At 42.7% G+C, this 57,671-nt stretch carries 46 protein-coding genes (1 of these 46 running past the window's edge); 21 read left to right on the forward strand and 25 right to left on the reverse strand.

Going from position 1 to position 57,671, the window contains the following annotated elements; all coding sequences use genetic code 11:
- Positions 1-168: 168 nt before the first annotated feature.
- The gene (locus tag AC1DU2_RS21745) at positions 169-1,545 is read right to left on the reverse strand and encodes an NHL repeat-containing protein (protein ID WP_477386820.1); all 1,377 of its coding nucleotides are present in this window, start codon (positions 1,543-1,545) and stop codon (positions 169-171) included.
- A gap of 256 nt (positions 1,546-1,801) precedes the next feature.
- Here AC1DU2_RS21745 and AC1DU2_RS21750 point away from each other — a divergent pair, with 256 nt between their 5' ends.
- Positions 1,802-2,266, forward strand: a complete 465-nt coding sequence (locus AC1DU2_RS21750; RefSeq protein ID WP_477386821.1) for a DUF4920 domain-containing protein — start codon at positions 1,802-1,804, stop codon at positions 2,264-2,266.
- A gap of 22 nt (positions 2,267-2,288) precedes the next feature.
- On the opposite strand, the gene AC1DU2_RS21755 is transcribed toward AC1DU2_RS21750, so the two are convergent.
- The 5 genes from AC1DU2_RS21755 to AC1DU2_RS21775 all read right to left on the reverse strand — a co-directional run bounded on the left by AC1DU2_RS21755 (position 2,289) and on the right by AC1DU2_RS21775 (position 8,062).
- Positions 2,289-2,774 carry a hypothetical protein gene (locus AC1DU2_RS21755; protein ID WP_477386823.1) on the reverse strand — a complete coding sequence of 162 codons (486 nt, stop codon included), beginning with the start codon at positions 2,772-2,774 and terminating at the stop codon, positions 2,289-2,291.
- A 115-nt stretch (positions 2,775-2,889) separates the two neighbouring features.
- Complete coding sequence (locus tag AC1DU2_RS21760; protein WP_477366574.1) at positions 2,890-3,558, reverse strand: acyl carrier protein; 669 nt, start codon at positions 3,556-3,558, stop codon at positions 2,890-2,892.
- Between the two features lie 160 nt (positions 3,559-3,718).
- Positions 3,719-6,535, reverse strand: a complete 2,817-nt coding sequence (gene carB / locus AC1DU2_RS21765; RefSeq protein WP_477366572.1) for a carbamoyl-phosphate synthase large subunit — start codon at positions 6,533-6,535, stop codon at positions 3,719-3,721.
- Between the two features lie 164 nt (positions 6,536-6,699).
- The gene (locus AC1DU2_RS21770) at positions 6,700-7,419 is read right to left on the reverse strand and encodes a sterol desaturase family protein (RefSeq protein WP_477386825.1); all 720 of its coding nucleotides are present in this window, start codon (positions 7,417-7,419) and stop codon (positions 6,700-6,702) included.
- Positions 7,420-7,492: 73 nt separating this feature from the next.
- Complete coding sequence (locus AC1DU2_RS21775; protein WP_477386827.1) at positions 7,493-8,062, reverse strand: Crp/Fnr family transcriptional regulator; 570 nt, start codon at positions 8,060-8,062, stop codon at positions 7,493-7,495.
- A gap of 95 nt (positions 8,063-8,157) precedes the next feature.
- Between AC1DU2_RS21775 and AC1DU2_RS21780 the strand changes: the two genes are divergently transcribed.
- Positions 8,158-8,688, forward strand: a complete 531-nt coding sequence (locus AC1DU2_RS21780) for a hypothetical protein (RefSeq protein ID WP_477366564.1) — start codon at positions 8,158-8,160, stop codon at positions 8,686-8,688.
- A gap of 2 nt (positions 8,689-8,690) precedes the next feature.
- Here AC1DU2_RS21780 and AC1DU2_RS21785 read toward each other — a convergent pair whose 3' ends face one another.
- From AC1DU2_RS21785 to panC, 3 genes are all read right to left on the reverse strand, one after another.
- Positions 8,691-9,659: a TonB family protein gene (locus AC1DU2_RS21785; RefSeq protein ID WP_477386829.1), complete on the reverse strand. Its 969-nt coding sequence runs from the start codon at positions 9,657-9,659 to the stop codon at positions 8,691-8,693.
- 32 nt (positions 9,660-9,691) lie between these two features.
- Complete coding sequence (gene panD, locus AC1DU2_RS21790; RefSeq protein ID WP_090651607.1) at positions 9,692-10,042, reverse strand: aspartate 1-decarboxylase; 351 nt, start codon at positions 10,040-10,042, stop codon at positions 9,692-9,694.
- 113 nt (positions 10,043-10,155) lie between these two features.
- Positions 10,156-10,986: a pantoate--beta-alanine ligase gene (gene panC / locus AC1DU2_RS21795; protein WP_477386831.1), complete on the reverse strand. Its 831-nt coding sequence runs from the start codon at positions 10,984-10,986 to the stop codon at positions 10,156-10,158.
- Between the two features lie 155 nt (positions 10,987-11,141).
- On the opposite strand from panC, the gene AC1DU2_RS21800 reads away from it, so the two are divergent.
- The 3 genes from AC1DU2_RS21800 (at position 11,142) to glmS (ending at position 15,411) form a co-directional block, all read left to right on the forward strand.
- Entirely contained in the window at positions 11,142-11,966 is an 825-nt protein-coding gene (locus AC1DU2_RS21800; protein ID WP_477366556.1) for a glycogen/starch synthase, read from the forward strand.
- 15 nt (positions 11,967-11,981) lie between these two features.
- Complete coding sequence (locus AC1DU2_RS21805; RefSeq protein WP_477386833.1) at positions 11,982-13,388, forward strand: DUF4270 family protein; 1,407 nt, start codon at positions 11,982-11,984, stop codon at positions 13,386-13,388.
- A gap of 187 nt (positions 13,389-13,575) precedes the next feature.
- A complete protein-coding gene (glmS, locus tag AC1DU2_RS21810; RefSeq protein ID WP_477386835.1) occupies positions 13,576-15,411 on the forward strand; it encodes a glutamine--fructose-6-phosphate transaminase (isomerizing) in 1,836 nt (611 codons plus the stop codon).
- A 134-nt stretch (positions 15,412-15,545) separates the two neighbouring features.
- On the opposite strand, the gene AC1DU2_RS21815 is transcribed toward glmS, so the two are convergent.
- Entirely contained in the window at positions 15,546-17,036 is a 1,491-nt protein-coding gene (locus tag AC1DU2_RS21815; RefSeq protein ID WP_477386837.1) for a catalase, read from the reverse strand.
- Between the two features lie 92 nt (positions 17,037-17,128).
- Here AC1DU2_RS21815 and AC1DU2_RS21820 point away from each other — a divergent pair, with 92 nt between their 5' ends.
- The 3 genes from AC1DU2_RS21820 to AC1DU2_RS21830 all read left to right on the forward strand — a co-directional run bounded on the left by AC1DU2_RS21820 (position 17,129) and on the right by AC1DU2_RS21830 (position 21,851).
- Positions 17,129-18,064 (forward strand): LysR substrate-binding domain-containing protein, encoded by a 936-nt coding sequence (locus tag AC1DU2_RS21820; RefSeq protein WP_477354405.1) that lies wholly within the window; start codon positions 17,129-17,131, stop codon positions 18,062-18,064.
- Between the two features lie 206 nt (positions 18,065-18,270).
- On the forward strand, positions 18,271-20,688 hold the full coding sequence (locus AC1DU2_RS21825) for a TonB-dependent receptor domain-containing protein (protein WP_477386839.1): 2,418 nt from the start codon (positions 18,271-18,273) through the stop codon (positions 20,686-20,688).
- Positions 20,688-21,851 carry a PepSY-associated TM helix domain-containing protein gene (locus tag AC1DU2_RS21830; RefSeq protein ID WP_477386841.1) on the forward strand — a complete coding sequence of 388 codons (1,164 nt, stop codon included), beginning with the start codon at positions 20,688-20,690 and terminating at the stop codon, positions 21,849-21,851. The genes AC1DU2_RS21825 and AC1DU2_RS21830 overlap by 1 nt, the downstream gene beginning before the upstream one ends.
- A gap of 194 nt (positions 21,852-22,045) precedes the next feature.
- On the opposite strand, the gene AC1DU2_RS21835 is transcribed toward AC1DU2_RS21830, so the two are convergent.
- Positions 22,046-23,821, reverse strand: a complete 1,776-nt coding sequence (locus AC1DU2_RS21835; protein ID WP_477386843.1) for a tetratricopeptide repeat-containing sensor histidine kinase — start codon at positions 23,819-23,821, stop codon at positions 22,046-22,048.
- A gap of 37 nt (positions 23,822-23,858) precedes the next feature.
- Entirely contained in the window at positions 23,859-24,074 is a 216-nt protein-coding gene (locus AC1DU2_RS21840; RefSeq protein ID WP_477354417.1) for a hypothetical protein, read from the reverse strand.
- 400 nt (positions 24,075-24,474) lie between these two features.
- Here AC1DU2_RS21840 and AC1DU2_RS21845 point away from each other — a divergent pair, with 400 nt between their 5' ends.
- From AC1DU2_RS21845 to cfa, 4 genes are all read left to right on the forward strand, one after another.
- Entirely contained in the window at positions 24,475-25,215 is a 741-nt protein-coding gene (locus AC1DU2_RS21845) for a hypothetical protein (RefSeq protein WP_477386845.1), read from the forward strand.
- Positions 25,216-25,232: 17 nt separating this feature from the next.
- The gene (locus AC1DU2_RS21850) at positions 25,233-26,039 is read left to right on the forward strand and encodes a hypothetical protein (protein ID WP_477386847.1); all 807 of its coding nucleotides are present in this window, start codon (positions 25,233-25,235) and stop codon (positions 26,037-26,039) included.
- Positions 26,040-26,115: 76 nt separating this feature from the next.
- Positions 26,116-26,823, forward strand: coding sequence for a hypothetical protein (locus AC1DU2_RS21855; RefSeq protein ID WP_477386849.1), 708 nt, complete (start codon positions 26,116-26,118; stop codon positions 26,821-26,823).
- Positions 26,824-26,899: 76 nt separating this feature from the next.
- Positions 26,900-28,015 (forward strand): cyclopropane fatty acyl phospholipid synthase, encoded by a 1,116-nt coding sequence (gene cfa / locus AC1DU2_RS21860; protein WP_477354429.1) that lies wholly within the window; start codon positions 26,900-26,902, stop codon positions 28,013-28,015.
- 85 nt (positions 28,016-28,100) lie between these two features.
- Here the strand turns inward: cfa and AC1DU2_RS21865 are convergent, their stop codons facing one another.
- Both AC1DU2_RS21865 and AC1DU2_RS21870 read right to left on the reverse strand, forming a co-directional pair.
- The gene (locus AC1DU2_RS21865) at positions 28,101-29,879 is read right to left on the reverse strand and encodes a cellulase family glycosylhydrolase (RefSeq protein WP_477386851.1); all 1,779 of its coding nucleotides are present in this window, start codon (positions 29,877-29,879) and stop codon (positions 28,101-28,103) included.
- A gap of 122 nt (positions 29,880-30,001) precedes the next feature.
- The gene (locus AC1DU2_RS21870; protein WP_477386853.1) at positions 30,002-31,414 is read right to left on the reverse strand and encodes a glycoside hydrolase family 30 protein; all 1,413 of its coding nucleotides are present in this window, start codon (positions 31,412-31,414) and stop codon (positions 30,002-30,004) included.
- Positions 31,415-31,723: 309 nt separating this feature from the next.
- Between AC1DU2_RS21870 and AC1DU2_RS21875 the strand changes: the two genes are divergently transcribed.
- Positions 31,724-32,098, forward strand: a complete 375-nt coding sequence (locus AC1DU2_RS21875) for a response regulator (protein ID WP_477354438.1) — start codon at positions 31,724-31,726, stop codon at positions 32,096-32,098.
- A gap of 73 nt (positions 32,099-32,171) precedes the next feature.
- Here the strand turns inward: AC1DU2_RS21875 and AC1DU2_RS21880 are convergent, their stop codons facing one another.
- The 4 genes from AC1DU2_RS21880 to AC1DU2_RS21895 form a co-directional block, all read right to left on the reverse strand.
- Positions 32,172-35,117, reverse strand: a complete 2,946-nt coding sequence (locus tag AC1DU2_RS21880) for a TonB-dependent receptor (protein ID WP_477386855.1) — start codon at positions 35,115-35,117, stop codon at positions 32,172-32,174.
- A gap of 438 nt (positions 35,118-35,555) precedes the next feature.
- On the reverse strand, positions 35,556-36,539 hold the full coding sequence (locus AC1DU2_RS21885) for an MBL fold metallo-hydrolase (RefSeq protein ID WP_477386857.1): 984 nt from the start codon (positions 36,537-36,539) through the stop codon (positions 35,556-35,558).
- Between the two features lie 334 nt (positions 36,540-36,873).
- Entirely contained in the window at positions 36,874-37,890 is a 1,017-nt protein-coding gene (locus AC1DU2_RS21890; RefSeq protein WP_477386859.1) for a hypothetical protein, read from the reverse strand.
- 247 nt (positions 37,891-38,137) lie between these two features.
- Positions 38,138-38,479, reverse strand: a complete 342-nt coding sequence (locus tag AC1DU2_RS21895; protein ID WP_477386861.1) for a hypothetical protein — start codon at positions 38,477-38,479, stop codon at positions 38,138-38,140.
- Positions 38,480-39,411: 932 nt separating this feature from the next.
- On the opposite strand from AC1DU2_RS21895, the gene AC1DU2_RS21900 reads away from it, so the two are divergent.
- On the forward strand, positions 39,412-40,002 hold the full coding sequence (locus AC1DU2_RS21900) for a hypothetical protein (RefSeq protein WP_477386863.1): 591 nt from the start codon (positions 39,412-39,414) through the stop codon (positions 40,000-40,002).
- A 111-nt stretch (positions 40,003-40,113) separates the two neighbouring features.
- On the opposite strand, the gene AC1DU2_RS21905 is transcribed toward AC1DU2_RS21900, so the two are convergent.
- The 3 genes from AC1DU2_RS21905 to AC1DU2_RS21915 all read right to left on the reverse strand — a co-directional run bounded on the left by AC1DU2_RS21905 (position 40,114) and on the right by AC1DU2_RS21915 (position 45,548).
- Positions 40,114-40,641: a DUF2911 domain-containing protein gene (locus AC1DU2_RS21905; protein ID WP_477386865.1), complete on the reverse strand. Its 528-nt coding sequence runs from the start codon at positions 40,639-40,641 to the stop codon at positions 40,114-40,116.
- Positions 40,642-40,875: 234 nt separating this feature from the next.
- Positions 40,876-44,118 carry an nSTAND1 domain-containing NTPase gene (locus AC1DU2_RS21910; protein ID WP_477386867.1) on the reverse strand — a complete coding sequence of 1,081 codons (3,243 nt, stop codon included), beginning with the start codon at positions 44,116-44,118 and terminating at the stop codon, positions 40,876-40,878.
- A gap of 5 nt (positions 44,119-44,123) precedes the next feature.
- On the reverse strand, positions 44,124-45,548 hold the full coding sequence (locus AC1DU2_RS21915; protein WP_477386869.1) for a toll/interleukin-1 receptor domain-containing protein: 1,425 nt from the start codon (positions 45,546-45,548) through the stop codon (positions 44,124-44,126).
- A gap of 652 nt (positions 45,549-46,200) precedes the next feature.
- On the opposite strand from AC1DU2_RS21915, the gene AC1DU2_RS21920 reads away from it, so the two are divergent.
- The 7 genes from AC1DU2_RS21920 to AC1DU2_RS21950 all read left to right on the forward strand — a co-directional run bounded on the left by AC1DU2_RS21920 (position 46,201) and on the right by AC1DU2_RS21950 (position 52,552).
- A complete protein-coding gene (locus AC1DU2_RS21920) occupies positions 46,201-46,947 on the forward strand; it encodes a carboxypeptidase-like regulatory domain-containing protein (protein ID WP_477386871.1) in 747 nt (248 codons plus the stop codon).
- A 156-nt stretch (positions 46,948-47,103) separates the two neighbouring features.
- Positions 47,104-48,003 carry a helix-turn-helix domain-containing protein gene (locus AC1DU2_RS21925; protein WP_477386873.1) on the forward strand — a complete coding sequence of 300 codons (900 nt, stop codon included), beginning with the start codon at positions 47,104-47,106 and terminating at the stop codon, positions 48,001-48,003.
- An 82-nt stretch (positions 48,004-48,085) separates the two neighbouring features.
- Positions 48,086-48,919 carry an SDR family NAD(P)-dependent oxidoreductase gene (locus AC1DU2_RS21930; RefSeq protein ID WP_477354471.1) on the forward strand — a complete coding sequence of 278 codons (834 nt, stop codon included), beginning with the start codon at positions 48,086-48,088 and terminating at the stop codon, positions 48,917-48,919.
- Between the two features lie 29 nt (positions 48,920-48,948).
- Complete coding sequence (locus AC1DU2_RS21935; RefSeq protein WP_477386875.1) at positions 48,949-49,680, forward strand: SDR family oxidoreductase; 732 nt, start codon at positions 48,949-48,951, stop codon at positions 49,678-49,680.
- A gap of 65 nt (positions 49,681-49,745) precedes the next feature.
- Positions 49,746-50,585 (forward strand): SDR family oxidoreductase, encoded by an 840-nt coding sequence (locus AC1DU2_RS21940; protein WP_477386877.1) that lies wholly within the window; start codon positions 49,746-49,748, stop codon positions 50,583-50,585.
- Positions 50,552-50,830 (forward strand): Atu4866 domain-containing protein, encoded by a 279-nt coding sequence (locus tag AC1DU2_RS21945; protein ID WP_477354481.1) that lies wholly within the window; start codon positions 50,552-50,554, stop codon positions 50,828-50,830. The genes AC1DU2_RS21940 and AC1DU2_RS21945 overlap by 34 nt, the downstream gene beginning before the upstream one ends.
- Positions 50,831-50,926: 96 nt before the next feature.
- Positions 50,927-52,552, forward strand: a complete 1,626-nt coding sequence (locus AC1DU2_RS21950; RefSeq protein ID WP_477354484.1) for an NADP-dependent glyceraldehyde-3-phosphate dehydrogenase — start codon at positions 50,927-50,929, stop codon at positions 52,550-52,552.
- Between the two features lie 108 nt (positions 52,553-52,660).
- Here AC1DU2_RS21950 and AC1DU2_RS21955 read toward each other — a convergent pair whose 3' ends face one another.
- The 4 genes from AC1DU2_RS21955 to AC1DU2_RS21970 all read right to left on the reverse strand — a co-directional run.
- Entirely contained in the window at positions 52,661-53,293 is a 633-nt protein-coding gene (locus tag AC1DU2_RS21955) for a DUF2306 domain-containing protein (RefSeq protein WP_477386879.1), read from the reverse strand.
- Positions 53,290-55,197, reverse strand: coding sequence for a WG repeat-containing protein (locus AC1DU2_RS21960; RefSeq protein WP_477386881.1), 1,908 nt, complete (start codon positions 55,195-55,197; stop codon positions 53,290-53,292). Before AC1DU2_RS21960 ends, AC1DU2_RS21955 begins: the two co-directional genes overlap by 4 nt.
- 86 nt (positions 55,198-55,283) lie before the next feature.
- The gene (locus tag AC1DU2_RS21965) at positions 55,284-57,212 is read right to left on the reverse strand and encodes a YARHG domain-containing protein (protein WP_477386884.1); all 1,929 of its coding nucleotides are present in this window, start codon (positions 57,210-57,212) and stop codon (positions 55,284-55,286) included.
- Positions 57,213-57,274: 62 nt separating this feature from the next.
- On the reverse strand, positions 57,275-57,671 hold the final stretch of the coding sequence (locus AC1DU2_RS21970; protein WP_477386886.1) for a WG repeat-containing protein. 1,499 nt of this gene lie beyond the right edge of the window; the window shows 397 of its 1,896 coding nt (coding positions 1,500-1,896); its start codon lies beyond the right edge, outside the window — the gene reads right to left on this strand; its stop codon occupies positions 57,275-57,277.

Genomic DNA, 57,671 nt, shown 5'->3' on the forward strand with positions numbered 1-57,671 from the left:
AAGGTGAAAGGTGAAAGGTGAAAGGTGAAAGGTGAAAGGTGAAAGGTGAAAGGTGAAAGGTGAAAGGTGAAAGGTGAATCAACCGGGCTTCGCCCGGTTGATTCACCTAATTGGGACATGCCGCTAACGCAGCTACCTTTTACCTTTCGCCTTTTACCTTTAACCTATTTATAAAGCAGGCAATACAATTTTACGGATACGGTTATTGCCAGAGTCGGTTACGTATAGGTTGCCGCTTGCATCGGCGGCTACTCCCTGTGGCGATGCAAATAAGGCGTTTGTACCACTACCTTCGGCAAAGCCAGCCGTAGCGCTAATGCCGGCTAACGGCAATAAAACTTTATTGGTGGTGATCTCAAATACACGGCCGGTTTGGTCGGCTATAAAAAGGTTTCCTTTAGCATCAAATGTCAATGCCGATGGCGAACCAATAACCTGGTGCTTTGGATCGCCCAGGTAGGTGCTCACTACACCGGCCGCTGTTATTTTGCGGATGGAATAATTTAGCGCGTCGGCTACATAAATATCGCCTGCTGCATCTATAGCCAGGCCCGATGGCTTGTTAAATGACGCGCTGGTAGCCGTAGTATTATTAACCCAGGCTGCTGCCCTGTTGCCGGCAAATGTTGTTACCACACCTGCGGCTGTAACCTTGCGGATCAGGTTATTACCCCTGTCGGCTACGTAAAGGCTGCCAGAACCGTCAATCACTATGCCGCGCGGGCTATTAAATGTAGCGGCAGTGCCTGTTCCATCGTCGTAACCTGCGGTTCCGCTACCTGCCAATGTGCTTACCACACCTGCAGGGGTTATTTTACGGATAATGTTATTGCTAAAATCGGCTACATAAATGTTGCCTGCGGCATCAGTTACCAGGCTTTCCGGTGCGTAGAACTGGGCATTGGCCAGTGAGCCATCTACGTACCCTATTGTTCCGTTACCAGTTAATGTGTTTACAGTACCGCCGGTAGTAACAGTCCTGATGGCGCTGTTAAAAGCATCGGCTATATAAATAGTACCTGTACTGCTAATGGTGATACCTTGCGGACTGTAAAAAGACGCGGCGGCACCTGTAGCATCAATGAAGCCGGCACTACTATTACCGGCAAATGTGCTCACGGTGCCTACTTTTGATGTCAAATCGGTACCGGTAGTAAATTCCACAACTTTACCATAGCCGGTACCAACAGAATTGGTGGCGTAGGCGCGTACATAATATTTGGTGTTAACTTTTAAGCCCTTCATTTTACTGGCATAGGTTAAATAGTTAACAGTATCGGCAGTTTTTGAATCGGCAGTAGTTGGGGTTGGGTTTGTAGCGCTCCAGCATACACCATAGGTTGATACGGCATAAGTAAGCGCCTCGGTAATAAAACCGCCGCTATGGGCGCTGGTGTCGGCAGCATCTTTAACCACATCAGTGGTAGATATAACAGGCACTACGCCAGGAGTTGGATTATTGCTTTTAATACACCCTGCCTGGGTTAAAGCAATAGTAAACACTACTGCTGCAAACAGGATGGAATTAGTAAGATTTTTGTTCATTTGAAATAATATGAATTAATGAGCACGGTATTATCAGCTGTAAAAATAAACAACTTGACAAAGCTTATTACCTAAAACGAATATTTTAACATTCATTAACACTTAAATAAAAGCCGGTTGCAAATTGAATAAAAATAAATGAGTTTAAAGTGAATATAATACGGCCAATAAACACAAAATGTAACAGTAATAAGCCCTTAAAGTAAATATGCAACATTTTGCAGGCTATGGTGTTATGTAAAAACAAGCTATAGTCATGAAAATATCCCCTTTATTAATTGCGTTATTAATGCCTGCGATGGTATTTGCCCAAAAGCACATACCCCTACCCCATGGTATGGTTTACGGCCAAAAGCCAGATACCATGGCCATGATGCCTGCTAATAAACTGGAAGCATCTATGGGCAAAAAGACTAGGATAAGCACCACCATTGAGGGTAAGATTATAAAAGTGACTAAAGAAAAAGGCGGCTGGTTTGATGTAGACGCCGGTGGTGGCAAAATAATGGCGGCTCACTTTAAAAACTACAATGTTATGCTACCTACCCAGTTGGCTGGCCGTACCGTAATTATAGAAGGCGTGGCCGAAAAAATGTTTATCGCCGATGATCTGCAACATCTGGCGGGCGATACAGTAAGCGGTAAAAGGCAGCACAAGGTAAAAACCGATCCTAAACGGACGGTTACGTTTGAGGTAAAGGGATTAATGGTTGATAAATAGCCTATGCCGGTAATGAATCTGTTTACTTTAGCCGGGTAAACGAATAACTGTAAATAAGCCTGATACCGAAAATGCTTAGCGACCTGTTATTATTGTTTTTGATATCGGCGTGAAAGTTTAAATCTATAGTTTGATGTGTTGTGGTCATCACCATATATCCTATGCCGGCTGTGCCGCCACCACCTGTCTCGCTAAAAACGTCGCCTTCGGCATTCACAAAGCCACCCGCATGCAGGTAAAATTGAGGAGTAACGTATACCCTGGCTGCAAGACCGGCATATGCCAGGTAAGGCGCCTCGATACCAACGGATGGTGTAATACTCAAAAAGTTATTTAATCTTAACTCACCCTGACCTACAATTCCATAGCCGGGCATGTTTTCTTTGGAGTAGCTTAATGCCCCACCGCCACCAATAGCAAATTTAGCCTGGGCTTTAGCATTATGTACAGTAAAAATGAGGCAAAAGGATGCGAAGATGGACGTTAAGGCTTTGCAGGCAGTGTTCATAAGGTTATATATTAAACAACAAAAGCCCCTTAATGCCGGGGCTTTCGTCATATTATTACAATAACGTAAAAAACAATAAATACTTATCCCACTAATTAAATTTAGCGTTATGAGCCTATACCAATGGTTTTAGGTGCAGTTCGTTAGTAAAAAGTTCTTTAACTTTTTGTACTACCTCGGCGCGGTTCACGGTGGCAGCATCGCGCCTGCATTTAAGGTAATGTTCCCTTGCCACTTTTTCGGCCAGGTCGCCAAGGGTTTTTACTTTCAGTTCTTTACCAAACCTGCCTGCAAGGGCAAATCCCGAAAGGGCAATTGCCAGGCCAAAGGCGGCTACGATAGGCTGAAAGAAAAAGCCAGCCAGCGATGCGGCCAGTATAAATGCAAAAGCGGCAATTACTCCTTGTTTGGGCTGCAATAAATTAAGCTGAAAACCCATTTCCCGTTCAATCTCATTAATAACCACAATTCGGTTATCCCGCGGAAAAATGTCTTCGAGCCGGGTTTGGGGTTTTACCAATTCCCTTGGAGCGGTAATGGTACAGTTAATGGCATTCCTGATTTTGTAAAATGCCTGCTGGGTGGTACAGCTTTCGTTGTTTACGTGTTTTATCTTTTCAACAACAATATCGCAAAGTTTACCTAACGTTTTTACATCCCGTACAGATGTATCTTCGAAACTAATATTAAATGATCTTTCAATTTTTACAAGAACGTCACCTAAATCCTCAGGGTCAACACTATTAAGGTTGAATGCCTGGTTATTATTCAAATTAACTTTCAAACTATAGCAACTAAATTTAACCATAAATTGCCTGTAACCGGGGCTACAGGCAATTGTTATTAGCTATTAAACTACTTTTAAATCATAAGTACTTAGCCGATCGTCATAAGTGATCTGTCTTTCTCGACTTAGAACTCAAAACTTCCGACTAAAGACTACTTTACCGGCTCAGGTACATTGATTTCTCTTTGTACAGGTGACGGAAATATGGGTCCTGAAGGTTAGGGATAAAGCGGATAGCCTCTCCTGTCGATTTCATTTCAGGGCCTAACTCCTTGTTCACTTCAGGGAATTTATCAAACGAGAACACCGGTTCTTTGATGGCATAGCCCCAAAGTTTGCGTTCGATGGTGAAGTCTTTCAGTTTGGCAACGCCCAGCATTACTTTGGCCGCTATGTTGATGTATGGTACATCGTAAGCTTTGGCTATAAAAGGTACCGTACGCGACGCACGCGGGTTGGCTTCTATCACAAACACCTGGTCGTTTTTAACGGCAAACTGGATGTTTAGCAAGCCACGCACATTTAAGGCCCTGGCAATTTTTTCGGTATACTCCTCCATCTGGCTTATCACATTGTCGGATAAATCAAAAGGCGGTAACACCGCAAATGAGTCGCCCGAGTGGATACCGGCTGGCTCAATGTGTTCCATTAAACCAACGATGTGCACGTCGTCGCCATCGCTTATCGAGTCAGACTCGGCTTCGGCGGCACGGTCAAGGAAGTGGTCAATCAGTACGCGGTTACCGGGCAGGTTTTTAAGTAAGCTAACAACAGCTTTCTCCAAATCCTCATCGTTAATCACAATGCTCATGCCCTGGCCACCCAATACATAGCTTGGGCGAACAAGTACCGGGTAACCAACCTGGTGCGCTACTTCAAGGGCTTCTTCGGCACTTTCGGCAACACCGTATTTAGGGTAAGGGATATTCAATTCTTTCAACAGATCGCTGAAACGGCCGCGGTCTTCGGCCACATCCATATCATTGAATGAGGTACCTATGATGTTAATGCCGTGCTCGTGCATCTTCTCGGCCATTTTTAAAGCGGTTTGGCCACCAAGCTGTACAATTACACCGTAAGGTTTTTCCAATTCGATGATCTCGCGAACGTGCTCCCAGTAAACCGGCTCAAAGTATAGCTTGTCGGCCATGTTAAAGTCGGTTGATACCGTTTCGGGGTTACAGTTAACCATGATGGCTTCAAAGCCCGATTCTTTTGCGGCCAGTAATCCGTGCACGCAGCTATAATCAAACTCAATACCCTGGCCTATACGGTTGGGGCCTGATCCTAAAACGATGATCTTCTTTTTATCAGACGAGACAGATTCGTTTTCGCCTTCGTAAGTAGAGTAATAGTAAGGTGTTTTTGCAGGGAACTCCGCAGCGCAGGTGTCAACCATTTTGTAAACACGCTTAATGCCCAGGGCTTTGCGGCGCTGGTAAACATCTTCTTCGGTAACGTTGCCTAAAATGTAAGCAATTTGTGTATCCGAGAAGCCTTTTTGTTTTAGGGTGAACAGGAAGTCTTCAGGGATATTGTTCAGTGAGTAACGGCGCAGTTCGTTCTCTAAGTTAACCACATCCATAATCTGGTTCAGGAACCAGCGATCGATCTTGGTAACTTTACGTACCGATTCTATTGGTACACCAAGGCTTAAGGCATCATAAATATGGAATAACCTGTCCCAGCTAGGGTGCTCCAGGCTGTACATAATTTCTTCCAGGTTGCGGCTTTGGCGGCCATCGGCACCTAAACCGGCCCGGCCTATCTCTAAACTCTGACAGGCTTTTTGCAAAGCTTCAATAAAGCTGCGGCCAATGCCCATTACCTCGCCTACCGATTTCATTTGCAGGCCAAGCTCGCGATTGGCGCCTTTGAATTTATCAAAGTTCCAGCGTGGTATTTTTACAATCACATAATCCAAAGTAGGCTCAAAATAAGCCGAAGTTGTTTTGGTGATCTGGTTTTCTATTTCATCAAGGTTATAACCTATGGCCAGCTTAGCAGCAATCTTAGCAATTGGGTAACCGGTTGCTTTGGATGCCAGTGCCGATGAACGCGATACGCGCGGGTTAATTTCAATGGCGATGATGGCTTCGTCGGCAGGGTTAACCGAGAACTGTACGTTACAGCCACCAGCGAAGTTGCCAATGGCGCGCATCATGCGGATGGCCTGGTTACGCATATCCTGATAGCAGCGGTCGCTCAGGGTCATGGCCGGGGCCACGGTTATCGAGTCGCCGGTATGGATACCCATCGGGTCGAAGTTTTCGATAGAGCAGATGATAATTACGTTGTCGTTATTATCGCGCAGCAGTTCCAATTCGTATTCTTTCCAACCTATAACGGCTTGTTCAACCAAAACCTCGTGGGTAGGTGATGCCTGTAAGCCTTTGCTTAATGCGGCATCAAAATCTTCTTTTTTGTGCACAAAGCCTGCACCTTTACCACCAAGGGTATAGCTTGGGCGGATAACCAGCGGGAAACCAATTTCCTGCGCGGCTTCTTTACCTTCCAGAAAAGAGTTGGCAATTTTGGATTTGGCAACACCTACACCAATATCAACCATCAATTGGCGAAAAGCTTCGCGGTTTTCGGTTTTTTCGATGGCGGCAATATCAACACCCACAATTTTTACATTGTACTTTTCCCAAATACCTTGCTCGGCAGCTTCAATACAAAGGTTAAGCGCGGTTTGGCCACCCATGGTAGGTAGTACCGCGTCAATTTGTCGCTCATTAAGTATCTGCTCGATACTTGCGCAGGTTAAGGGCAGCAGGTAAACATGATCGCCAATAACCTTATCCGTCATGATAGTGGCGGGGTTGCTGTTGATGATGGAAACGGTGATGCCTTCTTCTTTAAGGGAAAGGGCGGCTTGCGAGCCGGCGTAATCAAATTCGCAGGCCTGGCCAATAATAATGGGGCCAGAGCCGATAATCAGAACGGATTTGATGGAATTATCTTTGGGCATAGGGCTTTTTTTTAAATCAAAAGTTCTAAGTCAAAAGTTAAAGGATTTTTATCTCCTTTAAACGATTTTTCCTATGCACTGAAGGCGAGAAATCCCGACCTCAGTGTCGGGGTGCAAAGATAGAGTTTTGACGCACACAATTAATCTTTTTTTTGAATTAATATTTATATTTTATGTACGTCCTTAAATTTTAGCATTTCGGTGAGTTTTAGCTCCTTGTCTGTATCAAATCCGCATGATGTTGTAAAGTTTTGCGGATTGCGGTACGTGCCAAATAACATATCCCACCAAACAATATCGCCATAATTATTGCTGTGTTTTTCGTACTCGTGATGGATACGGTGCATCTCGGGTCGCTGGAAAATGTAGCCTATCCATTTTGGAGTTTTGATATTGGTGTGATAGAAAAATTCGCCCAAAGCGGTGCACAAAGTATATATAGCTCCTGACTCGGGGCTTAAGCCAAGCAGCGTGTACACCAGCAAACTGCCTATTACTGAGTTAGCAGCCATCTCCAACGGATGTTTATAAAATGACGTTATCACTTCAATGCGCTGTGCGCTATGATGTATCTGGTGAAAATGCCGCCATAAAAAATCACTCCGATGGCGCCACCTATGCCACCAATAAAATATAAAAGTTGCTATAAAGTAAGCCACCACTCCGCCAAGCCAATTGGGCATATGGCGCGACAGAAAGAAAAGAGAATAGCCAGACAGCCATTTTTCCCAGCTATAACCGGCAATAACTACAATAAGTAACTGTACAAAATTGATAGCAAGCACCCTTATGGTCCAGGTAGGCACCTGGGGAAGTTTCCACCCGGGCGAAAGCTTTTCAATGAGGAAACAAACGGCAAAACAAATTAAAATGATATAAAGCATGGTTTTATGTTTTTGATTAAATCAAATCTCGGTGCCAGGCCTGTCAATAAGTTTTGACTTATATCAAAAAACGTTACCCTTTAGCTCTTATCCTGCTTAAGGTTTCTTGTTTAATACTTAAAAATGATGCTATTTGCCCCAGGGACGCTTTTTGAAGGATGCCGGGATGGCTTTGCATTAGGTTTTCATACCGTTCTTTTGCACTGAGCGTTTGCAGGTTAATAGTCCGCTCTTCACTGCGGATGTAATACTGTTCGGTAACAAGGCGTCCGGTTAGGTTAAACTCCGGGTATTTTTTGTACATAGCTTGTAGCTGGTCCCAATTGATGGATTGCAGAACGCTATCTTCCAGTACCTGGATGTTTTCGAAAGAAGGCTTACGCGAAAAAAAGCTATAGACCGATACAATGATTTCGCCCTGGCCATTAAACCAACTGGTAAATTCGTTACCCGCTTTATGGTAGTAGGCCCTGGTAAAGCCTTGTTTTACAAAATAAATGCGCTGCGACACCTGCCCTGCTTTTAACAGGATTGATTTCTTAGCATAATGGTCTTCAACCAGATATGACTCAAGCTGGCTTTTTATCTGCGGTGTTAGGATATTTATATTATTAAGTACTTGCAATAAACCATTTGTTTCCATAAAATCTTAATATATTTATACAAGGTATAAATTACCTATAAAACCAATTAAACTTGTAATTGTAGTAATGTACAATTACCTTACAGCGATAAATTATGATGAAGAAACATACATTTTTTCTGTTTGCCGCTATTTTCCTCTTCGGAAGCTGTGGTATGCTGCAGTCAATCATGAAATCTACGTTCCCTTACACGGCTAACCTGGTAATTCCGGCATCATCATCGGTCGATCAGCCGCATACCGCCATAAGTACAGCCAACAGTTTCGACCAGGATTTTACCAAAGATGGCAATAATGCAAACCAGATAAGTGAAGTTCGCATTATATCGGCAAAGCTGCAATCAAAAGATCCATCGGATTATAACATTGGCAATATTGCAGCATTAAGGATTTATATGGCCAAAGCCGATGGCAGCGACGAGGTGTTGGTGGCCATTCGTAAAGATATTACTGCCAATGTTGGTAACAGTGTAGTGCTGGATATAGACAACTCGCATTTTTTGGATGAGATTGTAAGGGAGCCAAGCGTGCGCATCAGGATGGTTTACCTGTTACGTAAAGCCGTTAACACCGATGTGGAACTTAAAGTATCGTTAAGCATAGGTGCGGAGCCGCGGGAGCGATAGTATCAATACCCCTGTAAAGCGAAAGCAACCGGTACTGAATATATGACCCTTACCGCACGGCCAAACCTGGTACCCGGTACCCACTTCGGCGAAGCGTTTAATACCCTTGCGGCTTCGGCATCAAGCTCCTTGCTAACAGATTTTGTAACTTTAACCTCTGTAACCTGGCCGCTTTTTTCAACAACAAAGGTTAAAACTACCCGGCCTTGTATATTATTTTGCCTTGCATAGGTGGGATATTCAATATGATTTGAAAGATACCGGCCAAAGCCTGGCACCCCGCCCTTAAACTGCGGTGGCACACTCCTTGTTTTGGTATAGGTATTAACTGTGCCTTCATCTAATGTTGCAGTACCTGAAATAAGCTGGCCGTTACTATAATTTTCTTCAAAACGGGTGTGGATATCATCAAAGCGGCCTTTCCAAAGCCCTTCCCGTTTGCCATTTTTGATTTCGCCCTCTTCGGTTATTTTTTTTAAATTGTTACTATAACCAACATAATGCCCGTTACCGTTGGTTACCAATAGCGTTCCTACAGAATCGCGGCAATCCGTCACCAGGTAGTTTTCTTCAAAATCATTATAAGGACTGTCGTTATCAGGAAACTCCCTGCCAAGGTATAACTTACCGTTTGGGAAATAATCATACGCGCTACCAATCACTTTGCCTTTTTTGTAGGTGCGCACAGATTCTTTATTGCTGTTTTTAAAATAAGTGATGCACTGATCCTCAAGTGTTACCGGATCGATGGTAGAGGTTTTACCCAGCATCTTAACTTTCCCGTTAGGATAGTACTCCAGAACATTGAAAAAAACAGTCCCTGAATCGGGCTCGCGAATGATCCTGATATAATCGGCGCTGTCGCGAACATCAACATGTTTGCCGTTGTTTTTCAAAAAATAAACATTCTGACGCTGGGCAAAGCATAGCGATGCCATGAAAAGAAAGGTAAAGGTTAAAGGTAATTTCATTAGTAAACCAGGGGCTTTAAAACCGCCCTAATTTACTTTATTAATTTATTATCAGCATCAGGAAATACCAATATGGGTTCATATTTTCTTGCCTCGTCGCGCTCCATGTAGGCGTATGACATAATGATAACCACATCACCAACCTGGGCCAGCCTGGCGGTAGCACCATTTAAACAAACCGTGCCGCTGCCGCGCTCACCTTTTATAACATAAGTTTCAAAACGCGCGCCGTTATTGTTATTCACTATCTGAACTTTTTCGTTCGGAATAATATCGGCCGCTTCAATCAGGTCTTCATCAATTGTAATACTGCCCACGTAATTCAGCTCCGCCTGCGTAACCTTCACCCTGTGAATTTTGGACTTCAATATCTCAATAATCATGGTGCAAAGTTATAAATAAATTTAGTCGATAGTTCATGGTCCATAGTCGATAGATTGTAAAATGATTAATCACGGCTGTAACGCTATTTTTGCCATGATCTATCAGCCCTCGTCTATCCAATCAACATATTATCTATCAATCTTGTTTTACCTGCCCGGGCTGCTACCAGGGCTACTATATTTTGAGTGGCGGCGGTGGCCGGCAATAATGTATCGCCATCAACAATTTCAAAATATTCAAGGCTAATGTCCGGCTCAGCACCAATCATCTGTTCTGCCTGCTGCTGAAGCATTTGTATATTTTCTGTATCGAAATTGCTTTTAACCCAGTTTAATGTTTTTGATAATATGAGGGCATGCTGCCTGTCGCCGGCGGTTAAGTGAATATTCCTCGAGCTCATGGCCAGGCCATCGTCATCGCGCAAAATGGGGCACATGACCACCTTTACCGGCATGTTTAATAAATTAACCATTTTATTGATCACCATAAACTGCTGGTAGTCTTTTTGGCCAAAAAAGGCGATGTCGGGCTTTACGATGTTGAACAGTTTATTTACCACCTGCATAACACCCTGGTAATGTCCCGGCCGGAATTTGCCTTCCAGTAAATGCTCCAGGTTGCCTATATCTAAATGCCATTTCTCATTACCATCATACATCTCATCAACCGCCGGGTTAAACAATATATCGCAGCCTGCCTGCTCCAGCATAGCTATATCGGCAGCAATGGGACGGGGATACTTTTCAAGGTCTTTCGGATCGTTAAACTGGGTGGGGTTTACAAAAATACTGCAAACCACTTCGGTGCTAATTTGCTGAGCCTGTTTAATTAACGATACGTGGCCGTTATGCAGTGCGCCCATTGTAGGTACAAAGCCAACAGTTTTGCCGGTTTTGTTGGCAAAGTACTGGTTTAGCTGTTGCCTGGTAGTAAATATCTTCAATGTAGTTTGAATTACAAAATTTGGTAAAGGTGTGCATTTACGCAAAAAATACCAAAAGTTACTTGCACAATTCGTTGACAGTTCATATAATAATGATTATATTTGCACACTCAAATTTTTTGACTTCTTTACATATTTTTAATACTGATTAAGTGATGGGTAAATCTAAGCTATTGTTTATAACTCATGAAATGTCTCCTTTCCTTGAACTCACAAAAATTGCTGAAATAACACGCCAACTTCCGCAGGCAATGCAGGAGAAGGGATTCGAGATCCGGATCCTTATGCCGCGTTTTGGCAATATTAACGAGCGCAGGAACAGGCTTCATGAAGTTATCCGTTTATCGGGTATGAATATTATTATCAACGATAATGATAACCCGCTGATCATTAAGGTAGCATCTATCCCGGCAGCGCGTATGCAGGTGTATTTTTTAGATAATGAAGAATATTTTCAGCGTAAACATGTGTTTGGTGATAAGGACGGCAAGTTTTATGCCGATAATGACGAGCGTATGATCTTCTTTTGCAAAGGTGCATTGGAAACGGTTAAAAAATTAGGATGGGCTCCAGACATCATCCATTGCCATGGATGGTTAAGCGCCCTGGTGCCTGCGTATTTAAAAACTACTTACAAAGACGATCCAACTTTTAAGCATTCAAAAATCATTTATTCGATTTACGAAAATGATTTTAATGACAAGCTTGGCGCCGACTTTGCCCAAAAAGCAATCATGAGCAACATGACCGAGGCGCACGTTGACGCTTACAAAGAAGGCACCAACACTGCCCTTTATGCAGGCGCAATCCAGTACTCAGACGGGATTGTTTTGGGCAGCGAGAATATAGACGCAGATGTGTTAAATAATGTTAAAAACAGCAATAAATCGGTTTTAGAATTTGATTCTACCGCAGATTTCGAAAATTATTACAATTTTTACGACGAAATTACCAACGACGAATTGGTGCATGTTGCATAAGACTTAATATTATATATGAAATTTTTCAGATTAGACTTATTGACCCTGTTAATAAGTCTTTTTATTTTCAATAGCTGTAAGCGCCAGGAGGGCATAGGTTTAGGGGTAGATACGTCATCCCAGGTAAGCGGCACTTTGCTTGTTGATACTACCGTTACCATCAACACTGTTGACGAAGATACCGCAACCGTAGTTACATCGGGTTTAACTAAAACACCGCTTGGCGAATTTGTTGACCCGGTTTTTGGTACAACTAAAACAAACGTGGCAATGGCTATCCAGCTGCCAACGGCTCCGTATACAGTTCCTGCAGGTACACTTACTATAGATTCGGCCGTGCTTGTACTGGGCTATGCCGATGGCTTTTATGGAGATTCTGTAGTTTCCCGTTATAAAGTTAACGTATATCAGCTACAAAATAAGCCCACTAACGAAACCTATTATGGCACCAAACGCTGGGCAAGCCAGGCTACTGTATTGGCAACCAAAACATTTACAGCCAACACCCATGATAGCTTAACCATTGCCCGCATTCGTAAAGATACCATTGATACCGTGCAAAGGGTTGCGCCGCAGTTGCGTATACCTTTTAGCAAGCAGTTTATTTATGATAACCTTTTTAATGCCACTGGTACAGCGTTAGCTTCTGACGCGGCTTTCCAGGATTTAGTTAAAGGTTTATATCTAACCGTGGCAAGGGCGCAATCTTCAAATGTGGGTGGTACTTTGCAATTAAATCTTTCATCTACACGGTCGCACCTTGATGTGTTTTACAAGGCCAAGAATGATACTACAACAGATACAGCAAGTGTATCGTTAACCTTCCCTATACATGCTGCCGAAATAAGGCATCAGTATGGCAGTGTGACGGATGCCGCAAGGAAGGCTAAAGTAACCAGCCAAACTACAGTTTACCTGCAAGGGTTGGGCGCATTGCGCGCCAAAGTAGGGTTCCCGGGCTTAAGTAAGCTTAACGCCGATTCAATTGTGCTAAACCGCGCCGAATTGGTTATAACACCGGTGCAAGGCTCGGGTATTCCGTATCAATCGTTGCCCAAATTAGCCATGTATCAATTAGATATTGCCAACCAGCGTATTTTGATACAGGATGCATCGTCATCAAATGCACTTTACCAGGCAGGGGTATTTGGCGGCTTTTACACCCGTACCACCAAAGAACCGGTAAAAGCCTACCGCTTTGTAATTACAAGCTACGTACAGGATTTGATTCGTAAAAAGACAATAGATTATGGCACTTACGTTGCCCCTATTGATACTACCGAAGTAAACTCAACCACTGGCGCAGGCATTATAGCCCCAAGCGCGCAAATTGCGGGCCGTACAATATTGATTGGGAGCGATAAAAATTCGCCTTACCGCATTAAGCTGAATATTTTTTATACCAAGATACCCAAGCTGTAAAAGCTTAATTAAAATAAAAAGAATCCCCGCTTAGGGGATTTTTTTGTTTAAGCCCAAAACACTTCTTAAAATTAATTTTTAAGTAAGTAAAAACCTTTCCATTTTCTGAAATAATTAAAATAATAAGCTATGAAGTGTGTTATATAGCTGATTATTTTTGCTCCATTTACATTTTATAAAATTTACTATGTGCGGAATTGTTGGTTATATAGGTTACAGAGATGCTTATCCCATCATTATAAAAGGACTTCATCGTTTAGAATACAGGGGCTATGACAGTGCCGGTGTTGCGCTGTTAGATAAAGAACTAAAGGTTTATAAAAAGGCCGGCAAGGTTGATGACCTTGAAAACTTTGTGAAGGGCATTGATCTTAAAGGATCAATGGGTATGGGGCACACACGCTGGGCTACCCACGGCGCACCAAGCGACCGAAACTCGCACCCACACTCATCCGGTAATCGTAAGCTTACCATAATACACAATGGTATTATCGAAAACTATGGCGTTATTAAAGAAACGCTTACAGCCAAAGGCCACATTTTTAAAAGCGATACCGATACCGAGGTGCTCATTCACCTGATAGAAGATATCATGGACCAAACAGGCCTCGGCCTGCGCGAGGCTGTAAGGGTATCGCTTACTAAAGTTATCGGCGCCTATGCCATAGTGATCATGAGTGCCGACGAGCCCGATTTGCTGATAGCGGCACGTAAAGGCAGCCCCATGGTGATAGGTGTTGGCAAAGGCGAATACTTTATTGCATCAGATGCTACACCCATTGTGGAATACACCAAAAACGTTATCTATTTAAACGATAACGAAATTGCCTACATACACCGTGATAACCTGCTGATCAAAAACATCGATAACTCGGTACAAACACCCTATATCCAGGAGCTTGACCTGAAGCTGGAAATGCTGGAAAAAGGCGGCTACGAACATTTTATGCTGAAAGAGATTTACGAGCAGCCGCGCTCTATCCGCGATTGCTTACGTGGCCGTATTTACCCGCAGCAAGGCAAAGTTCAGTTGGGTGGTATCAAAGAATATACGGAGAAGCTGAAGAACGTAGACAGGATTATTATCATTGCCTGCGGCACCTCATGGCATGCCGGGCTGGTTGGCGAGTATTTGATTGAGGAATACGCCCGTGTACCTGTCGAGGTGGAGTATGCTTCGGAGTTTAGATACCGTAACCCCATCATCACCGAGAAAGATTTGGTAATAGCCATCTCCCAATCGGGCGAAACTGCCGATACCATGGCGGCCATAGAGTTGGCCAAGGAAAAAGGAGCTACTATTTTTGGTATCTGCAACGTGGTAGGTGCATCCATTCCGCGTACTACGCATGCCGGTGTTTACACACATGCGGGGCCCGAAATTGGGGTGGCATCAACCAAGGCGTTTACAGCCCAGGTAAGTGTTTTAACGCTGATTGCGTTTTATATAGCCCAGCAGCGCGGCAAAATAACCCAAAGTAAGCTGGTTGAATATTTAACCGAATTAAACCAGATCCCTCAACTGGTTGAGGAAGCTTTAAAATGCAACGATCACGTGATCAAGATTGCCGCCAAGTTTAAAGATTCAACCAACTGCCTGTTCCTGGGCAGGGGCAGTTCATTCCCGGTTGCTTTGGAGGGCGCTTTGAAGCTGAAAGAGATTTCCTATATTCATGCCGAGGGTTACCCTGCCGCCGAAATGAAACACGGGCCCATCGCCTTAATTGACGATGATATGCCGGTGGTTGTAATTGCAACCCAAAGCTCATCATATGAAAAGGTGATCAGTAATATACAGGAGGTAAAGGCCCGCAAAGGCCACGTAATAGCAATTGTTACCGAAGGCGATACCGAGGTAAGAGACATGGCCGACTATGTAATTGAGATACCCCAAACCCACGAAGCATTTGTGCCGCTGATAGCAACTATACCATTACAACTATTGGCTTACCATATAGCCGTTATGAGGGGCTGTAATGTTGACCAGCCAAGGAATCTGGCTAAGTCGGTTACCGTGGAGTAAGTTTTAGGTGGTACGTTTAACGTTGTAGGTTTTACGTAATACGTTTTTATTTGAAGCAAAAACCGCTAGTAGCTACTAGCGGTTTTTTGCTTTAGGCTGTTTACGTAAAACTTACAACGTCCAACGTACAATCTCTAAGCCGGCATGTGCTGCATGGTTTCTGCCAGGTCAAGCTGCAGGCCTTTGGCTATGGCCATGCCCAGGTTAATATCTGCACGGAACCAGTGGCAAAGCTGGCGGTTGGTAATCAGGTCTTTCTTCGGCCCATCTATGCCGCTCATGGAGTTTACGATATTATTAATCAGGTCCTGCTTTTGCTGGGCATCCATTAACCGGTACAAATTGCCGGGCTGGGTGTAATGGTCGTTTTCGCCTTCGGCATTGCGGTCGTACCAATCGCCAACAGAGCTGCCAAAATCCCAGGCGGGTTCTTTGTAGCTTTGGTCGGCCTCAATATCATCAAAGCTATTGGGGAAGTAATTAGGTGCCGATGCGCCATTGCCGTTTACTGCCATTGCGCCATCCCGTTGGTAATTGCTTACCAGGTAAGGGCATTTATTAACCGGTATTTGCTCGTAATTGCCCCCTAAACGGTAACGGTGCGCATCCGGATACGATAAAATTCGGCCCTGCAGCATTTTATCCGGCGAGTAACCAACACCATCAATAACGTGAGCCGGGGCAAAAGCAGCCTGCTCAACATGGGCAAAATAATTATCCGGGTTCTCATTCAGTTCCAATACGCCAACATCAATCAGCGGGTAATCGCCATGTGGCCACACCTTGGTTAAATCAAATGGGTTGATGTGGTAAGTTTTGGCATCAGCCTCGGGCATTACCTGTATTTTCATGGCCCATTTCGGAAAATCGCCATTATCAATATGGGTTAGCAAATCATGCTGGGCAAAATCAGGGGCTTTGCCACGCATTTCGCCGGCTTCGGCATCGGTAAAGTTTTTGATGCCTTGCTGGGTTTTAAAATGGAATTTAACCCAAAATCTTTCGTTAGCGGCATTAATAAATGAAAAGGTATGGCTGCCGAAGCCATCCATGTGGCGATAGCCGTAAGGCGTACCCCTATCGCTCATCAGAATGGTTACCTGGTGCAGGCTTTCGGGGTTTAACGACCAAAAATCCCACATCATGGTAGCGCTTTTGCAATTGGTATACGGGTCGCGCTTTTGCGTGTGGATGAAATCGCCAAATTTTTTGGGGTCTTTTATAAAAAACACAGGGGTGTTATTGCCAACTAAATCCCAATTACCATCCTCGGTATAAAACTTAATGGCAAAGCCACGCGGGTCGCGCTCGGTATCTGCCGATCCTTTTTCGCCGCCAACGGTCGAAAAACGAAGAAACAATTTTGTTTGCTTGCCAATGGCGTTAAAAACTTTTGCCCTGGTGTATTTACTTATATCATGTGTAATTGTCAGTGTGCCGTATGCGCCCGAACCCTTGGCATGCACAACACGCTCAGGTATACGTTCGCGGTTAAAATGTGCCATTTTCTCGTGCAGAATAAAATCCTGCAATAGAATTGGCCCCCTTGGCCCCGCGGTTTGGGAGTTCTCGTTTTCGGCGTAAGGCTTGCCCGAGGCGGTTGTCAGTTTCTTTTTAGTTTCCATAAATACTTGGTTTTGTCATTCAAACTTCAGTATAATAATTCAATAGAGAAAATCAATAATTACTATATTTGTATAGAATTTATCTATATCAAATGACCATAACACAACTGGAGTACATTGTAGCTGTCGATACCTATCGCAGCTTTGTTTTAGCCGCCGAAAAGTGTTTTATTACGCAGCCTACCTTGAGCATGCAGGTACAAAAGCTGGAGGATACCCTCGGCGTAAAAATATTCGACCGTAGCAAACAGCCTGTGACACCTACCGAAATTGGCATCGAAATAATTACCCAGGCCCGCATCATGCTGTCTGAAAGTGAAAAGATCAAAGAGATCATTACCGACAGGCAAAAAGAGCTATCGGGCGAACTAAGGGTTGGTATTATCCCTACTGTATCGCCTTACATATTACCAAAAATCATCCACGGGTTTATTGAAAAATACCCGCAGGTGAAGCTTGTAGTATGGGAGCAAACAACCGAAGAAATTGTTCAGCAGTTAAAACTGGGGATGATTGATTGCGGAATATTGTCAACCCCGCTGCATGAAAGTAGCTTGACGGAGATCCCCGTTTTTTATGAAAATTTTGTAGCCTACGTATCTAAAAACAGCAAGCTTTCAAAAAAGAAAAACATTACCCCCGATGATATCGATATGGAGGAAATCTGGATCCTGAACGAAGGACATTGCATGCGCGAACAGGTATTAAACATTTGCCAGCGCCGCAAGGCCACCAAAGGTTTCCAGCATTTTGAATATAATACCGGCAGCGTTGAAACCCTCAAACGCATGGTCGATCAAAACAATGGCGCCACCATATTACCCGAACTGGCCCTTGCCGAGTTAAACGATAAACAGCTGGACAAGGTGCGCTATTTTAAGTCCCCGGAACCGGCCCGCGAAGTAAGCATCGTTATCCAGCGTAACTTTTTGAAGCGTCGCCTGATTGAAGCCCTCAAAAACGAGATACTTGAGTTTGTACCCAAACGGATGAAAAGCAAGAAGAAAAAAGAATTAATGGATATATAGTTTTAGATGTGCAGATTTCAAATTGCAGATGTGCAGCTGAAAAAAGCTATAGAGCGAATGGTGTTAATTGCAACCCTTCAGGTCCCAGATGTCTTGATACTTGATACTAACTACTTGATACCTGTTTAGAATCTTTCTAAATAAATTTGGATGAATTGTCATAATGGATTACTTTTGGCCATTATTTATAATTAGTCTAAATAAAAATGAATCAACTCCAACCCCACATTTACAAACTATTTTCTATTGTTCTTTTACCTGTCCTGTTACTTTTAATGGTTACAACGGCATTTGCTCAGCAAAATCGGGGAACCGTTAGCGGGCACGTGGTTACCAATACCAATAAGCCGGCCGACAATGTTTCGGTGATGTTAAAGGGCACCAAATATGGCGCTGTTACTAATGACGATGGCGATTTTAGCTTTAGGGCGCCGCAGGGCAAATACATACTGGTGGTTTCGCAGGTTGGCAGCCAAAGCCAGGAGGCTGCCGTTGAGGTTATTGCCGGCAAAACTATTGTTATGCCGCAGTTCACCGTATCTGACGCTACCCACGGTTTACAGGAAGTAAATATCAATGCCAACAAAACCAATAAGTTTAAACGCAACAAAAGCGTTGATGTATCTAAAATGCCTTTGAACAACCTGGAAAACGCTTCGGTTTACAATAGTATCAGCAGCCAGTTATTACAGGAGCAACAGGTATTTTCGGTTGATGACGCCATACGTAACGCACCGGGAATTCAAAAAATGTGGGAGGCAACCGGCCGCGGTGGCGATGGTGGCGCTTATTATGCCAGTCGCGGTTTTGTGGTACAATCTGCATTGCGCAACGGCATTGCCGGTAATGTTACCAGCCAGATTGATGCATCCAATATCGATCGTATCGAGATTATAAAAGGCCCATCGGCCACTTTGTTCGGCAGCAGTCTTACATCATACGGAGGACTAATTAACCGCGTAACCAAAAAGCCCTATGACTCATTTGGCGGCGAAGTATCTACGTCGGTTGGTAACTTTGATTTTCAGCGTGTAAGTGCCGATATTAACACGCCGCTTGACGCTCAAAAAAAAGTATTATTCCGTTTAAATACAGCCTATAACCACGAGGGCAGTTTTCAAAACACTGGCTTTAACCGCACCATAGCTGTGGCGCCAAGCCTGGTTTATAACGCTACTGATAGGTTAAGTATCGCGGTAGATGCAGAGTTGTTTTACGGAAAAAGCATTGGTAAGCCCATTTTCTTTTTTCCGTATGGTGTAACCATTGCCCAGCTTGGGCACAATCGGGCTGATGAACTTCCTATCGATTACAAGCAATCATACATGGGGAATGATTTAACGGAAACATCAAGAAGCACCAATTTTTATGGCGAAGTAAAATATAAGATCTCCAATTCATGGACCTCGCGTACCAACATCGCATCAACCCATAGTTACTCTGATGGTTTTGGCCCTTACTATTACCTGCTCCCCGGCGATTCTGTTTCCCGCAATGATCAGTCGACCCGCAAAAGCAAGGATGATATGATCGAAATTCAGCAAAATTTTAATGGCGATTTCAAGATTGGTAAATTCCGGAACCGGTTTGTGGGCGGGCTCGACTTTTTCAGGGATAACTCCAACCAGTACTTCTTCGGCAGCACTTTGGATACCGTATCATTAAAAGGAAACCAAAATTACAGCAACTTTAATAAAGCCGCTATGGATGCCATGTATGCTACCGGCACCTATGGCTTTACCTACCCGGCCATCTATATCCGTAACACCTACAGTGCATACGTATCTGACGTATTTAACATTACCGATCAGTTACTTGCATCGGCAGCCCTGCGGGTAGATCGTTTTGTTAATATCGGCAATTACGATCCTACTACCAAAACAAGGTATGGCGCTTACCAGCAAACCGCTTTCTCGCCAAAATTTGGCCTGGTTTACCAGCCCGTGAAAGATCATGTGTCCTTGTTTGCCAATTACCAAAACAGTTTCCGTAACCAAACAGGTATTACCGAAGATAATAAGCCACTTAAACCCGAGCATGCCAATCAAATTGAAGGCGGTGTTAAGCTGGATTTGTTTGAGGGTAAGCTAAGCAGCACCATCAGCTATTACGATATTAAAGTTAAAGATATCACCCGCCCATCGGCTACGCCAAACCGGGTTATCCAGGATGGCACCCAGTTGAGCAAAGGCATCGAGGCCGAGGTGATTGCCAACCCAATTGCCGGCCTGAACGCTGTATTAGGCTTCTCGTACAACGATTCTAAGTACGATGCTACCACCAATGCCGATGTGGCCAACCGTCGCCCGGGAACAGCGTCTTCGCCATACCTGGCCAATTTTTGGGTAAGTTATCGTTTACAAAAAGGCGCTGTTAAAGGTTTAGGATTTGGATTTGGCGGCAACTACGCCAGCGATAACAAAATTATTAACAGCGTAAGCCAGGGTGTATTTACTTTGCCGGCATACACCATTTTTAATGCCTCTGCTTTTTACGACCTGAAAAACTACCGGATAGGCGCTAAAATGGATAACCTGACCAATCAAAAATACTGGATAGGTTATACCACTGTTAACCCGCAAAAATTAAGAAACTACGCCCTTACATTTACCTATAAATTTTAATGATGACCTTTAAAAAAGGCATACTATTTGCGCACCGCTGGCTTGGTTTTATAGCCGGGCTGGTGGTGTTTATTGTGAGTATTACCGGCTGTATATTTTGTTTCCAGGACGAGATCCAGGATACTGCTCACCATTATCGCCATGTAGATAACCTGTATAAGCCTTACCTGCCACCATCTGTACTAAAGGCCGAAGGTTTAAAAGGATACCCCGGCGCCACCGCCAGCTATATATATTATTACGGGGCCGACAGGCCGGCCGGCGTATTGGTGAATTTGCCGAAAGATAAGGGGATGTTGTATGTATACCTGAACCCTTATACCGGCAAGGTTACCCACACCGAAAACCCGATGCACAATTTTTTTATAATTATTGAATACATTCATTTGTACCTGTTATTGCCACCCAAAATAGGTGGCCTGGTAGTGGGGATATCGGTTATTATATTTGTGGTGCTCATGATAACGGGCATCATCCTGTGGTGGCCTAAACGTAAAACCGATCGCAAGCGAAGCTTCACCATAAAATGGAACGGCCGCTGGCGCAGGGTAAATTACGACTTACATAATGTATTAGGTTTTTATGCCACCGGCGTTGCCCTGATTTTAGCTATAACAGGTTTATCTATAGCTTTTGACTGGGTGAGAGAAGGCATATATACCACAGCCAACCTTGGCAAGGCCTATCCCCAGGAAAAAGCAGTATTAAAATCAGATACGCTTTTAAAGGGCAAAACCAATACCCGCTTTGTGATTGATAAAGCTTTTGAAGCAGCACAGGCAGGATCGCCCGGGGCCGAAATGTTTTTATTGTTTGATGATGCGTCTGCTTCGGGAACTATCGGCGTAAGCGCCTACGCGCAAAGCCTGCATTATTATAAAAGTGATGAGTATGCTTTTGAAAAGTATACCGGCAAAATGCTCAAAAAAACCAGCCACGCCCAAAAAAGCCCCGGCATGAAAATGAATAACATGAATTACGATTTGCACGTTGGCCAGGTGCTGGGCCTAACAGGTAAAATCATTGCCTTTTTAGCCAGCCTTACCTGTGCTTCGCTGCCCATAACCGGGTTTATCATTTGGCTGGGCAAGCGTAAAAAGGGCAAGTCAAAAAAAGGAAAAGAGGTGGCGCACAGGCGGGTGGTGAAACAGATGGGCATTTAATATATCGTGGTGTTAAGTCAACAGTACTAAGTCGTAAGTCTAAAGTTGATTTTTTCTTCTTTGACTTGAAACTTAAGACTTTGGGCTAAAGACTATCCGCCAATTTATCGATGACTCGACAGCAGCACAATGTTAATATGTTATTTTCCTGGCTTCGAAACTAAAACTAACTACTGACCACTAACCGCTCCCGATTACAACTTACCGGTAACCGGCACATATACCGATACCAGCGTACCCCTGCCAACCTGCGAATCCAGCTCGACTTTGCCTTTCAAAAAGTTAATGCGCGAGCGCAGGTTGTTCAGGCCCATGCCACTATAAGCTTCAGGCTTGGCAGCATCAAAGCCCAGTCCGTTATCTTCAATAGTAAGGCTGATGTTTGTCTCGTCCCTTATCAGCGAGATATCCAACCGGCTTGCATTAGCGTGTTTCATTACATTGTTCACGCTTTCCTGTAAAACCCGGTACAAAATAATTTCGATGGTATCATCAAACGGGGCATCAAAGCCTTTGCTGTAAAAATTTATGGCGATGGTATCGTTTTCAATATTCTCAATAAAGTGTTTAATCACCTGTGCAAGGCCTGTTTTATGAAGTGCCCATGGCATCATGTTATGCGATATGGTGCGCACCTCCCTAAAACCATAGTCAACCAGGTTTATGGCCTTTTCAAATCGCTTTCGCTGGTCATCGCTTACAAAAGGCAGTTCGCCGCCAATAACCGTTAAGTTAATTTTTGCTGCCGACATGGTTTGGCTTACACTATCATGCAAATCCTGTGCAATGCGCCTGCGCTCACTTTCTTCGGTTTCAATAATAGCCTGCATGGCCGCGTTGCGTTGCTTTAGCTGCGCCTGCTTATAAAAAACAAAAACTATCAAAAGCATCAGCAATACAAAAACAATAATGCCTATCATCCAGTAGTTGCGTTTGGTTATTTCAAACTGCTGTTTCAGCAATTGGTCTTCCCGCTGTGTTATTTCGTACTTGGTTTGCAGTTCATCAATAGTTTTTGAGTTTTTGGCAGTACTTAATATGGCATGCTTTTTTAAGTAGAAAAGCGACTGTTTGTAATCGCCCATCTGTCCATACAAATCGGCTATCTCGTTAACAGCACTGTTTTGCATGTCGGTATAATTTATTTGCGTGGCGTATTGCAAACAACTTTGCAAAGCATCCAGCGCCTGCGGATACATCCGTTTGCTTTTGTATAACTGCCCCAGGTTAAAATAATTAATGGTAAGCGCCAGGGTATCGTTCAATGCTTTTTTTGTTTCTATCGTTTTTAAAATGTCGGGCGCCTGGATATTCTTCTGTTTCATGCTGCCCAAAACATCTCCCATAAAATTATGGCTATAAGCTTCGGAGGTATTTTCCTTTGCCTTTTTTACAAAATCAAGCGAGTCGCCGATATCAAAAGATTGCCTGTAAAAAGTTAGCGCCTCCTGGTAGTTTTGCCTGGCTTCATACAGTTGGCCAAGCCCGTGCAAGGCCAACATCAATGTTTGCCGGGTGCCGGTTTTGGGTGCCAGGTCTATCGCCGCATTGTAAAGGGTAATGGCCTTCTCGTAGCTTTTTTGCCTGCCATACACTTCTGCCAGCTCTATATAGTCATCGGCCAAAACGTGCTGTTGATTTATGGAGCCGAGTGCTTGCGCCGCCTTATCGTAATAATGAGCTGTAGAATCATAATTGCCTTTTAAAAAATAAATTGCACCCATGCTTCTGAGCATTAAACCGGTTATTTTTTTATCATGAAGCTTCATGGCAAGGTTTAGTCCTATCCGGGCAACAGGCAAAGTTTCGTCTGTATTCTTCGCGGTTATATAACCTACAGTTTTTTTGGCGGCGGTTAAGCGCGTTTGGGCCGGCGATGTACCAACTACTATTTTTTTTAAGCTATCAATATTCTGACCGGAACACGGAAGGATAATTGAAAAAAACAAAAGCAAAAACAAGTATTTCATATCCGGGTGTATGGCCCCAGTTAAAGATAGCAATTTATCAGCTTTGAAAAAAAAACTCCGATTGTATAACAATTATTAGCAATGCTGATAGTATGGCCAATACCGAAAACAATGTTTGCCTTTGCTTTGCGCCCTGGATATCCGGAATTTTACCGGTACCCTGTAATTTGTTGAATTTTAGTTTGTAAACACGCGACAACACCACAAAAACAACCGGGGTACAATAAGCTAAGTATTCTAAAATGGTTGTCATATCCTTTAATTTTAAGTGAAACAAATTGGTTTTTAAGCAGTCAATAAATGCATCCTGCTGTTGCCTGCTATATTTATTGAGCTTTGCATACCACAATTTTATGGAGTATTAAAAAGACACGCAATACAAAGCGATTGGTATTTTTTGCAGGGCCGATAAAGTGTAGATTTACAAATAATTAGTACAATAAAAACAAAAGCGGCGCAGGCGGCTTGCCGGGCACAGTACCGGAAGCATTTGTTAATGCTGATTTAAGTACTAATAAATTAAAAAACGCTAACTTTAATCTGGATGGTTTTGCAGGGTGCAAACCAATAAAAGGACAACAAATAACATTATATAATTCGGCAATCAATCATTCTATAACAGGGCCTCGCCTTTGTAAATAAGACAATCATTAATGGAAACATACCTGATCAAAAAAATAAGAAAAATCAAAGCTGCCGTTAAAATGCTGGTGGCCCTGGTTTTTACTATTATAACCACTGCCTGCTGCCTTAACCGGGCAATAGCCCAAAGCAGAGCCAATCAGTCCGATTGGAATGTACCGCCGCCTGTGCCACCGCCCTTGCATCCCGGTACCCAGGTAAAGGGGAGCACCAATGGCAAGCCTCCGTTGGATAAACCCGTTTCGCTTAGCCTGAGCGATATTCCGCCGGTTGCATTGCCGCCGGCACCTCCTGTACAAATGCCGGTTTTGGCTGCTATTTCAACAACGTCGCCGGTGGTAAATACCCCCGACCAGCCAACAATATTGGGTATTGGCACCAACCTGCCCGAAATTCCCATGCCCGGCGCACCCGAAACCCCGGCCTTACCAAAACAATCCCTGCGCGATTTACCGGTTACATCTATTCCTGAATTGCCGATACCCGCATCGCCTGAATTACCCACCTTACCTGCCGAGCCGGCACCATCGGGCCAGCCCGCGCCTGCAAACGTGTTAATGCCTGCTATGCCCGAGGTGCTTAACCCGGTTACACCCAACCTGCCCGCAAACAGCGGCGGATTAGAGCCGTGGCCCAGCCCGGGGATTCCTGAAAACGCCAATTTTAAGCTGATAACAACAGCCGTAAAAGAGAGCAGGGCAGGCAGCACCAAAGGCACAAAAAAAGTTAAATCTAAATCAGTTATAAAATAAAACAGGATGGCTTAGCAATGGGCCATATAGTAATCATGGTATATTTAAAATACATATTTATTATAACGCTAACATTTATTGGCAGTGTAACCTGTGCGCAAATTAGATTTAAAGCAGGCGATGAATTTCAACGGCAGGTGATCACCAAATCAAATTGTGTTTTACAACGGGGAGGGCAAACGCTGCATGTAGGCTCGGTTTCAAACATTGTTAAAACATACAAAGTAACAGATGCAACCGAAAAGGGCGCTTCTGTTACCATCACAACCGATAAATTGATTGATACGGTAAATGCAATGGACCAAAACCTGGTGTACAACTCGGCCAAACCAGGCGATCCGAATTCAATCATTCACGCCGGCTTACAAAAAATAGTGAATACCCGGCCGGTGGTTTCTGTAAATCATAAAGGCGAAGTATTGAATTTAAAACGCCCGGTATTGGTAGATGATACGCTATTGTCGTTCACCGGCATCCAGCCCGAACGTTTGTTGCCAGGCAGCACCCTGCAGTTTATGGTCGATTTCCCGGTAAACCCAACACTAAAAAAAGGCTATACATGGACGGATGCCTCCAAAGCTGCCGAAACCAGTTATACTATTTACGCGGTAAGCGGGCGCACCACAACTATAACCTACAAAACATCTGTTTTGGGCGGCAATTTAAATAGCCGCATTAACGGGTCGATATTGATAGACAACCTCACGGGGATTATTTTAAAACGCTACTCGCAAAGCGTTTCTACCGGGTACGAAATGGTAAACGGCGTTGTTTATACCGCCACCCGCCGGACGGCTATTACCGAGGTGAGTGTTAAAAAGTAAAAGTATCTATATGCTTGGTCGCCTATTCTTAGTGTTTATGCTTTTCAGCTGCTCTTCCTGTTACTCCCAGGAAAATATGGGATTAATCAAAAACTGGCACAGTTATCCAGTTCAAACCAAAGATGATTCAATCGTAAAATACAATTATTCGCCTAAGGAATGGACTGTTTCCATAAAAAACGGCGAAGTATTCGTTGCCGAAAAAAAGGAAAACGGAACTATTGGCAACCTGCCATTCAAGGTACAGGTTAACGAAGAAGATAAAATTAACGCAATTGGTGATGTTTGCTATCTGAAAGTTGATGATGGCTTTTTAGTTGGATTCAATCGTGGCGAATGGGGCGGTAGCCTTTACTGGTTTGCAACCGATGGTAAAAAGCATTACAAAATATCTAATGACGAGGTGGTACAGTTCATTCAAAGAGATAGCCACAATTACGCCATACAGGGCCTTTATCATATGGGGTTATCGGAAGGTAGCATCATAAGTATCGAAAAGAAAAACGGCAAATGGAAAGCAAGTTCCTATTTGGCATTACCTAAGGCACCCGAGGCCATTACGTTGGATAACCTCGGCAACTTCTATATTGCAACATCAAATAGCATCTTGAAAATTGATAAAATCCCACAAAAATACACCCTAATTGAAGATGGGATTTGGGCATATGGCCTTTACGTTAACTCGATTGTGGCAAAAGATGATGTATTATATATAGGTATGCATGGAGCTGTATATAAATATGATGTGAAAGATGGTAAACAGGCCTGGCTACTAAATTATTGAGCGATGCCGGCATGGGCAACCTTGCGTTAATGTCAGAAAAAAGATATCTTCACCCCAAAACTTAAAATACTACCGTATGAGTTCGTCAAAAGAAATTTTTGAAAAAATGTTTGCCGGGGGCGATATAAAAATAAACGGTGATAACCCCTGGGATATAAAGGTAAATGATGAAAGAACCTATGACAGATTGCTTAGCGATGGAATGATAGGCTTTGGCGAATCGTACATGGATGGCTGGTGGGAATGCCCTGCCTTAGATGAGTTTTTTTACAGAATGATGTATTACCGGATTGATAAATTAATCCCCAAAAACTTTAATACCGTAAAATTCGCGCTTAAAGCCAAATACCTGAACATGCAAACCAAGACAAAGTCTAAAAAGGTTGCGCATATGCATTATAATATCGGCAATGATCTTTACAGGGGCATGTTGGATAAGCGCATGATATATACCTGCGGTTATTGGAAAACGGCCCAAACACTTGATGAAGCACAGGAAGCTAAGCTCGACCTGGTGTGCCGGAAGCTGAAACTGGAACCAGGAATGCGCATGTTGGATTTAGGGTGCGGATGGGGAGGTTTAGCTAAATTTGCAGCCGAAAGATATGGTGTAAGCGTGGTTGGCGTTAATATTTCTGAAGAGCAGGTTAACCTGGCCCGCGAGGCCACTAAAGGCTTACCTGTCGAGATCAGGTTAATGGATTACCGGGATATAAATGAAAAGTTTGACCGCGTTGCCAGCGTTGGCTTAATGGAGCACGTTGGTTACAAAAATTACCGCAGTTTAATGGAAGTGGCCGCCCGCTGTATGGATGACGATGGTATTTTCCTGTTACATACCATAGGCGGCAATTTTTCGCAAACAAAAACTGACCCCTGGATAGATAAATATATTTTCCCTAACGGTATGTTGCCATCGCCGCCGCAAATTAGTACTGCGGCCATGGGCCTGTTTACTTTAGAAGATTGGCATAACTTTGGCGTTTACTATGACCGCACCTGTATGGAATGGCTGCACAACTTTAAACGGACCTGGCCGGAGATAAAGGATAAATACGGCGATACCTTTTACCGTATGTGGGAGTTTTACCTTAATGGCTGCGCGGCATCATTCAGGGCGCGCAAAAACCACTTATGGCAGGTAGTATACAGAAAATCAAAAAGCTTAGGATTGTATGAACCGGTAAGGTAGTATTGTATACAGCTATCAGATATAAAGCAAAAAGCGGGGCTATTTTTTGAACGAATAACCCCGCTTTTTCATTTGTAAGGGCCTTTTATTTCCCTTTATCAAACTTCATCCAGTGCAGGTTAAAGCCGCCCATATCTGCATAAACCCTCACTTTATTGCTACCAGCTTTTAGCTTAATGTTTTTTAGTTCGATGACCAGCCATTTTTTAAAGCCTCCGGTGGCGGGGATATCGATAGCCTGTTTAATTCCTTTAACATCAAGGGTTATTTTGCCATCATTGGCAGCGGCGGCAACTTTCAGTTTAACGCTGTAGATGCCGGGTGCTGCTGCTTTAAGGGTGTATTGCAGCCATTCGCCTTTTTCAATATCGGTTACATAGTAGCTGTTGTACGCTGCAGAATCTTTGGCTATATCTACCCCATCGTTACGGTACATGTGGCCATTGTTGCCTTTGCCGTATTTACCGGTTGATACGTGGTAATCGGCAGTATCGGTATCAAGGTAGGCGTAACCGTTGCGGCCCAGGTCATAATCTACCGCGTTGATAATGGTTCCGTTAGTAATCTTATTTGCCTTAAACGGTTTTGTTGCGATTGTATGAGGCTGCCTGAAAATGGCATCTATCACATCATGATGAATAATGGCGTTTTCCAGTTTGGCGTAAGTGGCCATCTCTAAAGTGCCGCTGTAAACATTACTTTCCTTCGGCTTGTTACGGCCAGTGTTCAGGTAATTGGTAACATCATCATAGTTTGGGTTGGATGGTATCTCGATAGGATTATTATTACCCATCTTTTTTAGCGGCCAAAGCGCCCAGCCAATGTTATTTTTCTCTAACAGGCCAATGGCCTCGGTTAGCCACACGTTGGAGTTTTCGCCCGTTTCGCCAAGCCATACGGGCATATTGTACTGGTCGCGGGTTTTTATAATGTGCTCTACCGATTTTTGGTCGTTATAGTTCCAGTATTTGTGAAAGCTAAGCACCATATTTTTATCCCAGGCAGGCAAAATGCCGTTGTAGTTGTTGCCCCAGCCATTACCTTCAATAATAATAATGTGTTTTTTATCAACCTGGCGTATAGCCGTGGTAATATCAATCATCAGTTTTCTTAGCGGGGCGTTGGTTTTTTCCTTCAGGCCGTTCCTGTCATTCGCCGGGTCATCAAAACCAAAGTTGGGTTCGTTAATAATATCATAACCGCCTATGTTAGGTTCGTTTTTATACCTGTCGGCCAGTTTATGCCAAAGGGCAATCATTTTTTGCTTATTGGCCTCACTATCCCATAGCGATGGATTATCGGTATTCCTGTCGGATATGTTCAGGTCGTTACCCTGGCCGCCCGGCGTGGCATGCAAATCAAGTATCAGGTACATGTGGTTGGCCTTACACCAGGCCAGCAGGTCGTCGGTCATTTTAAAACCTTTGTCTATCCAGGTGTTTTTACCGGCAACAGGCTCCTTTTCGATTGGGAGTGTATACAGGTTATAATGCATGGGCAGCCTAACCGAGTTAAAGCCCCACCGGTGCATCGAATCCACATCAATTTTGCGGGTGTTATTGGCCAGCCAGGTATCGTAAAACTCTTTGGTTTCTGCCGGGCCCATCAGCTCCTCCAGCCGCTCGCGGATGCGGTACTGGCGGCTATCTTTGGTTACATGCAACATATAGCCCTCCTGCAACATCCAGCCCCCAAGGCCCATGCCGCGCAACAGTACGTTTTTACCTTTTTCGTCGGTTATTTTTTTGCCATCAGACTTTAAAAAGCCTTGTTGCGCCTGGCTTTGTACCGATATAAAAGAAGCCGCGGCCAATACCAACAGGCCCTTGCAAGAAAATATATTTTTAACGGATTTTGTTAACATGTTATTAGCGATTATTATAAACGTTTATTTTAAGAGAGTCAAGAATTAAGAATCAAGAAAAAAAAGTAGCAGACCTTTTTGCGCTTATCTTAATTCTTTACTCTTAATTCTTGATTCTAATTTTACCAGGTATAAGTACCAACAGACCCTTTATCCAAATGAGCGGCAAGCGTTTTGCCTGCGTAGCTGATATCAAAATCCTGTGCGGCTTCGCTGGTATTGGCCACAATTAAAACCTTTTTGCCGTCGGGCGTTTTAAAAGCCACGTTTGGCAATTTATCCAGGTTATTTGATGCTATGCGTACCGAACCCGGCCTTACAAATTTTGATGCATGCGCAATGGTATAATAAGCTACGTTTTTTTTCACCTCGTTTTTATTGATGGTAACCGCGCCCTGGCATGATGGGCATCCTCCCCTATCGGTATAAGGTTTATAATCCTGGTCGGCGGCCAGGTTCCATTCCAGTACGTTGCGGCTCCAGTTGCGGGTTGCGCCAATAATCAGGTGCTTTAACGGCCACCTCATATCAATGGTCGATTCGTTTTCGGGTTCAACCACCATCTGTTCGGTAAAGTAAACGTTCTTTTCGGGGTGGGCGTTGTGTACGGTACTTAGGGCGCTGATATCGCCGCCATATAAGTGAAAACCCGAGCCATCAATATACTTGGCGGCCTCCTTATCATTTAATATCGAAATTGGGTAATCGGGCCGGTCGCAGTTATGATCGTACAAAATAATTTTTGTTTTGATGCCGGCTGCCTTAAAGGCGGGGCCTAAGTTACTTTTGATAAAAGCGCCTTCATCAGGGGCAACCAGCAGTAAGCTGGGGTTATTGCCGGGGTGTAAAGGCTCGTTTTGTATGGTAATGGCATCTATGTTTATACCCTGAGCTTTCATCCCCTGTATGTATTTTACAAGGTACCTGGCGTAGGTTCCCCAATATTCGGGTTTTAGCCTGCCACCGCGGGTATCGTTGTTGGTTTTCATCCATGCCGGGGGCGACCATGGCGAACCCAATATTTTTATTGAAGGGTTTATGGCCAGTATCTGTTTCATCACCGGTATTACGTCCTGCTTATCGGGGCCAAGGTCAAAATGCTTTAATGTTGGGTCGGTTTGGCCGGCGGGCATGTCATCGTACGAGAAAACTTTTTCATTTAAATCTGATGCGCCTATGCTCAACCGCAAATAACTTACACCAATGTTGTTGTCATTAACGGCAAACAGGTTTTTTAACAGCGCGGCGCGGCTATCGGCATTCATGCGGATGATGTGCATGGCGCTGCCACCGGTAAGCGCGAAGCCGAAACCATCAATGGGCTGGTAGGTTTGCTTATCATCCACCGTAATGGTAATTTCATTGGGCTTGCCCCCTGCTTTAAACTCCAGCGCTTCTTTTTGTTTAGCAAACAATGCCGACCTATCGGCCTTGGTAAGCCAAAGGCTGGCCGCTGTTGTTTTTTGGGCTGATGCTATGGTAGCAGTACACATCAGCGCTGCCGCCGATAAAAACGAAATGACATGTTTATTCATCAAACAAATATTTAACGGGTTATACATAATCCAAAACAGGTTTTGAAAAGGCCGGAAGGCAATTGGTTGAGTAAATTTATTATTGTTTTTGAGATATAACCGCATAAATTATTAAGTAACCAACAATTTACGTGTATTAGTTACACAAAGGTGCCGGATAGTATGGATGCCCGGGCCTGACCGCCATTAAACTGACCGGATTATACCCCCGAAAAAGCGCCTTACAACGGGCAGGAGTCGCATTTAATTAGAAGCTAAATTTATTTGCTTTTATTAAAAATAAAGTATATTTTCACTTGCACTATCCACATGAGAGACCCGAATAAAAAGATCATCATTTTTGATGATGACGAAGACATCCTTTCTATATGCAGTTATATTTTAGAAGAGCAAGGCTGGGAGGTTTTTACTTTCACTGATTGCAATAATATAACCGAAAAAGTATCGCGCGTTTTACCGGATGTTATACTCATGGATAACTGGATTCCTGATGCCGGCGGCATTATTGCCACCCAAACATTAAAAAAATCGGAAGAGTTAAAAAACATCCCGGTAATTTACTTTTCGGCCAATAGCGATATCCAGATCCTGGCCAGCAATGCCGGCGCCCAAACCTACCTGGCCAAACCGTTTGACCTGGAAGAATTGGAAAAAGTTATCAGCAAGGTGCTGATTAGTGAATAAACATTAAATTTTATTCTACATTATATAACAAGGCCCCATCTGTTTAGGATAGGGCCTTGCTAGTTTATGCCTTTTATTGCGGACCACCCGGGCCGCCGCCACCCGGACCACCACCGCCTGGACCGCCACCACCCGGACCACCGCCGCCTGGACCACCACGCTGCCTGTCGCCCCGGATGTCCTGGGTTGGCGCTTTACCTGCAAATTTTTGCAGGCGTAAGGTAAAGGTAAGCAGGTAATACCGTGCAAGCCTGTTTACGTTTGATACAGTAGTTGAACTGGCTGTTGTGGTTGACGAATAACCGGTGTTTTGATTAAATAAATCGAAAGCCGATAGCCGCAGGGTAGCCACCTTGTTTTTTAAGAACCGGCGTTCCACATACATGTTTAAAATATTAGGATTAGTTACTTTAATGATTGAGGCATACCCGTAATTGGTTGCCTTGGTATAATCGTAGCTAAATACCCAATCGCCAAAATAGTTTTTACCGGTGAGGCCAACGTTCCAGGTCCGGATATTGGTTAAACCATCGTTAATATCATTCTTTACCGAGTTAGTTGTTCTGTTGATGGCATAGTTGGTTAAAATTTGGGCGTCGATGATATTCGGTAAGTCTACCCTGAAACGGATTTCGGGTGTAAATACCAGGTTTTTGGCAATGTTTTTTTGTTGTGCAGACGCTATCTGATCAGGCGTGGCTGCCAGCGGGTCAAGGTCGGTAAGGCTGGTTAAGTAGCCTACGTTATTATTGTATTGCGCGGTACCATTAAGCGTAACCGAATATTTGCGCTCGGCCCATGGCTTGGAGTAAGTAACCCGGCCGGTAAAATTATAAAAGCCATCGGCATTCAGGTATTGGGTAAATATCCTGTTTGAGGTATTTGATGTAATGGTATTAGTTACCACCTGGTTAGATACGTTTTGGTACGTAAAGTTTGCAAAAAACACATTACCTGTTGTAAAACTAAAGTTGTTATACCTTATGGATATATTGTTGGTAAACGCAGGTTTCAGGTATGGGTTACCCTGAACCGGGTACAGCGCGTTCGAAAAATCGATAACCGGCTGCAACTGGGTAAAGCTTGGTGCCGCGTTTGATCCGTTATAGTTAACCGCGAATGTTTTGCTGCGCGAAAAATTATAAATATAACGGGCAGTAGGTATAATATTAAAGGTGTTTTTATGCGTATCCGGGATGGTACTGTTTGTTACGGAGTGCCCATCTAAGGTTGAAGGCTGCACCGCCAGGCCCAAAGTATAGTTATACTTTTTCTCGATGAACCTATAGTTTAAGCCAACCTTATTGGTAGTAAACGTATAATCAAATTTGTTCGACAGCAAATCGTACACATTCCAGGTTTGGGCATTGCTTAGCGTATCAGTTTCCTTATTATTTACCGTTGCCGAATGATTTACTGAGTAATTAAGCTCTAAATATGATCGTGTGCCCAATGGCTCAAGGTATGACAGGTTTACGCCAACACTATTGGTACGGCTATACGTATTAATAATCTGGTTTTCGGGAGCGGTTTGCTGTGTACCCGGAACAAAATTATAAATAGGGTTTTGATACGATGTGGTTGGCGCCGAGCTTGCCGATGCAAAAATGCTCAGGTTACGGCGATGCGGAAATTTATGGTTATACAATGCGGTAATACCATAGTTAGGCGATTGCGAATCGCCATTGGTAGTAGAGGTGTATGCCGAAGCAAGTGTGCCTTTCCGGGTAAGGTTTACACTATCCGATTCATTGGTGTTGGTGCTGCCGTATGAAAAAGATGGCACCAATTTTAAGTAATTAACAGTATCCGGCTTATACTCCATGTTCCAGTTAAAGCGGTGATTGATATTCTGATCTTTTTCGAGACTTAACTGGTGCTGCTCGCTTGGGTTGGCTGCCGAGGTATTTTGCTGAAAAATATTGTTATTGGTGCTTGTGGTATTATCCGCAAAGCTATAACTGCCGTACACCGCCAGGTTTTTGCCCCATTGATCCCTAAAGTTTAAACCTATTGATTTTGCATCAGTTAAACCATTTTGAGCGGTAATCAGGCTTCCGCCGCCACCACCGCCACGGCCCGCGTTGCCACGGCCACCACCGCCGCCAAAACCACCACCGCCACCACCACCTGCAGTGCCGAATGAGAAGGTATTAACATTGGTGTTATTGATACTTCCCTGCACCGCAATTTGCTGATCGCCGTGAAAATTGAAAATATTTAATGATCCTATGTAGCGGTTTTTATTGGCTACGCCCTGGTCTTGCGGCAGTGCATCGCGGCCATCGCCGGCAGTTGCCTGGGCGGTATAGCCGTAGTTTTTATCTTTCCTGATGGTAATGTTCATTACTTTGGTAGGGTCGCCGGTTTTAATGCCGGTAAGATTGGCCTGGTCGCCGTAATCATCAATCATCTGTATGTTTTCAATAATATCGGCAGGCAGGTTTTTGGTGGCGCTTTGCACATCGCCGCCCATATAATCCTTGCCGTTTATCCGCACCTTGGTAACCTGTTTACCCTGCGTGGTAATATTGCCGTTTACATCCACATCCACACCGGGCAGCTTTTTTATCAAGTCTTCGGTGGGCGCGTTGGCCCGTACTTTGTAAGCTGCCGCGTTGTATATTACGGTATCCTCTTTAAGGGTAATGGGATTGGCGGCTCCTATAATGTTTACCTGGCCAAGCAAGTTTGTTTCGGCCTTTAACAATATCAAACCCAAATCTACCGGCTTGGTATTATCCTCCAGGGCAAAGTGCTTTTTTATTGCTGTAAACCCAATTGATGATATGGTGAGCGTTATTTTACTCCCTTTAACACCCGCAAATCTGAATTTACCATTAGCATCGGCAATGGTTAATGAACTATCGCCGGCATCGTTTACCAGTTTTACACTGCTGCCGGGCAAGCTCAGTTTGGTGGTATCGGCAATGGTACCGCTAATATCGCGGGCAGTTTGGGCCTGGGCGCCAAAGGCGCATAATAAAAAAATACTTAAAGTAAAAATTAGGGGTTTCATGATATATGTTCAGCTACAAATGTGTTTAGTTGTGGTAAAGACACAATTAAAGTGCAAATGTTCAACATATAAAGGGCATATTAAATAATAAACATATAATTGTTACACATACAGCTCCTAAAGGCCTATCAATCATATTATTGTTACATATACGGGCAAAAAAACAGGTGCGCTTCTCCCTGCCGGTAGAAGCAGGGTCAGGCTATACACTCATACTACACAGGCATTAGCCACAGGCCGGTACCAGTTTCTATCCTTTACGCGAGCTGCGGGTATACCAAAACACTGAGATGAAACGAATATCCGGGTGTTGCGTATTTATCCAGCGAAAATACAGTAGTTGTAAACTACAAGCATAGCTGTTCAAAGTCAGAGACATTCGAACAGCGGAAGACTAAGGGCAACTGGGGAAAGGGTGACAAAAAAAGCAATTCTTCTTTAATGGCCTAATTGCGCCAGATAACTTTCACCAATTTGATACGAAAATTTATTGCAATCAAATATCAACGTGTGATTTTCGCCAGGTTTACCTTTCTTCATTCCCAACGCTATTTGGTTAAACTCTTTTGCGGCTTGTATTAAAAGAATTGGTTTGGCGATTGGAAGGTTATGAGCCGGCAGCACACGGGTTGATTTAGCCGCCAATTGAGCTATCCTGTTTATGCTTTGTTGATAGGCCTTCAGATCTGTGCCATCATTGGACAGCAAAATTGGGCCCTCGTAAAAGCTGTCGCCGCACCACAAATAACCTGCTTGTTTATCGTAAAGGCAGATTGCATCTGGTGTATGCCCGGGAGTGGCAATAACTTGTAGCTTTCTTTGGCCCAGATCGATCATATAGCCGCTTTTGATAAACCGTGATACTTTAAACGGCTTTATATAATAATGAGCAGTATCTTCATGCGGTAAACGGAAAAGGCAAAATGAGGCCGGACTAACCTCCCATTTTACATCATTATGAAGATAACCATTGGCTGCGTTGATTCGGGTATACCTGGTGTCCATAGCCAGAATATGGCTAAACTCATTGTTTCCGCCAATATGATCCGGATGAGTGTGGGAATTAAGCACAACAACAGGCAGTTTAGTCAATTCCTTAACCACTGATGAAATGGTGTCAAGCCCCATGCTAGTGTCAAACAATAAAGCTTTGTCTTTACCCAGTATGAGGTAAGCAATCGTTTCTTCCCAATTATAAGGCTCATCTATTGCGTAGGTGTCGTGCCCCACGTCATAAACCTTAAACCATTCTTTGGATGTTTTGATCTCTTTAAGTTTTTCAAGCCCTGGCCGCAGCGGCTTGCTACACCAATCATCAACCGGCGCGGTTGTTTGACCGAGGATACTAAAACTAATTGCAGATAGAATGGCGGTGCCCAAAAAACTGGCGACAAAAAAACGATAGCGGCTTCTGGTTTTCATAATTACAAAGGTAAGGTCAATATATACTGTACATCAAATTTGGGGGATCAACCCCGCCGGCTACCTCCTCCTGGTTTGTGCGCCCACATGCTAAGTATACGCCATTCCTTTAGGCCAATCAACAATGTTTGTTATTAACCTTAATGCTCTTGTATTACACTTTGCGCTGTTCAAAATACAAAACTCCTGATGAAACGTACACCTGGATGTTGCATATTTATTCAGCGAAAATACAGTAGTTGTAAACTATATGCATAGCTGTTCGAGTCAGAAACATTCAAACAGCGGCACTCCTACGGACGGCGGGGGCTATATGAAAAATTCTTGAACGTGTTTAACGGGAGATACCACGTGCTGATCCCAACCCTATTACAAAACTAACGGCGGCAATTAAATTCCCTGTTTTTGTTGTCGTATTGTCAAAATTTTTGCCATAGGTAAATGACAAATTCTGATTTTTTCCAACCTTATAGTTTAAAGAAAAATCGTATTTATCTGTCTTTGAAGGTGATGACACATGGTTAATTAAATATGCAGAGCCATTGTAAAACGGCAAACGATGAATATATTCAACAGATATCGTTAGTTTATCATTAAAATCCTGGTAAAATCGCAATCCCATATCAAGGTTGCCAATATTAATGTCCTTTACTATTATATTAAGGTCATTTCTATAAAATCGGTTAAAACTGGCAGCATATCGCAGCAAAAACATAATGTTACTCCCATTGTGTCCCTCATACCCAAACGTAAGCCAGGTTGCGAACTTCGAAAGATATGATCGGTTAAATGTACTGTCGGCAAAATCAATCACCGTACCTGCCGCCCAGTCCATGGTAAATCCATACCGCCTGAAAGAGGTTTGGTTAGACAACTCTCTTAGTTTGGTAAGCCAGATCTTATTTTTGGCGCTTGCAGTATCCTGCGATAAAGCTCTTACCTTGACATCTATTTCGTCGTTCATTGTTTGTACCGCCTTTAGTATAGCAACAGCTTCAGGATCTGTTGGCTTATATTTCACATAGAGCTTCAATAACGGAGCAACGGTGGAATCTTTAGCCCTGGTAAGACTATCTTTTAAATGTGCATAGTAAGTATCATATTGCCCTAAATATTCGGTTACATCTTTGTCCCATTTTGTAAATTCATCGCCAACTTTGCCCCGAAGGATCGAAAATTTAAAAGCTAAACCTATTTGTCTGAATTCAGACGAGTCATTTATAGCTTTTGCGGTAGTAGATCCGACCGAAAAGACCAGCGTTTGCTTGATATTATTTCCAATATTTTTGTTATCAATAAACTGCTTGAAAGTGCTTTTGCCGTTAAAGGCCCAAAAAGGGGATATTTCCATTGCGTAGCTTTTTGGCACTGTAGAAAAACTATTGCTGGCATTACTTAAAGAAAAAGCAAAATCTGTAGGATTTTTTGGCCTTTCAATATCGCTGGGTGAAATTCCGAGCAAATTAAATGCGGGTGACGACGGCGCACGCAACTGATCAAAATTAACCACGGTGTCTTTTTGTTGCGCAAAAGATTGAATCGTCCCCCCAATCAGGCAAAGACAAAAAAGCATTTTTTTAAGGTCCATCAAAAACGAATTAAACTAAATAATAAGTCATAAAATGCGGAACAGCACTTACACCTGCTGCAAATTGCAATAAATCATTATCATCCTGTTCAGTTTTTGCACCCTTTAAAGCAAAGTTTATTTCAGTATTGCTTGTAGGTGTCACTTTCAGGGATGATGTAGTTACTGTTATGGTATTACCTGCAAGGCTATTATTGGTTCCAAGTATGTGATCCTCAAAATCGTTATTAATCGTTGCAAATACAGCATGATTGATCATGATTACTGTAGTTATACGATGTCCGTAGTTTTCTTTTACAGACAATGTAATGGGATTGATACTCCCGTCAGTAGTTATTATTTGTGTAGGCATAGGTTTTAATTAAATTTTAATAGGCTTAATTTCAACTCATTACTAAGATATAAATAAATATTTTCATTTCAGTTTTATTTTGAATGAATAAAATAACCTGGAATGAACATCACTATAGCGCCTGCTGGTATTTATTAGTATGGCCTGAGGCGAAGGATCTACCCGATAGCGCTTCACATTATTGCCAAATCTCTGTTTTAATACATGTAAAAACACGTTCCTCATTGCGTATCCTTACTGATACAGGCCGCTGTTTAATCGGGGTGGCCCGCATGCTGGGTATACGCAATGCCTTTAGGAGGGTGCGCTACGTAATTATTACAGTTATCAATCCCATAATACCTGCTTTGACGTAAGCGATTTAAAATCCCAGATCAAGTCTTCTGTGATTTTTGAATTGTGATCTAAAAACCAAATGTACATGGCTCGGCATTATTGCATCATGCATAAATTTCCGTGTCTTTATTGTCGACACAACAGTCGAGGTTTCTCACCAAGCAATCAAAGTAGTGCTGCCGAACAAACACATCTACCCAAAACATCGTGACAAAGCTTACAAAATATAATCCTTCAGGATTTTTGAATTTATAATTACGGCTCACACGCTAAAAATACAAAATCGCGGATGAAACGAGCCTCCGGGATTCACATATCTATTACTTAGCATGGCATTTACTTATCAGCAGGCCGCAGGGCTTGCGGAAACTGCTTGCGGTAGCTGGAGTGGTTGATGAAGTTAAAATATTTCGCGTGGAGAGTGCCTGACGCCGACTACCAAACAACCATTCACCTAATCAACCCAATCAACCACTCACCCAACCTAACCTAATCACCCGCTCACTTAATCAACCCAATCAACCACTCACAAAAAACCCTCTTGTTTAATCAAAATATTTATATAGCTTTATTTCCAAATCAAAACTAATCACACAATGAAAATTTTAATTACCGGGGCAGCCTTTATCGCGCTGCTATCGTTCTCGGCAACCTCAATGGCTCAAAAAGTTAAGTTAAAAGATGGCGACTTTTCTCCGCTAAAAAGCGAAACAACCATCAATGTTGAATTTACTTACAACAACATGGCCGTTGGCAAATACAAAGATGAAGCCGATTACCTGGAACGCAAAAAAGCAGATTATAATAAGAAAGAAGATGGCAGGGGCGATACCTGGGTAAAATCATGGGTGGATGACCGGAAGGACAGCTTTGAGCCTAAATTTATGGAGTTATTTGAAAAATACTCGATGCTGAGCGAAAGCAAGACTGCCAAATACACCATTATATTTAACACCTGGTTTACCGAGCCTGGCTATAACATTTACATTAGCCGCGAAAACGCCAAAATTAGCGGCGATGCCGTGATTGTTGAAACCGCTAACCGGAGCAAAGTAATTGCCACCATATCGGTTGAAAAAGCACCTGGCCGCACCTTTGGCGGCTACGATTATGATACCGGCACAAGGTTAGCCGAGTCATACGCCACAGCAGGCAAAGCCCTGGGCAAGTTTTTAAAAGATAAGTAAGCCGCTAAATAATAACGGAATAAAAAAAGCCGCCTCAACTGTATCGATGAGGCGGCTTTTTTATAACCTGTTCCAAGAAGCTTTAGGCTTTCTGCCTTCAGCATTAAGCCCTTAATTAAAAACTACTGGCACTGTTAAATTCTCCCAGTTCAGTTCAAATCCTTTTCCCGAAATGGTGTAGGTCAGCCTTTCGCTCGTGCCGGCAGATTTTCCGGGGGTGGCAGTTACTACGGCAACATCTTTTGCAGGGTCCTGGGTGGTGGTGCCATCGCGGTTAATGCCCCATTGCCCGGTTTGCGAATTGAAAATAATTTTCCATTCTTTTTCGCCCGGTACAGCGTATAGGCTGTATTTGCCGGCCGGAATGGTTTTACCTTGTATGGTTAAGGCCTTATCGGCAGTAAAAATGGTTGCCTGGTTGGCGCCCGCCCGCCATACTTTATCATAAGGTACCAGGCCACCCCATATGGTGCGGCCTTTAACCGCCGGGCTGCTGTAAACAATAGTTACCGCTGCGCCGTTTATAGTGCCGGTGGCGGTAGCGGCCGGACTTGCTTTTTCTTGTGCCATAACAGTAAACGACATCATGATGCCGAACAAAACGAGCATAAATGACTTTTTGAATGTGATACTTTTCATAATGGGTAATGTTTTATTGGTTAATACGAAGCAAGTTACAAGTTATTGACGAATAAAAACAAATTAACAAAATGCACCAGGTATGTTAACTGAGCAGGAATTTGCTTTAAACCATATCTATAGAATTAAACCTGCTACAAAATCAGGCATTGACAAAATCGTGGCCTGAGAGATTTAACGCTGACCACTTAATTACCTGGTAAAAAGTCCGGTTATTATTAATCAAGCCACATCCTACTTAAATCTATAATTTAATTTTTCCTTGTTGAATTTTTTTATCTCATCTCCTAAAAACATTCTTAATTGGTGATTTACCTCTGCCGGCGAATTAGCTTTTCTTCCGTTTTTCCTGTAATAAACAGTGTAAAGATTATTAACTCCAAATACCTTTAATTGTCCGTCGTCAGCAAAAATGGGGTTGCCTTTGATGCCTTCCGGTAAAGTAACAGCATCTAAAAGTTTATGGCGCTGCAGGTCGAGAATTACAATTGTTTTATGGTCAAAAACGTAAGCAAATAAATTATTGTCCTTCGAAAAACTATAATTAATATACTCAGATGGTTCAAGCCACGCGGGGTATTCACTATCGGCACGATACCATATGTCACCAATGTTATATTGAATGGTCAATCTTTTATCAAACACAATGATAGGGGTATTGGTGGATGACTGGCTAATTACAAGTGCATCTTCTGAAAACATCATGGTCTCAATTACCACACCCTTGTAATTCATCGATTCGACGATTGTATTACTTATAGTTTTATAGGTTGCAATAATTCGATTTTTATAAAAATATATGTCGGTTAAGTTTTTGTTAGCTTCTGCGGTATTCAATAATATAGTTTCTGCACCATCATAGATGCGGAACTTATAATATTTTGATAAATTTTCAATGTCATCAACATCGGGGATTGGAGCGATAGTGTCGGCTGTAATTATGGCGGTGCCTGTTGAATTTATTTTCCATATCCGTTCTTTATTCCCGCCAAATTTTACTGTCGTTACTGTTTTCTCTGCTGTATTTAGGTTGAGTAAGATTTTATTAAACACCTTGTTTGTATCTGAATAATTAAAAACAATATTTGTGCTATTTAAGGTTGGCTCTCCGATACCTTTGTTTGTATTTAAATTAAATTTGACTGGTGTTTTAGCAAATTTCCCATCGGCTATCTTCCAAATATTTATTACATATTCTTTATTAACTAATGTTCTTGAATAAATATAGTCTTTCGTTATTCTAACATCAGCACCCAGGTAAAATCTTTTTGTTACTGGATTTTGAACCGTTTTGCCCCTGATTATCCGCAAAGAATCTAAACGGGTCATAGAATCGCCAACAGCATAGGTGTATAGGGTTATTTGCGAACTATTACTGGATGAGGAGATCAAATAATGAGCATCTGAATACCATATTGAGCCTGAAATGTTAAAAGGTTGCGTAGTGAATAGTGGCCATTTATTATATATCTCTATTACTTTATCGCTGAAGTTTTTAACCAACTTTTGGTCCATATTTTCAATATGCTTTATTTGCTCATAATTAGTTTCGGCCAAAGCTAATGCCGCAAGGGGATTAGGTTTGGCTAACCCCGATATGAGTGAATCAGATTGGGATTTAAAAAACTTTAAAAAAATATTTTTTTGCTTGTTTGAGACAGAAAGATTTTCGGCATTTTTCTCAGAAATACCTTTTTGTTCGGCCAGTGAATCCCCTTTGATGTTGAGCCGATTGATCAACTTTTTATTGGTAGCGTCTAAACCAGTTAATGAATCCTTTTTAGCGGCCAATTGTTTACTTTGAGCAGTTAAAATTTCCGTTTTAGCAGCTAATTGTTTACTCTGACTATAATAGCTAACACATAATATACCTAAGATAGCTGCTGCGAGTAACACTAAGGCAAAATTTATCTTTTGCTGCTTTTTTTTCTTGATTAATATAAGTTTTTCCGCCTCTAAAGCCTCAGTTTTCCGCTTTTCTTCTGTCCTCTCAAGTTCTATTTTTTCTTTTTCCCGTTCATATTGTAGTGCAGCAGCTTTTTGTTCTAATTCTATCCTTTCTCTTTCATGCCTTAAGGCTTCAGTTTTGCGCGTTAATTCAATCTTTTCTTTTTCACTTTCTAATTTAACTAAGGCCCGTTCCTGCTCTGCTTCTAACGCAGCCTGCGCCCGTTTACTTTCTTGTTCCAGCTCAAGTTGCTTTGCCAGTAAGGCCTTGTCCTCATAATTTTTTAACCTTTGGCTTCGCCTTTGGGCAAGCGGAGGTAAAAGCCGGTCGTGCAGAATTTCGATATGCGAAGAATCTAAAAATTGCTCTTTATTTAAAAGGCGGAATTCCGGGTCATCAATTAATCTATCAATATCCTTGTATTCCGGATTTTTGATAGCATCATTATAGTTAAAGGGGGTTCTTTTATGGTCGGATGTTATCAGCTTTAATTCAATAAATTCCCGGGTAGCATCATTTATTTTGTTATAAATATCATCAATATACCGCTCAATGGCCGTATCAACCAGTTCTTTAATTATTTCAACGGTATTGGTGTCAAGCTTATTTTTACCGTCGGTGATATCGTAATATATTTTTTGACAAACCAGGCTCAAAAGAAAAGGCTCTACAATAATTTTTTCAAAATTGGTTAATATGTTGATTGACAGGTTTGATGAAATCAATTTAGCTATTGCCCCTGATATTTCACTATCGGTTTTCTGAATCACATCGGTAGCGGTTTCAACATTAAATGCCTCTAACCTATACCTGCTGTTAGTAAAACGGATATAAGGGATCTCTTCTTTTAAACTTTCAAACTGCGGTAAATACTCTTCCCTGAAAGAAAATATAATCCGGTAGTTCTTCTGTTTATTAAGCAGGTTATGTTGCAACACGTCCAGTTTGTTTATAACGTCCTCAGCATCTGTATCAAACTCCCTTATCATATATTCGGGTAGCTGCGATTCGATAAGACACCTTATTTCGGCAATTAAAAACTTAAGGCTCAACTCGTTAAAAGGGTGGGTAAATATCTCTTCAAACTGGTCAAATATGATGATGAGCTTTATAGGCGATTTGTCGTCCGTTTTAAAAAGTTGTACGGTATTTAAAAATTCAAACAGTGAGTTATCTATTAACAACTTTGGAATGCCGGTTTTAACATTTTCAAGGCTACTGAGGTGTTTGCTTATCTCTTCTTCGCATCGCTTAATTACATACTTGCAAAGGTCATTTAACCCCGATTGGCTTACGATGAAATCATTGAGGTGTATATAAACCGGCAGGTACTCGTTTTCTTCTCTTAAATAGGGAATTAAGCCGGCCTTTATTAATGAGGATTTCCCGGTACCGGAGCGGGCGAAAAGGAGCGTTAAGGTTTGATTTTTTACTAAGTTATAGATATCTTTAATTTCCGCGTCTCTGCCGAAAAAGGAATCGCCATCTTCATAAGACTTTGGCCCCCGGAATGGATTTTCTTTTTTCATAACAACTAATTGCTTCTTTTGTGCCCCGATACCCTGCTTTTATATTGCATTTCTTTAATGTCTTTTAATTGCTCAAGCGCAATTTTGTTGTCATCAGTCAATGGTATTCCGGCTGTATTGTCTTTGTTCAATATAAGGTTCCGGATATTCCCGCTTGTTTTCTCCTCAATTGGCAGATACATGCTCTGTTGAACAAACTGTTTAAATACGGGTATAATAAGCTTATCGGTATCTATAGCATAGTTCCATTCCTTGCAAACATAGGGGCTGCCCGACGATATACTATCTGAAACAATGGCCGCAAAAACACTGCATTTATCAATGGCTTTTTTAATTTTTCCATCAATACTATCGCCCGTTTCAATTTGCCTGTAGTCGATAAAATATTCGATATAATTAGCATCGAATTGAGCGGCTATGGCTTCGGCTACAGCGCGGTCTTTTAGGCAATAGCTAATAAAAACCTTGCTATTGCCTTCGTCATCTAACAGGCTTTCCTCCCGTGATTCGTTTAGCGCAAGATATATTTCGTCAATTAGTGTATTACAATCAATATCCAATTTTTGAATGCCATAATTATTAATAAAAACCGCCCGGCTTTGATCTATCCCGTTTAAGCTATCTATTACAGCTTTTTGCCTTATCGGGGTTAAATCAAGCCGGTTGGCAACACAAATGCGAATAAAGAAACGGAAAAACCAATCGGGGAAATTGCAGCCTAAAAACAATAGGTAACCGCTATTTAAATAAGAAAGCAGGCTTGAAAACTTTTCCTGGTCGTTAGTAATCAGTTCATGAATAAGTTCTACATAGTCGGCATCTGTTAAAATATAGTTGCCGGCAATCTCGTCATGCGTGCCGAATATATTGCAAACAACGGGCTTTTTTAACGCCAACCGGAAGCCGCCTCTTTCAGATGCCGGTTCTAAAAGCTTGCCATCATACCTGCCGTAGTTCATCACACTGTAGGATGATTTTATTTCTTCCTCGCTAAGTCCCGCGCCCCGGTAAGTATTAAAGGCCAGCTCGACAGAATTCATAAATGTGGCATTTATAAAAAGTTCGAAATGTTTTATGCTGACGAGTTTTCTGTAACTATCGGGTATAAGTTTCCACTTAAAGCGCTCTTGCTTAATTGTTCTACTTAGTTTTTGCTTAAATGAGTTTTTTCTTGCCCCTAAACTGTGATAATATTCATTGGCCAATTCGTGCCCGGTTAATGCTCCGTTGTGGCTGTTGGCAACCAGCCTGTCCAACAAAGCATCGTCGTTTACATGCTCCTTTATAAGCAATTTCAAAAAATCAGGCTCGCCATTATTCATCAATGGCTCGTTAAGCAAATCGTACCCAATTATCGGAATCACCGTCCCTTTTTTAATTTCGTAAACTATCTCGTCAACACTTTGCTGAAGGTCTGCTGGAAGGGGCATATCGATAAAGGTTAAAGTTTATAACATAGCCTAATAATGTTAGGCTTTGAGTAAGACAATGAATGATCAGAAGATTTAACGCTTTTTTTGATGACGGTCCATGCTCTGATAAGGCGCTATTTATTTAGGCATGAGCAATATACATTTATTTATAAATAAATTGCATATTATTAAAAAAATCGCCCAGCCACAGGCATTGTCGGCCATTTGCCGCAATTTTATAAGGCTTGTTGCGGGTGGATGATTTATGACTGTTCAGCGTAAAGAAATTTACAGAATCCTCGTTGTTCAAATCTCGTCAATTAGTCAACCCCCTTTTTGGTAAGTCTCGTTATACCGTCTGCCGGTCGGGAATCACAGCAGTACAGCATAATATAGCTAAGCACCGGCGCAACATACAAATTGTTACTCATGCCAATTGCTTAATTGATTTAGCATCTATCCGCCTCCCAATATTTTAAATTGCAAAAAAGCCATTTACCATAGGATAGAATTAGCTTGCGCTGTAAAGTTTGCCATTAGATGCTTCGTACATCAGCATAACAGGGTGAAAAAGGTCTCGCCACCCCACGTTAAAATATGTTAAACACCAACAAGCAACGCCCCTGCCGCTTACATTTGTAAAGTACTGAACACCAAACCTCCTTTACCTATGCGATATCTGTTGTTGCTGTTATTTGTCAATATATGCCTTAGCTGTTACGGGCAAAGGGTTAACGGCATAGTAACCGATAAGGCTACCGGCCTGCGCATTAGCGGCGCGCTGGTAACCACAACAAACGCTACCGCCATAAGTGATATGGAAGGTATATTCAGCATTGGCGTTGCCAGGCAAGGGGATACGTTAAAGGTAAAAATGCAAGGTTATAAATCGTTTAAGCAGGCGGTTGGCCTGGCAACCGGCGATGTGATTGTACAGTTGGAGCAGGCAACCATCCAGCTAAAACAGGTAAACATCAGCGCCCGGCGCGATAGGGTGAAAGACTCTGTCAGTAACCGCGTTCAGTTTGCCCGCGATTTTAACAGCCACCCGCCAAAGTTTTCGGATATCATCAGGCCGGGCATAACTGCAGGTCCAATACCGATGGTTGGCGTTGCCATTGTGCCCAGCCAGCTGATTGCCCTGCTTACTTACAAACACAGCAATGCTTACAGGTTTAAGCAGGCGCTCATCCGCGATGAAGAGGGCAAATATGTTGACAGCCGTTTTAGCGACGAGCGGGTGGCCCAGCTCACCGGCCTGCAATCCGATTCGTTATACCATTTCATTAACCAGTACCGCCCCGCCGCCGCCCAGGTACGCAAAATGAGCGACTATGATATTTTTACCTACATCAAAAAAAATGCTGCCAAATTCAGGAAGCCCCACCACGATGATGTAAAGGAGGCGGAGTTTTAATTTTTTGCATAAAAGTGTTTTTTTTTGAAAATTATTGTCTAAAAAGTGACGATAAATTACCTAAAGGTGTTAAAAAGCATAGCAAAAATGTCACGATTAAGACAGTAGAACCAAAAGCACCACTTGACATGCGGTTTGAATTTTGTAACTTTGATTATGACTACCGAAACACTTGAAGATTTTTACAAAGATAAATTCGACTGGCTGCCCAATAACCTGCAGCAAAACATAGGTCATTTTAATGTTTTTAAAATTGAGGATTGTATTGGACCCAACGCCAAACCGGTTACCTATAGCCGCCGCAGCTTTTATAAAATAAGCCTGATGCGGGGCGAAAACATCATTCACTATGCCGATAAAAGCATCACATTATCAGGCACTTCACTCATGTTTTTTAGCCCGCTTGTGCCCTATACCTTTGAGCACATGAGCGACGACCGCACGGGCTTTTTCTGCATTTTTACCGAAGAATTTTTTGTAGAGCGGTTCCGCAACGGCTTGAGCGAACTACCCATGTTCGGCCTCAACGCCAAACCGGTATACCAGCTTGACCGCGCACAGGACGAATACGTTACAGGCCTGTTCCGTAAAATGACGGATGAGATTGCTTCTGACTATGCGTTCAAGTATGAACTGATCCGCAATTACGTTACCGAGTTGTGTTATTACGCGCTAAAAACCCAGCCATCGGAGAATGTTTATAAACACGCGGACGCTAAATCGCGCATCACCTCGGTATTTACCGAACTGCTGGAGAGACAGTTCCCGATAGAAACGCCATCGCAGCGCTTTGCACTGCGGTCGGCCAATGATTTCGCACAGCGGTTATCGGTGCATGTAAACCACCTCAACCGCGCCATCCGCGAAACCACCGGCAAAACCACTACCGACCACATCGCCGACCGCCTGCTGAGCGAAGCCAAATCCCTCCTCCGCCACACCGATTGGAATATCTCGGAAATAGGCTACTGCCTGGGGTTTGAAGAACCAACGCATTTCAACAACTTTTTCAAAAAACAAACCCAGGTTACACCCTCCCGGTTCAGAAATGTTTGAATTTCGTAATAATTGGTTTGAATAGCGTAATTACTCCCTTTTGTTGTCATACTACCTTTGTTTTATCAAAAACAAACACACTATGGACAACAAAAAAGTATGGTTTATCACTGGGGCCTCCAAAGGTTTTGGGCTTAGTTTAGTAAAACAATTACTGGATGCTGGCCAGCTTGTTGCCGCCACTTCCAGGAACCGGCAGGAGCTTATCGCCGCCGTTGGTTCAAACAGTGCTGATTTTTTACCCCTTCAGGTCGATCTGGTTAACGAGAGCAGCGTATCCCTGGCCCTGCAACATACTCATGAAACATTTGGCCGGATAGATGTAGTTATCAACAACGCCGGCTACGGCATTGGCGGTGCTATTGAGGAACTTACGGATGCCGAAACCCGCACCGCCTTTGATGTAAATGTATTTGCTACCCTAAATGTAATCAGGTTTGTAATGCCCTACCTGCGTAAACAGCGTTCGGGTCATATTATCAATATAGCTTCTATCGCGGGAATTACCGGCGGTACCGGCTGGGCAGTATACGCGGCAGCCAAATCGGCGGTTATTGGCCTATCAGAAGTGTTGGCTTTGGATGTTAAAGCGTTGGGTATCAAAGTTACCGTAGTAGCTCCGGGCGCGTTTCGTACCAGCTTCCTAACGGCCGATTCATTAACAGTTACCCAAAACCCGATTGCCGAATATGAAGATGTGAGGCACTCGCACTGTAAATACCTGAGCATGAATGGCCAGCAGGCAGGCGACCCCGAAAAGGCCGCTGCAAGCATCATCAACGTAGTTTACGAAGAAAACCCGCCACTCCGTTTGCTCTTAGGTGGTGATGCTTATAACCGGACCCTAACAAAGCTGGACGGGCTGTATAAGGAAATTCACGAATGGGAGAACACTACCTGCGCCACTGATTTTTAAGCACTTACATCTACCTGAAAACAATAACGATGGAAAACATTAAAAACAAAGTTATAGTAATAACCGGTGCCAGCAGCGGAATTGGCGCGGTTGCGGCCCGAAAGCTGGCAGCGCTTGGCGCCAAAGTTGTATTGGCCGCCCGCCGGGAACACCAGCTAAAAGCCTTAGTTGCCGAAATAGGCGACAATGCCATCTACGTAACAACAGACGTAAGCAAACGCACCGATCTGGATAACCTTATCCAACAGGCTATCAATAAGTTTGGCCATGTAGATGTTTTATGGAACAATGCAGGCATTATGCCCATATCCTTTTTTGAGGAAGGACTGGTTGATGAGTGGGACCGGATGATTGATATCAATATTAAAGGGGTTTTATATGGCATTAATGCCGTATTGCCGCACATGCTGCAACGCGGGCAGGGTCATATCCTCGCAACATCATCCGTTGGCGGTATCAAAACATCTCCTGGAATTGGGGTGTACTCCGGAACTAAATTCGCGGTAAAGGCTATTATGGAAACCCTGCGCGAAGAAGTGACACAAACCATTAAGGTAACCACTATTTTCCCCGGGGCAACACAATCCGAACTTGGGCATGATATTACAAGCCCGAAGATTAGGGCCCTTTACGGCGACCTTAAAAACATGCCTAAAATGGATGAAGACGCCATAGCCGACGCGGTGATTTACGCCATCAGTCAGCCCGGCAATGTATCTGTTAACGAACTGGTGATCAGGCCACTTGAACAAACACGATAATTAACATAAATAATCAATCGGTGAAATCATTTTAAAATCAGTGAAATCACCATAAAAGTATAATCATGAGCAATCAAAATATATGGTTTGTAACCGGCGCCTCGAAAGGCCTGGGACTTACCCTCGTAAAAAGACTATTAAACCAGGGTTATAAAGTAGCCGCCACATCAAGAAACATCAGCGACCTGGAAAGTGCTGTAGGCGTAACCAGTGATGCGTTTTTACCACTCGCCGTTAACATCAAAAGCGAAGAAAGCGTGCAGCAAGCTATCGAGAAAACCATCAGCACTTTTGGTAAAATAGACGTGGTAGTTAACAACGCCGGCTACGGCATGCTGGGCGGCCTGGAAGAAACAACCGACCAGGAGGCCCGCGACAACTTTGACGTAAATGTATTTGGATCTTTAAATATCATCCGCAAAGCGTTGCCTTACCTGCGTGCACAACAATCGGGTCATATTATCAATATTTCGTCGATAGGTGGCTTTGTAGGTGGTTATCCTGGTTTTGGAATTTACTGCGCTACCAAATTTGCGGTTAATGGTTTTTCTGAAGCCCTTGATGCCGAAGTAAAACCATTTGGTATCAAAGTAACGGTTGTTGAGCCGGGCTATTTCCGCACCAACTTCCTTTCTGAAGGATCACTGATCACGCCTAAGAACCCGATTGATGCTTATCAGAATGTGCGCGATTCGCAAAACCTGCATCAAAATAACTTAGATCAGCAGCAAGCGGGCGACCCGGAAAAAGCGGCCGCTGCGATGATTAAAATTGCAAACCAACCCGATGCCCCACTGAATTTATTTTTAGGTGCCGATGCCTACCAACTGGCCCACCAAAAAATAGCATCGGTACAAAACGATTTGGAAACATGGAAAGAATTAACAACCTCAACTGGTTTTTAACAACAAAAAATAACGAGCATATAGGCGTTTGGGTAACCAAAGACGGTTATATACGTCATGAATTTTTACCAAATGGCCGTTATGATGAAACGCGCGGCGATATAAAAAGCGCTTATACCGGTTACTACAACAGGTTAGGTAACCACGTTGAATATCTTGACGATACCGGCTTTGTAGCCGAAGGCGATTTTAAAGACGGCGTTTTTTACCACGCTGGCATGGTATTATATAAAGAGAGTGCCTGAATTGCAAATTTCGCAATTCTGCTCATTGGCCATAAAAAAGCTTGCTTATAAAAGCAGGCTTTTTTTACCTTTATAAAAATCTAATACCTATAAAATATGAGTTTTAAAGATCAGATAACTTCCATATTTGTGCCCGAAAGCCAGATTGGCTTTGGGTTTCAGACAGAAGAAGTGCACCAGCGCGAATACCTGAGCAATGGCGAAATGAAACCCTGGGACGGCGAGGTAAACGAAGTATACTCGCCAATTGGCTTTTTTGATGCCGATGGCAACTTTGGCCGCAAGCTAATTGGAACATACCCGGTTTGTACCGAAAAGGAAGCATTTGAATCATTAGATGCAGCCATTGCAGCGTACGATAATGGCCGCGGTGAGTGGCCTACCATGAGCATTGCCGACCGCATTAAATGCATGGAGCGCTTTATTTACAAGATGAGCGAGCAGCGCAGCCTGGTTGTAAAGCTGTTGATGTGGGAGATAGGCAAATCCTATGGCGATTCGGCCAAGGAGTTTGACCGCACCATCGAGTATATCAATGCAACCATTGATGCACTGAAGGATATCGACCGACAGTCGTCACGGTTTGAAATGGCCGAGGGACTGGTCGCTCAAATCCGCCGTTCGCCGTTGGGGGTAGTGCTGTGCATGGGGCCGTTCAATTATCCTTTGAATGAAACTTTCACCACATTAATCCCCGCCCTTATTATGGGCAATACCATACTTTTTAAACCACCTAAGCATGGTACGCTATTACATTACCCATTATTACGCGCCTTCCAGGAATCGTTCCCTAAAGGCGTAGTGAATACCATTTATGGCCGTGGTTCTGTGGTAACACCAGGACTGATGGCTTCGGGCAAAGTAAATGTGCTGGCCTTCATCGGATCAAGCAAGGTAGCCAATGATTTAAAAAAGCGTCACCCCAAAATAAACCGCTTGCGTGCGGTATTAAGTTTAGATGCCAAAAACGCCGCTATCGTAACCAAAAATGCCGACCTCCCTTTAGCAGTAAGCGAATGCATTTTAGGCGCACTATCGTTCAATGGCCAGCGGTGTACGGCCATAAAAATGATATTTGTTCAAAAAGATGTAGCCGACGAGTTTTTGAAACTATTGAGCGAAGCAGTTGCTAAACTGCCGTTTGGTTTGCCCTGGGATAAAGATGTAAAACTTACTCCTTTGCCCGAACCACATAAACCGGCTTACCTTACCGATATTGTTGAAGACGCAATTGCCAACGGCGCAAAAGTAATTAACGAAAACGGCGGCGAAACGGTGGCCTCTTTCTTTTACCCCGCCATTGTGTACCCGGTTAACGAAAAAATGAAGCTATACCGCGAGGAGCAGTTTGGCCCGGTTATTCCGGTTGTGCCGTTCGAGTCGATAGAAGAGCCTATTGAGTACCAGATAGATTCGCCGCATGGAATGCAGGTGAGTATATTTAGTAACGACGCCAGGGAGATCTCATCGCTGATAGATCCGTTTGTGAACCTGGTGAGCCGGGTAAACATCAATAGCCAGTGCCAGCGCGGCCCGGACGTGTTCCCCTTCACCGGTCGTAAAGACAGCGCCGAGGGCACCCTTTCGGTGCATGATGCATTAAGGGCCTTCTCCATCCGTTCGCTGGTGGCTACCAAAATGAACGATGTGAACAAACAGATCATCAATGACATTGTGAACGACAACGAATCTAATTTCCTGAGCACGAAGTTTATATTGTAGAGGCGAGGCCCCCCAGCCCCCTGAAGGGGGAGCTTTTTGATTAAAATAAAGGCCTGGCGTTTCTCGCCAGGCCTTTATTTTTTTTGCTTGTCCGCTATAGTTCCCCCTTCAGGGGGTTAGGGGGCGGGGCTTCGTTTCGTTTATATTGATTATTTCCACCAACACCAAATTTGGCACCCAGCTTAAAAAAGCAATAATGATATAATTGTTGTCAAAATTTACGCCGTTGCCAAAAACGTGGAAAAGCAGGATATAAAAGCGCAAGGTTACCGCCCCAAAAGCAAGGCCGTAGCTGCGGCGCATCATTTTAGCATGATCGTTGATATTACCTTTTTTGATAAGAGTGAATGCCAATATGGTTGATAATACCCAAAGTGTATTTTGCAGCAGGAACGATATAAAAACGCCTATGCCTCGGCCAACAAACAGCGTCATCACGTATGCTCCCGGCGCAGCTATAAACAATACCCCACAGATATATATTTTTCCCAGCGCCTTGTGCAGCCTGCGGTTGGTATATACCGTTTTTGAAAACTGGAAAAAGCCAACCAGCAATATAATGCTACTGGCAAAAATATGGCAGTAAAATGCAGGCATATACCAGCCAGTTTTTATGGCCGCCTGCTTAAAGCCTAAAAAGAAGGCATGGTTATGCGCAAAACTTTCGTAAAAGGTACCCAAGCTTAAAATAGCTATCCAAATAAAAGCAAAGTATCTTAATAGCCTCGCGGTAATACTCATCTGGAAGCCTGAATTTTGGGTTGCATTGCCTTTAGTTTTGCGTTAATAAAGTTGATGTTGTATTTATCAATAACAGTTAGCGAGTCTTTAACGTCGTCGTTTTTGGGTGTTTCTACGTATTCATTATCAAACCTGGATTTAAAAATAGTGTTCCATTTTTCGTCTTTGAAGTGATAATGATACGATGCGTAGATCTCGTTTTTCATGTATTCCAATATTTCGGCTGTTGCCTGTGCTTCAACCCGTATATTTTTAGGTTGATCTGAATTTTCAGCCATAGTGTAGCAACCCTGCAAATAACTATCGTCCAACTTATTGAATTTTGTTGGAAATATTCTTGACGTTTTTAATACGATGATATTGTCGCCCTTAATCTGGATAAAATGATAATATGGCGCTTCGAGCAAATTAAGGTCTTTTTCTGTCAGAGGGACGGCAAATTCCGAAGTGATCTTGTATTGAAATAAGGAATCACTGAGCGCCAATAAGTCACTCTCATTGCACCGGCTAACAGCAAGTCCGTTATAATATCCATCGCCCATAGAAGCAGGTACTTCAAAGCTGAGGGTTTTGTTTTTCCTTTTATCTGCCAAAACAACAGTTTTGCTACTATACAGGCCAGACCGCCCTCCAAGGTATTGTTTCCCGATAGTATAAATCATGCGTTCGTACCACGAATTAGCCTGCTCTTTTTTAGGGTGGTCAAACCTAACTGATGTTGGCCCAAATAGGTCTACACTCGCCATACTTGTAACCTTTCTTAAAGGGTTTACAAACATTGTAAAATCGGGGATAATTTTCCAATCGGCCAGATAGGATGGTGCGATGTAGATGGCGTTATCCATTTTACGGGAGTTTTCCTCCATTATATCTGGCTGGCTTTTTGCCGATAATGTAAACGATTGGCCATAAGCCTTAATCAGGGCAAGATGTTCGGCAATATTGAAATTGTTTAGCTGGGGCGAAATGATAAAATTCCTTTTCAAATAATAATAGTTAGTCCCCTTTTTTAGCAACGCAACATTCGCGTTCTCTTTTAAAGGGTATATTTCATCATAATCCGCAGGTACAACAACTTTTCCATTTAAATTATACAACCCTTTTTTAGTATTCTTCTCCACTTCTATCAACCCGCTTACCGTGCCGCCAACGCTGCGGATCAAATCGTACGAAACGGGGATAATTTCTTTCAGATCGGGATTCACCAGACCCATTTGAAAGTTTGCAATTGCCCTGTCACGGGCGTTGCTATCATATAAATTATACGGAACGGTTCCCCTATATACGTAGTAATAGGTTTGATCATTAATATGATCAAACCATAAAACGCCGTCATAATTCTTTTTTAATTTATCAGCGTTTTTAAAAGCGGCCAATGTAATGGGTTTATAAAGGTACTTTTCAGGGATAGATTTACTTCTTACTATCTCCCCAAAATTGCTATAAGTCTGGTTAAAGTTTCTAAGGTCGACACTACTTATCTTATACTGTTTACTATTGTTTTTTTCAATAGTAAACAGTACCGGCGATATTTGAGTTTTGATGCCCGGAGTGCTAAAGCGGGCAATAACCATAGCCGTGGCCACCTGGTTGTTTGTAAATTTCACCTGGGCATTTCGGGTATCAAAATTTATGTCAAATGCCAGCATTGTTTTGCGCAATGAACCGCGATAACTCCCCATTACGTGGCCCAGCATCTCTATTCCGGTGCCTGCTATATCCTGCTTAAAAAACGATTCTGCAGAGTCGATATTCCCTGCTTTAATTTGCACATTAAATGCATTAAGGAATTTGATTATAGCAGCCTTATCCGGTTTTACCGATCGTTTATCGCGCGTAAACGAAAAACAAATAATAAGCACAGCCATTGAAGCTATGGCAGTAAGGATAGGTTTTCTTTTCATACAGCAACGTATTTAACTTAAAACATTCAGCAAAACATTTTATTATCAGTCACTTAAAAATAAACAATCGTTCTTCTGCCTTAAAACTATCTTGCAGCCAGGCTATTAGGCATTTTTACGTTTAAGGGTTTCCCATTTAACTTGCTGTTAATAAAGCTGATGTTGTATTTATCGATAACGGTGAGTGAATCGTCAACATTCGCGTTTTTTGTGGTATCCCCGTTGCCAGAAAAGCGATATTCAAAAACGTCATTCCATTTCTGATTTTTAAACTTGTATTTATACGAAGCGTAAATCTCATTTTTCATGTACTGAAGCATGGATTTGTTTAAATGATCAATGGTTGTCTCTTTTGATTCTCCGTACGCCCCTACTCTTATTGTGTAACAGCCTTGAAGGTATGAATCATCCAGCTTAATAAATTGCGTAGGGAACAGCCTTTTCGAGTTTAAGGCAACCAGTTTTCCGTTTTTAAGTTGAAGGTAATGATAGTATGGCCCGTCTGCTATAGCCTCATTTTCGCCTAACAAAGATTGCTCGATGCTCGACGTTGTTTTGAACTCGAAGAGTGAATCGTTGATTGCTTTAGTTGAACTTTCGTTGCAGGTTTTAGAAGGCAAGGCATATCCCTCTCCTTCGCTTAAGTCGATACTTGCGCTAAACCCTAAGATTCGATTATGTTTTTTATCAACTACCAATACATTTTTACTGGTGTAAAGGCCGCCTCGTCCGCCCAAATAATCATTTACAATGGTATAATAAGCACTTTGAAACCAATTGCTATCATCGTCCTTTTTATCAGCATCAAATGCAATATCGATTGACCGGCTGCCTCCTTCCTCGTCATCGCCTTCTGCAGGCCCCTTCCTTAACGGATTCGGAAAGTCGATAACTTTTGGAAGTATCTGAAGGTCGGCCAGGTACGAGGGCGAAATTACCAGCGATGTATTATAATCCCGTGAATTATATTCCATTACGTTTTTTGAACTTTTGTCAGATAGCGTGTACGAATCGCCGAAGGTTTTTATTTGCGGCACAACATCGGCTATTTTGAAATCGGCTATTTTATCTGATATGGTGGAATCGGCCTTCAGGTAAAAATAATCCTCTCCATTTTTTAAAACTGCTAAATTCTCTCCTGTTTTCAGGGGATATATTTCATCATAAATCGCTGGTACGGTTAGTTTGCCATAAAGGTTATAAAAGCCCTTTTTATCGCCCTGTTCAACCTCAATCAAGCCGTCAATAGTTCCACCAACATTATGTATCAAATCATATTCGGCAGGAATTATTTCCTTTAGCGCGGGGCTAACAAGACCCATTTTATAGTCGGCGCCTTCGGTTTTTTTATCATCAACATATAAAAAGCCGTTGGGCAATTTGCCTTTTATTACATAATAAAAGGTTTTGCTATTCACATGATCAAACCAGACTATGCTATCATAACTGGTTTTCAACTTTTCGGCCGTTTTAAACGCAGCAAGCGTAATTGCGCTATAAATATCTTTTTCGGGCGTAATTTTGTTATATACTTTTGCCTGGTAAGCCACATAATCCTTCACAAAGCCAAGCGCATTTACCTGGGTTATTTTGTAGTTTTTGCCATCAATTTTATGGATGGTAAATGTTAAGGTCGATTTTTCTTCCGGCAGGTTATCATTCTTAAAAGTGGCAGCTATCGTGGCAGTAGCAAACTCGGGATTTGTCAATTTTATCAGGGCATCTTCGGTATTTAAACTCACCGTAAAAATTGGCTTCTCTTTGCCGCCGGTATTGGTTTTATTGGTAAGCACGCTTAGCAATATCTTAACAGCTTTGCTCTTTTGCTGATCCTCAAAAAAAGTTTTGGCCGAATCAATATTGCCGGCCTGGATGTGTTTGTTAAAGGCGTTTAAAAACTGTATAATCTCGCTTTTGCCCGGTTTATTTTGACTCCTGTATTTAAAGAATGCAAAACAACTTGCTGCAACCACCAAAACAATGGCCGTTATAATGAGGATAGGTTTGGTTTTCATGATACCAAGATATTAAATTATTTGAAACGCAATGACAAGCTTTTTTTTGTGATTGCGCAACACTAATTGACTGCCAGGCTGTTTGCCTTTTTGGCGTTTAGCTTACTATTTATAAAGTTGAGGTTGTACTTATCAATAACGGTTAACGAATCATCAACATTTGCATTTTGGGTACCATTGGCATCATAAAACCTCTGGCCAAAAACATTTTCCCATTGGGGATTTTTGAATTTATATAAATAGGATGCAAAAATCTCGTTTTTCATGTATTGCAGCATCGATACTGTAACATGGTCAATACTTTTTTTATTGACCGGATGGTAGGCATCACTACCTCCATCACCCAAAACAAAACATCCTTCCAAATACGAATCATCCAGTTTTACATACTGAGTAGGGAATAGTCTTTTTGAAGGCAAATTTACCAGCTTGCCATTTTTTACTTGCAAATAATGAAAA

The organism is Mucilaginibacter sp. P4_C11 (genome assembly GCF_056402115.1).

Excerpts from the sequence above, each read along its gene's own strand:
- AC1DU2_RS21960 (WP_477386881.1), bottom strand. The coding sequence starts at position 55,197 with ATGAAAAGAAAACCTATCCTTACTGCCATAGCTTCAATGGCTGTGCTT.
- AC1DU2_RS21780 (WP_477366564.1), top strand. The coding sequence starts at position 8,158 with ATGATGAAGAAACATACATTTTTTCTGTTTGCCGCTATTTTCCTCTTC.
- AC1DU2_RS21850 (WP_477386847.1), top strand. The coding sequence starts at position 25,233 with ATGGGCCATATAGTAATCATGGTATATTTAAAATACATATTTATTATA.
- AC1DU2_RS21855 (WP_477386849.1), top strand. The coding sequence starts at position 26,116 with ATGGGATTAATCAAAAACTGGCACAGTTATCCAGTTCAAACCAAAGAT.
- AC1DU2_RS21755 (WP_477386823.1), bottom strand. The coding sequence starts at position 2,774 with ATGAACACTGCCTGCAAAGCCTTAACGTCCATCTTCGCATCCTTTTGC.
- AC1DU2_RS21935 (WP_477386875.1), top strand. The coding sequence starts at position 48,949 with ATGGAAAACATTAAAAACAAAGTTATAGTAATAACCGGTGCCAGCAGC.
- AC1DU2_RS21965 (WP_477386884.1), bottom strand. The coding sequence starts at position 57,212 with ATGAAAACCAAACCTATCCTCATTATAACGGCCATTGTTTTGGTGGTT.
- AC1DU2_RS21830 (WP_477386841.1), top strand. The coding sequence starts at position 20,688 with ATGATGACCTTTAAAAAAGGCATACTATTTGCGCACCGCTGGCTTGGT.
- AC1DU2_RS21775 (WP_477386827.1), bottom strand. The coding sequence starts at position 8,062 with ATGGAAACAAATGGTTTATTGCAAGTACTTAATAATATAAATATCCTA.
- AC1DU2_RS21770 (WP_477386825.1), bottom strand. The coding sequence starts at position 7,419 with ATGCTTTATATCATTTTAATTTGTTTTGCCGTTTGTTTCCTCATTGAA.
- AC1DU2_RS21875 (WP_477354438.1), top strand. The coding sequence starts at position 31,724 with ATGAGAGACCCGAATAAAAAGATCATCATTTTTGATGATGACGAAGAC.
- AC1DU2_RS21745 (WP_477386820.1), bottom strand. The coding sequence starts at position 1,545 with ATGAACAAAAATCTTACTAATTCCATCCTGTTTGCAGCAGTAGTGTTT.
- AC1DU2_RS21840 (WP_477354417.1), bottom strand. The coding sequence starts at position 24,074 with ATGACAACCATTTTAGAATACTTAGCTTATTGTACCCCGGTTGTTTTT.
- AC1DU2_RS21825 (WP_477386839.1), top strand. The coding sequence starts at position 18,271 with ATGAATCAACTCCAACCCCACATTTACAAACTATTTTCTATTGTTCTT.
- AC1DU2_RS21750 (WP_477386821.1), top strand. The coding sequence starts at position 1,802 with ATGAAAATATCCCCTTTATTAATTGCGTTATTAATGCCTGCGATGGTA.
- AC1DU2_RS21815 (WP_477386837.1), bottom strand. The coding sequence starts at position 17,036 with ATGGAAACTAAAAAGAAACTGACAACCGCCTCGGGCAAGCCTTACGCC.
- AC1DU2_RS21820 (WP_477354405.1), top strand. The coding sequence starts at position 17,129 with ATGACCATAACACAACTGGAGTACATTGTAGCTGTCGATACCTATCGC.
- AC1DU2_RS21905 (WP_477386865.1), bottom strand. The coding sequence starts at position 40,641 with ATGAAAAGTATCACATTCAAAAAGTCATTTATGCTCGTTTTGTTCGGC.
- AC1DU2_RS21845 (WP_477386845.1), top strand. The coding sequence starts at position 24,475 with ATGGAAACATACCTGATCAAAAAAATAAGAAAAATCAAAGCTGCCGTT.
- AC1DU2_RS21930 (WP_477354471.1), top strand. The coding sequence starts at position 48,086 with ATGGACAACAAAAAAGTATGGTTTATCACTGGGGCCTCCAAAGGTTTT.
- AC1DU2_RS21895 (WP_477386861.1), bottom strand. The coding sequence starts at position 38,479 with ATGCCTACACAAATAATAACTACTGACGGGAGTATCAATCCCATTACA.
- AC1DU2_RS21870 (WP_477386853.1), bottom strand. The coding sequence starts at position 31,414 with ATGAATAAACATGTCATTTCGTTTTTATCGGCGGCAGCGCTGATGTGT.
- AC1DU2_RS21945 (WP_477354481.1), top strand. The coding sequence starts at position 50,552 with ATGGAAAGAATTAACAACCTCAACTGGTTTTTAACAACAAAAAATAAC.
- glmS (WP_477386835.1), top strand. The coding sequence starts at position 13,576 with ATGTGCGGAATTGTTGGTTATATAGGTTACAGAGATGCTTATCCCATC.
- cfa (WP_477354429.1), top strand. The coding sequence starts at position 26,900 with ATGAGTTCGTCAAAAGAAATTTTTGAAAAAATGTTTGCCGGGGGCGAT.
- AC1DU2_RS21885 (WP_477386857.1), bottom strand. The coding sequence starts at position 36,539 with ATGAAAACCAGAAGCCGCTATCGTTTTTTTGTCGCCAGTTTTTTGGGC.
- AC1DU2_RS21835 (WP_477386843.1), bottom strand. The coding sequence starts at position 23,821 with ATGAAATACTTGTTTTTGCTTTTGTTTTTTTCAATTATCCTTCCGTGT.
- AC1DU2_RS21910 (WP_477386867.1), bottom strand. The coding sequence starts at position 44,118 with ATGAAAAAAGAAAATCCATTCCGGGGGCCAAAGTCTTATGAAGATGGC.
- AC1DU2_RS21805 (WP_477386833.1), top strand. The coding sequence starts at position 11,982 with ATGAAATTTTTCAGATTAGACTTATTGACCCTGTTAATAAGTCTTTTT.
- AC1DU2_RS21950 (WP_477354484.1), top strand. The coding sequence starts at position 50,927 with ATGAGTTTTAAAGATCAGATAACTTCCATATTTGTGCCCGAAAGCCAG.
- AC1DU2_RS21880 (WP_477386855.1), bottom strand. The coding sequence starts at position 35,117 with ATGAAACCCCTAATTTTTACTTTAAGTATTTTTTTATTATGCGCCTTT.
- AC1DU2_RS21865 (WP_477386851.1), bottom strand. The coding sequence starts at position 29,879 with ATGTTAACAAAATCCGTTAAAAATATATTTTCTTGCAAGGGCCTGTTG.
- AC1DU2_RS21955 (WP_477386879.1), bottom strand. The coding sequence starts at position 53,293 with ATGAGTATTACCGCGAGGCTATTAAGATACTTTGCTTTTATTTGGATA.
- AC1DU2_RS21925 (WP_477386873.1), top strand. The coding sequence starts at position 47,104 with ATGACTACCGAAACACTTGAAGATTTTTACAAAGATAAATTCGACTGG.
- AC1DU2_RS21940 (WP_477386877.1), top strand. The coding sequence starts at position 49,746 with ATGAGCAATCAAAATATATGGTTTGTAACCGGCGCCTCGAAAGGCCTG.
- panD (WP_090651607.1), bottom strand. The coding sequence starts at position 10,042 with ATGATTATTGAGATATTGAAGTCCAAAATTCACAGGGTGAAGGTTACG.
- AC1DU2_RS21900 (WP_477386863.1), top strand. The coding sequence starts at position 39,412 with ATGAAAATTTTAATTACCGGGGCAGCCTTTATCGCGCTGCTATCGTTC.
- AC1DU2_RS21800 (WP_477366556.1), top strand. The coding sequence starts at position 11,142 with ATGGGTAAATCTAAGCTATTGTTTATAACTCATGAAATGTCTCCTTTC.
- AC1DU2_RS21915 (WP_477386869.1), bottom strand. The coding sequence starts at position 45,548 with ATGCCCCTTCCAGCAGACCTTCAGCAAAGTGTTGACGAGATAGTTTAC.
- AC1DU2_RS21890 (WP_477386859.1), bottom strand. The coding sequence starts at position 37,890 with ATGGAAATATCCCCTTTTTGGGCCTTTAACGGCAAAAGCACTTTCAAG.
- carB (WP_477366572.1), bottom strand. The coding sequence starts at position 6,535 with ATGCCCAAAGATAATTCCATCAAATCCGTTCTGATTATCGGCTCTGGC.
- AC1DU2_RS21920 (WP_477386871.1), top strand. The coding sequence starts at position 46,201 with ATGCGATATCTGTTGTTGCTGTTATTTGTCAATATATGCCTTAGCTGT.
- AC1DU2_RS21785 (WP_477386829.1), bottom strand. The coding sequence starts at position 9,659 with ATGAAATTACCTTTAACCTTTACCTTTCTTTTCATGGCATCGCTATGC.